This is a genomic window from Glycomyces algeriensis (assembly GCF_027622855.1).
Taxonomy (GTDB): Bacteria; Actinomycetota; Actinomycetes; order Mycobacteriales; family Micromonosporaceae; genus Glycomyces; species Glycomyces algeriensis.
The window spans coordinates 1-57,160 of record NZ_JAPZVR010000022.1 but is presented as its reverse complement, the minus strand read 5'-3'; the positions used below and the strand labels follow the sequence as shown (position 1 = coordinate 57,160).

53 protein-coding genes, 1 tRNA gene and 1 riboswitch (1 of these 55 cut by a window edge) are annotated in these 57,160 nt (G+C 69.7%); of the genes, 19 read left to right on the top strand and 35 right to left on the bottom strand.

What is annotated here, in order from left to right; genetic code table 11:
• Positions 1–464 carry the 3' portion of a carbohydrate ABC transporter permease gene (locus O2L52_RS23660; RefSeq protein WP_270118619.1) on the top strand. It extends 427 nt beyond the left edge of the window, so 464 of the gene's 891 nt are visible here — the last part of the coding sequence; its start codon lies beyond the left edge, outside the window; the stop codon is at positions 462–464.
• 90 nt (positions 465–554) lie between these two features.
• On the opposite strand, the gene O2L52_RS23655 is transcribed toward O2L52_RS23660, so the two are convergent.
• On the bottom strand, positions 555–1,049 hold the full coding sequence (locus O2L52_RS23655) for a hypothetical protein (protein WP_270118617.1): 495 nt from the start codon (positions 1,047–1,049) through the stop codon (positions 555–557).
• Positions 1,050–1,182: 133 nt separating this feature from the next.
• On the bottom strand, positions 1,183–2,145 hold the full coding sequence (locus O2L52_RS23650) for a zinc-binding dehydrogenase (RefSeq protein WP_270118616.1): 963 nt from the start codon (positions 2,143–2,145) through the stop codon (positions 1,183–1,185).
• A gap of 188 nt (positions 2,146–2,333) precedes the next feature.
• On the opposite strand from O2L52_RS23650, the gene sodN reads away from it, so the two are divergent.
• Both sodN and O2L52_RS23640 read left to right on the top strand, forming a co-directional pair.
• A complete protein-coding gene (gene sodN, locus O2L52_RS23645) occupies positions 2,334–2,744 on the top strand; it encodes a superoxide dismutase, Ni (RefSeq protein WP_243901056.1) in 411 nt (136 codons plus the stop codon).
• A 469-nt stretch (positions 2,745–3,213) separates the two neighbouring features.
• The gene (locus tag O2L52_RS23640; RefSeq protein ID WP_270118612.1) at positions 3,214–3,666 is read left to right on the top strand and encodes an ATP-binding protein; all 453 of its coding nucleotides are present in this window, start codon (positions 3,214–3,216) and stop codon (positions 3,664–3,666) included.
• A 433-nt stretch (positions 3,667–4,099) separates the two neighbouring features.
• Here O2L52_RS23640 and O2L52_RS23635 read toward each other — a convergent pair whose 3' ends face one another.
• Positions 4,100–4,363, bottom strand: coding sequence for a WhiB family transcriptional regulator (locus O2L52_RS23635; protein ID WP_205326283.1), 264 nt, complete (start codon positions 4,361–4,363; stop codon positions 4,100–4,102).
• 812 nt (positions 4,364–5,175) lie between these two features.
• Positions 5,176–6,129: a diacylglycerol/lipid kinase family protein gene (locus O2L52_RS23630; protein ID WP_270118608.1), complete on the bottom strand. Its 954-nt coding sequence runs from the start codon at positions 6,127–6,129 to the stop codon at positions 5,176–5,178.
• A 32-nt stretch (positions 6,130–6,161) separates the two neighbouring features.
• On the opposite strand from O2L52_RS23630, the gene O2L52_RS23625 reads away from it, so the two are divergent.
• Positions 6,162–6,611, top strand: coding sequence for a hypothetical protein (locus O2L52_RS23625; RefSeq protein ID WP_270118606.1), 450 nt, complete (start codon positions 6,162–6,164; stop codon positions 6,609–6,611).
• Between the two features lie 124 nt (positions 6,612–6,735).
• On the opposite strand, the gene O2L52_RS23620 is transcribed toward O2L52_RS23625, so the two are convergent.
• The 15 genes from O2L52_RS23620 to proS form a co-directional block, all read right to left on the bottom strand.
• On the bottom strand, positions 6,736–7,500 hold the full coding sequence (locus O2L52_RS23620) for a sirohydrochlorin chelatase (protein ID WP_270118605.1): 765 nt from the start codon (positions 7,498–7,500) through the stop codon (positions 6,736–6,738).
• Positions 7,493–8,206, bottom strand: a complete 714-nt coding sequence (locus O2L52_RS23615) for a phosphoadenylyl-sulfate reductase (protein WP_270118603.1) — start codon at positions 8,204–8,206, stop codon at positions 7,493–7,495. Before O2L52_RS23615 ends, O2L52_RS23620 begins: the two co-directional genes overlap by 8 nt.
• A gap of 26 nt (positions 8,207–8,232) precedes the next feature.
• The gene (locus O2L52_RS23610; protein WP_270118600.1) at positions 8,233–8,469 is read right to left on the bottom strand and encodes a hypothetical protein; all 237 of its coding nucleotides are present in this window, start codon (positions 8,467–8,469) and stop codon (positions 8,233–8,235) included.
• Entirely contained in the window at positions 8,466–10,142 is a 1,677-nt protein-coding gene (locus O2L52_RS23605) for a nitrite/sulfite reductase (RefSeq protein ID WP_344473193.1), read from the bottom strand. The genes O2L52_RS23610 and O2L52_RS23605 overlap by 4 nt, the downstream gene beginning before the upstream one ends.
• A 416-nt stretch (positions 10,143–10,558) precedes the next feature.
• Positions 10,559–12,037 (bottom strand): sensor histidine kinase, encoded by a 1,479-nt coding sequence (locus O2L52_RS23600; RefSeq protein WP_270118596.1) that lies wholly within the window; start codon positions 12,035–12,037, stop codon positions 10,559–10,561.
• A gap of 176 nt (positions 12,038–12,213) precedes the next feature.
• Positions 12,214–12,516 carry a DUF2469 domain-containing protein gene (locus O2L52_RS23595; RefSeq protein WP_091040324.1) on the bottom strand — a complete coding sequence of 101 codons (303 nt, stop codon included), beginning with the start codon at positions 12,514–12,516 and terminating at the stop codon, positions 12,214–12,216.
• A 145-nt stretch (positions 12,517–12,661) separates the two neighbouring features.
• Positions 12,662–13,315, bottom strand: coding sequence for a ribonuclease HII (locus tag O2L52_RS23590; RefSeq protein ID WP_270118594.1), 654 nt, complete (start codon positions 13,313–13,315; stop codon positions 12,662–12,664).
• A 4-nt stretch (positions 13,316–13,319) separates the two neighbouring features.
• On the bottom strand, positions 13,320–14,015 hold the full coding sequence (lepB, locus tag O2L52_RS23585) for a signal peptidase I (protein ID WP_270118592.1): 696 nt from the start codon (positions 14,013–14,015) through the stop codon (positions 13,320–13,322).
• A complete protein-coding gene (gene lepB / locus O2L52_RS23580; protein ID WP_270118589.1) occupies positions 14,012–15,205 on the bottom strand; it encodes a signal peptidase I in 1,194 nt (397 codons plus the stop codon). Before lepB (O2L52_RS23580) ends, lepB (O2L52_RS23585) begins: the two co-directional genes overlap by 4 nt.
• 252 nt (positions 15,206–15,457) lie before the next feature.
• Positions 15,458–15,805 (bottom strand): 50S ribosomal protein L19, encoded by a 348-nt coding sequence (gene rplS / locus O2L52_RS23575; protein ID WP_270118586.1) that lies wholly within the window; start codon positions 15,803–15,805, stop codon positions 15,458–15,460.
• Positions 15,806–15,891: 86 nt separating this feature from the next.
• Positions 15,892–16,683: a tRNA (guanosine(37)-N1)-methyltransferase TrmD gene (gene trmD / locus O2L52_RS23570; RefSeq protein ID WP_270118584.1), complete on the bottom strand. Its 792-nt coding sequence runs from the start codon at positions 16,681–16,683 to the stop codon at positions 15,892–15,894.
• Positions 16,683–17,195, bottom strand: coding sequence for a ribosome maturation factor RimM (gene rimM, locus O2L52_RS23565; protein ID WP_270118633.1), 513 nt, complete (start codon positions 17,193–17,195; stop codon positions 16,683–16,685). Before rimM ends, trmD begins: the two co-directional genes overlap by 1 nt.
• A 124-nt stretch (positions 17,196–17,319) precedes the next feature.
• Complete coding sequence (locus O2L52_RS23560) at positions 17,320–17,553, bottom strand: RNA-binding protein (RefSeq protein ID WP_344473217.1); 234 nt, start codon at positions 17,551–17,553, stop codon at positions 17,320–17,322.
• A complete protein-coding gene (gene rpsP / locus O2L52_RS23555) occupies positions 17,553–18,038 on the bottom strand; it encodes a 30S ribosomal protein S16 (RefSeq protein ID WP_270109069.1) in 486 nt (161 codons plus the stop codon). Before rpsP ends, O2L52_RS23560 begins: the two co-directional genes overlap by 1 nt.
• Before the next feature lie 161 nt (positions 18,039–18,199).
• Positions 18,200–19,606, bottom strand: coding sequence for a proline--tRNA ligase (gene proS, locus O2L52_RS23550; protein WP_270118582.1), 1,407 nt, complete (start codon positions 19,604–19,606; stop codon positions 18,200–18,202).
• 167 nt (positions 19,607–19,773) lie between these two features.
• Here proS and O2L52_RS23545 point away from each other — a divergent pair, with 167 nt between their 5' ends.
• From O2L52_RS23545 to O2L52_RS23535, 3 genes are all read left to right on the top strand, one after another.
• Positions 19,774–22,176, top strand: a complete 2,403-nt coding sequence (locus O2L52_RS23545; RefSeq protein WP_270118580.1) for an HAD-IC family P-type ATPase — start codon at positions 19,774–19,776, stop codon at positions 22,174–22,176.
• A gap of 101 nt (positions 22,177–22,277) precedes the next feature.
• The gene (locus tag O2L52_RS23540; RefSeq protein WP_344473214.1) at positions 22,278–23,237 is read left to right on the top strand and encodes an ATP-binding cassette domain-containing protein; all 960 of its coding nucleotides are present in this window, start codon (positions 22,278–22,280) and stop codon (positions 23,235–23,237) included.
• Between the two features lie 30 nt (positions 23,238–23,267).
• On the top strand, positions 23,268–24,125 hold the full coding sequence (locus O2L52_RS23535) for an ABC transporter permease (RefSeq protein ID WP_270118576.1): 858 nt from the start codon (positions 23,268–23,270) through the stop codon (positions 24,123–24,125).
• Positions 24,126–24,161: 36 nt separating this feature from the next.
• Here the strand turns inward: O2L52_RS23535 and O2L52_RS23530 are convergent, their stop codons facing one another.
• Positions 24,162–27,176, bottom strand: coding sequence for an ATP-binding protein (locus O2L52_RS23530; RefSeq protein WP_270118575.1), 3,015 nt, complete (start codon positions 27,174–27,176; stop codon positions 24,162–24,164).
• 340 nt (positions 27,177–27,516) lie between these two features.
• Between O2L52_RS23530 and O2L52_RS23525 the strand changes: the two genes are divergently transcribed.
• Positions 27,517–27,999, top strand: coding sequence for a hypothetical protein (locus O2L52_RS23525; RefSeq protein ID WP_270118573.1), 483 nt, complete (start codon positions 27,517–27,519; stop codon positions 27,997–27,999).
• A 76-nt stretch (positions 28,000–28,075) separates the two neighbouring features.
• On the opposite strand, the gene dapC is transcribed toward O2L52_RS23525, so the two are convergent.
• Together dapC and fdxA are read right to left on the bottom strand one after the other, a co-directional pair.
• Positions 28,076–29,191 carry a succinyldiaminopimelate transaminase gene (gene dapC, locus O2L52_RS23520; RefSeq protein ID WP_270118570.1) on the bottom strand — a complete coding sequence of 372 codons (1,116 nt, stop codon included), beginning with the start codon at positions 29,189–29,191 and terminating at the stop codon, positions 28,076–28,078.
• 5 nt (positions 29,192–29,196) lie between these two features.
• Positions 29,197–29,517 (bottom strand): ferredoxin, encoded by a 321-nt coding sequence (fdxA, locus tag O2L52_RS23515; protein ID WP_270118568.1) that lies wholly within the window; start codon positions 29,515–29,517, stop codon positions 29,197–29,199.
• 97 nt (positions 29,518–29,614) lie between these two features.
• On the opposite strand from fdxA, the gene O2L52_RS23510 reads away from it, so the two are divergent.
• Entirely contained in the window at positions 29,615–30,562 is a 948-nt protein-coding gene (locus O2L52_RS23510) for a GNAT family N-acetyltransferase (RefSeq protein ID WP_425554159.1), read from the top strand.
• On the opposite strand, the gene O2L52_RS23505 is transcribed toward O2L52_RS23510, so the two are convergent.
• The gene (locus O2L52_RS23505) at positions 30,559–31,032 is read right to left on the bottom strand and encodes a hypothetical protein (protein ID WP_270118564.1); all 474 of its coding nucleotides are present in this window, start codon (positions 31,030–31,032) and stop codon (positions 30,559–30,561) included. The two genes, O2L52_RS23510 and O2L52_RS23505, sit on opposite strands and share 4 nt — an antisense overlap.
• Positions 31,029–31,484 (bottom strand): hypothetical protein, encoded by a 456-nt coding sequence (locus O2L52_RS23500; protein ID WP_270118562.1) that lies wholly within the window; start codon positions 31,482–31,484, stop codon positions 31,029–31,031. Before O2L52_RS23500 ends, O2L52_RS23505 begins: the two co-directional genes overlap by 4 nt.
• 315 nt (positions 31,485–31,799) lie before the next feature.
• On the opposite strand from O2L52_RS23500, the gene O2L52_RS23495 reads away from it, so the two are divergent.
• Positions 31,800–33,524: a SulP family inorganic anion transporter gene (locus tag O2L52_RS23495; protein ID WP_270118561.1), complete on the top strand. Its 1,725-nt coding sequence runs from the start codon at positions 31,800–31,802 to the stop codon at positions 33,522–33,524.
• Here the strand turns inward: O2L52_RS23495 and O2L52_RS23490 are convergent.
• Complete coding sequence (locus O2L52_RS23490) at positions 33,471–35,012, bottom strand: heparinase II/III domain-containing protein (protein WP_270118559.1); 1,542 nt, start codon at positions 35,010–35,012, stop codon at positions 33,471–33,473. The two genes, O2L52_RS23495 and O2L52_RS23490, sit on opposite strands and share 54 nt — an antisense overlap.
• Before the next feature lie 223 nt (positions 35,013–35,235).
• Here O2L52_RS23490 and O2L52_RS23485 point away from each other — a divergent pair, with 223 nt between their 5' ends.
• The 3 genes from O2L52_RS23485 (at position 35,236) to O2L52_RS23475 (ending at position 38,597) form a co-directional block, all read left to right on the top strand.
• The gene (locus O2L52_RS23485) at positions 35,236–35,880 is read left to right on the top strand and encodes a MerR family transcriptional regulator (protein ID WP_270118557.1); all 645 of its coding nucleotides are present in this window, start codon (positions 35,236–35,238) and stop codon (positions 35,878–35,880) included.
• Positions 35,881–36,165: 285 nt separating this feature from the next.
• Positions 36,166–36,993 (top strand): spermidine synthase, encoded by an 828-nt coding sequence (locus tag O2L52_RS23480; RefSeq protein WP_270118555.1) that lies wholly within the window; start codon positions 36,166–36,168, stop codon positions 36,991–36,993.
• 423 nt (positions 36,994–37,416) lie between these two features.
• Positions 37,417–37,594: riboswitch (cyclic di-AMP (ydaO/yuaA leader) on the top strand.
• A gap of 109 nt (positions 37,595–37,703) precedes the next feature.
• Positions 37,704–38,597 (top strand): C40 family peptidase, encoded by an 894-nt coding sequence (locus O2L52_RS23475; protein ID WP_270118554.1) that lies wholly within the window; start codon positions 37,704–37,706, stop codon positions 38,595–38,597.
• Between the two features lie 490 nt (positions 38,598–39,087).
• On the opposite strand, the gene O2L52_RS23470 is transcribed toward O2L52_RS23475, so the two are convergent.
• Positions 39,088–40,044 (bottom strand): sigma-70 family RNA polymerase sigma factor, encoded by a 957-nt coding sequence (locus tag O2L52_RS23470; RefSeq protein WP_344473172.1) that lies wholly within the window; start codon positions 40,042–40,044, stop codon positions 39,088–39,090.
• Positions 40,045–40,648: 604 nt separating this feature from the next.
• Between O2L52_RS23470 and orn the strand changes: the two genes are divergently transcribed.
• Both orn and O2L52_RS23460 read left to right on the top strand, forming a co-directional pair.
• On the top strand, positions 40,649–41,281 hold the full coding sequence (gene orn, locus O2L52_RS23465; RefSeq protein WP_270118551.1) for an oligoribonuclease: 633 nt from the start codon (positions 40,649–40,651) through the stop codon (positions 41,279–41,281).
• A gap of 66 nt (positions 41,282–41,347) precedes the next feature.
• Positions 41,348–41,423, top strand: a tRNA-His gene (locus O2L52_RS23460).
• A 49-nt stretch (positions 41,424–41,472) separates the two neighbouring features.
• Here the strand turns inward: O2L52_RS23460 and O2L52_RS23455 are convergent.
• The 9 genes from O2L52_RS23455 to O2L52_RS23415 form a co-directional block, all read right to left on the bottom strand.
• Positions 41,473–41,964 carry a DUF1707 SHOCT-like domain-containing protein gene (locus tag O2L52_RS23455; RefSeq protein ID WP_270118549.1) on the bottom strand — a complete coding sequence of 164 codons (492 nt, stop codon included), beginning with the start codon at positions 41,962–41,964 and terminating at the stop codon, positions 41,473–41,475.
• A 29-nt stretch (positions 41,965–41,993) separates the two neighbouring features.
• Positions 41,994–42,494 carry a DUF1707 SHOCT-like domain-containing protein gene (locus O2L52_RS23450; RefSeq protein ID WP_270118548.1) on the bottom strand — a complete coding sequence of 167 codons (501 nt, stop codon included), beginning with the start codon at positions 42,492–42,494 and terminating at the stop codon, positions 41,994–41,996.
• A gap of 24 nt (positions 42,495–42,518) precedes the next feature.
• A complete protein-coding gene (map, locus tag O2L52_RS23445) occupies positions 42,519–43,355 on the bottom strand; it encodes a type I methionyl aminopeptidase (protein ID WP_270118546.1) in 837 nt (278 codons plus the stop codon).
• Positions 43,356–43,360: 5 nt separating this feature from the next.
• The gene (locus tag O2L52_RS23440; protein WP_270118545.1) at positions 43,361–43,996 is read right to left on the bottom strand and encodes an adenylate kinase; all 636 of its coding nucleotides are present in this window, start codon (positions 43,994–43,996) and stop codon (positions 43,361–43,363) included.
• A 41-nt stretch (positions 43,997–44,037) separates the two neighbouring features.
• Complete coding sequence (secY, locus tag O2L52_RS23435) at positions 44,038–45,375, bottom strand: preprotein translocase subunit SecY (protein WP_270118544.1); 1,338 nt, start codon at positions 45,373–45,375, stop codon at positions 44,038–44,040.
• A gap of 250 nt (positions 45,376–45,625) precedes the next feature.
• The gene (gene rplO, locus O2L52_RS23430; RefSeq protein WP_205328638.1) at positions 45,626–46,099 is read right to left on the bottom strand and encodes a 50S ribosomal protein L15; all 474 of its coding nucleotides are present in this window, start codon (positions 46,097–46,099) and stop codon (positions 45,626–45,628) included.
• 2 nt (positions 46,100–46,101) lie between these two features.
• Positions 46,102–46,284, bottom strand: a complete 183-nt coding sequence (rpmD, locus tag O2L52_RS23425; protein ID WP_270118543.1) for a 50S ribosomal protein L30 — start codon at positions 46,282–46,284, stop codon at positions 46,102–46,104.
• 10 nt (positions 46,285–46,294) lie between these two features.
• Entirely contained in the window at positions 46,295–46,954 is a 660-nt protein-coding gene (gene rpsE, locus O2L52_RS23420) for a 30S ribosomal protein S5 (RefSeq protein ID WP_309299866.1), read from the bottom strand.
• A gap of 269 nt (positions 46,955–47,223) precedes the next feature.
• Complete coding sequence (locus tag O2L52_RS23415; protein ID WP_270118542.1) at positions 47,224–48,702, bottom strand: RICIN domain-containing protein; 1,479 nt, start codon at positions 48,700–48,702, stop codon at positions 47,224–47,226.
• A gap of 524 nt (positions 48,703–49,226) precedes the next feature.
• Between O2L52_RS23415 and O2L52_RS23410 the strand changes: the two genes are divergently transcribed.
• Genes O2L52_RS23410 through O2L52_RS23395 form a run of 4 tightly spaced genes read left to right on the top strand, consistent with a single transcriptional unit; the run spans position 49,227 to position 56,958 of the window.
• Positions 49,227–49,727: a GtrA family protein gene (locus O2L52_RS23410; RefSeq protein ID WP_270118541.1), complete on the top strand. Its 501-nt coding sequence runs from the start codon at positions 49,227–49,229 to the stop codon at positions 49,725–49,727.
• The gene (locus O2L52_RS23405) at positions 49,663–52,002 is read left to right on the top strand and encodes a glycosyltransferase (protein ID WP_270118539.1); all 2,340 of its coding nucleotides are present in this window, start codon (positions 49,663–49,665) and stop codon (positions 52,000–52,002) included. The genes O2L52_RS23410 and O2L52_RS23405 overlap by 65 nt, the downstream gene beginning before the upstream one ends.
• The gene (locus O2L52_RS23400; protein WP_270118538.1) at positions 51,999–53,438 is read left to right on the top strand and encodes a glycosyltransferase family 2 protein; all 1,440 of its coding nucleotides are present in this window, start codon (positions 51,999–52,001) and stop codon (positions 53,436–53,438) included. Before O2L52_RS23405 ends, O2L52_RS23400 begins: the two co-directional genes overlap by 4 nt.
• Positions 53,428–56,958, top strand: coding sequence for a PQQ-dependent sugar dehydrogenase (locus tag O2L52_RS23395; RefSeq protein ID WP_270118536.1), 3,531 nt, complete (start codon positions 53,428–53,430; stop codon positions 56,956–56,958). The genes O2L52_RS23400 and O2L52_RS23395 overlap by 11 nt, the downstream gene beginning before the upstream one ends.
• The last annotated feature ends 202 nt before the right edge of the window (positions 56,959–57,160 follow it).

Here is a 57,160-nt window from a genome sequence, read left to right as displayed (position 1 = left end):
CGCTCATCATCCCGCTGTTCGACCTGGTCAACGCCCTGCACATGGGCGGCACCTACTGGGGCCTGGCGCTCCCGCAGGTGGTCGCCCCGGTCATGGTGTTCATCCTCAAACGGTTCTTCGACGCCATCCCGAAGGACTACGAGGAGGCCGCGAAGCTCGACGGCGCCGGGCACTTCCGGGTGCTGTGGAACGTCATCCTCCCGATGTCGGGCCCGATCATCGCGGCCGTCGCGATCTTCACCTTCATCGGCTCGTGGAACAACTACCTGTGGCCGCTGCTGGTGGCCAGCGACCCGTCGATGATGACCCTGCCCGTGGGCCTGCAGGTCGTCGCGGGCGGCTACGGCCTGTTCTACGCCCAGAACATGGCCGCCGCGGTCCTCGGCGCCGCGCCGCTGCTCATCGTCTTCCTGATCTTCCAGAAGCGGATCGTAGAAGGCGTCGCGGGCGTCGGCCTGAAGTAAGCGAGCAAGAACGAGCGGGGTCCGGCTGCTGCCGGACCCCGCTTCGCATCCCCGATACCGTCCAATCGCCTCCCTTGGTACCCGTGCCTGCTAGAAGATGCCGTCACCGACGAGGCAGGAGGCCGGCGTGTAGCCGACCGTGTCGCCGTGGCGGACGTGGATCCACTGGGTCTCGAATTCGAGGCCCTTGCAGCCCAATGCCTTCTCGCCGTCGGTGGACGAGCAGGCCCCTTGGACCTCGGTGTCGTTGAGCAGGCGCACCAGGCGGCGCGAGCTCCAGCTGGTCTCGGTGAAGATCGAGACGCCGAACGTGGCGTCGACGCGGTACGTGCAGAGGAAGAGCTGCTCGTCGGCCCAGCCCTCCGAGAGGATCGCCCGCTGCGCGCTGATCGGATGCGCCTCGGTCCCGGAGGTCTCGACGCCCCCGGTCTCGGACGCGGCGCTCTCCCCGTGCCTGGCCAGGGCGACGGCGACGACCATGATGGCGGCCGCGATCGCGACTCTGATCAGGAGCTTCTTCGTGACGACCCACGTGCTCCCGGCGGCGGACTTGAACCCGCCCTTGACCCGACCCATTACTGACATGGCCGCTCTCCCCCTTGTGCAACCGCGAACCCCCGTCGGCGGTGACATCCATTACAGGGTGAACGCAGGCGGGCCCGCGCGTGGTGCGAACCCGGCAGAAAGCGGCTCCAGTGTCGTACTTACGACGCTGTGTTCACTCGTTGACGAGCACGACCTTGCCGAACGCCTCGCCCGAGGCGAGGCGCCGCAGCGCCTGCTCGGCATCCGCGAGCGCGAACGTGGCGTCGATGACGGGCCTGACGTCCCGTTCCGCGCAGAACCGGACGACCTCGACGAGTTCGTCCCGCGTGCCCATGGTCGAGCCGAGGATCTCGAGCTGCTTGAAGAAGACGTGCCGCATGTCGACCTCGGCGACCGGACCGCCGGTCACGCCGCAGCTGACGAGGCGCCCGCCGGGCTTGAGGGACTTGACCGAGTGCGACATGACCGGCGCGCCCACGGAGTCGATGACGACGTCCATCCGCTCGGGCAGGCGGCCCCCGGCCTCGACCGGGACCGCGCCGATCGCGGCGGCCCGCTCGCGCCGCTCAGGGTCGCGGCCGGTGGCGTAGACGCGGGCGCCGAGGGCCTTGGCGAGCAGGATCGCGGCCGTGGCGACACCGCCGCCGGTGCCCTGCACGAGCACGGCGCCGTCGGCGGGCAGGCGCCCGCGGGTGGTGAGCATCCGCCAGGCGGTGAGGAACGTGGTCGGGAGGCATGCGGCCTCGGCGGCGGTCCACCCCGGCGGGGCCGGGACGAGGTTCCGCTCCGGCACCGACACGTACTCGGCGAGCGTGCCCGGGTGCACCTCGGAGAGCAGGGTCCGCTTGGGGTCCAAGGTCTCGTCGTCTAGCGCGGCATCGCCGATGACCGGATAGACCACGGCGTGATGCCCGGTCTCGGTGCGGCCCACCGCATCCGTGCCGAGGATCATCGGGCACTGCTCGGCGCGGAGGCCGACGCCGGCGAGCGACCACAGGTCGTGGTGGTTGAGCGAGGCCGCGGCGACGGAGACGCGCGTCCAGTCCTCGGGAACGTCCGGAGGCTCGATCTCACCCACCGAGAGGGCGGCGAAAGGGTCGTCGGGGTTCACTGCACTGGCGTAGGCGGCGAGCATCTGGATTGACCTCCATCTTTGCGGCGCTTGCGGTGCCGGAGCTCATGGCATCGGCGTTTGCACTGTCCAGCATGGCCTTCCGTGCGGCCCCGCGCTGGGTCTCTAACTGTAGGGGCCGGGCCGAAATCGCCCCCCGGAGAGGTAGGGTCGGCACTGGAATCACACCACTGAAAAGAAGCGGAGGGGCAATGTTCAAGCCTCTGTTCAAGCGGCTCATGCCGCAGATCTCGGCTTCGGCTCACTGCGACCTGCCGTGCGGGGTCTACGACCCGGCGCAGGCCCGCATTGAAGCGGAGTCGGTCAAGGCCATCTGCGAGAAGTACCAGGCCAACGAGGACCCTGAGTTCCGCACGCGCGCCCTGATCATCAAGGAGCAGCGTTCGAACCTGGTCAAGGAGCACCTGTGGGTGCTGTGGACCGACTACTTCAAGCCGCCGCACTTCGAGAAGTACCCGCAGCTGCACACCCTCGTGAACGAGGCGACGAAGCTGGCCGGCGCCTCGGGCGCCAAGGGCTCCGCCGACCCGAAGGTCGCCGAGGAGCTGCTCGCGAAGATCGACGAGATCGCCAAGATCTTCTGGGAGACCAAGCAGGCCTAGCGCCCGCTGAGCATCCGTGAGGAGCGCCCGCCACCGCGGCCAGCGGGGCGGGCGCTTCGCCGTAGAACGGGCCGGACGCGCCGGCGCTTCGCCGTCGGACGGCGCCGGCGGATCGGATGGGTCGCCGCAGGACGGGCCGCAGGAGGCGGCGCTTCGCCGTAGGACGGCCCCGGCGGATCGGATACGTCGCCGTATGGCGATCCGGCAGGACCGGTGCCTCGGCGCAGCACGGGGTGGATGCCGCACCGCAGTCGGCCCGGCGGGCGGCTGGGTCGCCACGGGGCGGCCGGGCAGGGCCGATGATCCGCAGCAGGGCGGCCAGGCGGAGGCAAGCGCTTCGCCGCCGGCCCGCCTCGGGTCCACGGGAGTGGGATTTCAGCCGGGGTGTTCCGCGCTGCGGAGCCGACCCGATTATCCTTTGCAGCGTGAGGGCGGAAGTCCTTCGTCCCCTCAGTCACAGGAAGCGGCGATGCCGGTGAGCGATGAGCGCGAGGACGTGCTGCTGCTCGACGTGCCCTCGACGGGCGACTACCTGTCGGTCCTGCCGACCGCGACCGCGGCGGTGGCGACCAGGCTCGGGTTCTCGCTCGACGAGATCGAGGACCTCCGGGCGGCGGTCAACGCCGCCGTGGCGCTCCTGATCCCCGCCGAGCCCGGGCGCCCGCGCCCGTTCCGCCGGAAGTCGGGCGACCAGCCCCTCCACTGCCGCCTCGCGGTCGGCGAAGAGACCCTCCAGATCGCCCTGAGCCGCCCCAAGGGCGAGCCCCTACCCGATGCGGGCTCATATCAGTGGCAGGTCCTCAGGGCCCTCACAGACGAGGTCGACGCCCACGTCGAGGACTCGACCACGACGATCACGATCTCCCAGCGTCGCCCGGCCACCGAAGCCGACGCCGACACCCACCGCCACCAGATCTACTAGCGGACGCGATTCACCCGAAAGCGTGTCCCCCGGACACGTCGAAATGTCGCACCCCCGCGGCATCCTTGCAACCGGGGGCCCTTCCCAGCGCCGCGTGAGTCGCACGGCGCTGCCCGCCGAACCGCTCGCAGCGCCTTCACGCCTTCACGCCTTCACGCCTTCACGCCTTCACGCCTTCACGCCTTCACGCCTTCACGCCTTCACGCCTTCACGCCTTCACGCCTTCACGCCTTCACGCCTTCACGCCTTCACGCCTTCACGCCGAAGAGTGTCGTACCCCTCCGATACGTTGGGTAGACAGGGGAGCCTTCAGATCGAGGAATCTTCGCGTCCGTGCAAGCTTGAAGGCCCGGCGGAACCCGCCGGGCCTTCCAAGCTTCTGTTGTCACAAATTTTCGAGGGATGGACTAAATCAAGGGATTGCGCGGCGGTGCTAGCCGACGACCTGGGTCGCCAACGTGCGCAGCGCACCCGAGCGACGCTTCAGCTCGCGGCGCTCGATCTCGCTCATGCCACCCCAGACGCCCGCGTCCTGACCGGACTCGAGCGCCCACCGCAGGCACTCCTCGGTCACCGGGCAGCGCCGGCAGACGTTCTTCGCCTGCTCGATCTGCGTCAGTGCCGGTCCGGTGTCCCCGATCGGGAAGAACAGCTCGGGGTCCTCGTCACGGCAGATGGCCTCGTGGCGCCAATCCATCAAAACATCTCCTTGCTAAGCATCAAGCGTTTCGCTTTCACGGTGTTATGAACAGCTCTTGCGGTTCGGGCGTTTCGCGGGCCGTTGCGGCCGCGGCGGCGTTCAAGACGCGCTTCGCATGCGTGCCGCGCCGCGTCCGTCACGGAAACTGGTGTGACGGTCGCACCTTCGCGGGCGACACAGTGAGCGCTCGACGCGGGACCCGTTTCCCGGCAAAGGGAATCGTTGTCACCGCGAGTTCGGAGCACTCTCGCATCAGCGTCATTGCTGAACGCCAGGGCATCGGGGAGCACACCCGCCTACGGCGTCGGTCGCCCAAGTGGCGACTGATGAGTCCGCATCTCTCTGACCCGACCTACCTTGTGAATACTTTCACAAGCTCGGGATTTGTCAAGGGTTCGACTCGGGAAATCAGCTCTAAGTGAGTGAACTCACCGGGCTGTACCTCGAAGAAGACTCGCGGAACTCGTTCCACCATACCGCCGGAATCCCTACCGCGGATCCTCGTGGCGGCCTCCGCCACACTCGCCCGAACAGAAAACGCCGGGGTCGGTGACAGCGAGTCGAACCGGTTTGACACACTGGTACTCAACGTTGGCTTGCTTACCACGCTCGGAAGTTCGCCAGGGTCTGACAAAGTTAAGGCTTGCAACTTCGCCAAGGCGTGAGTACCCACCGAATGCCCGGTCTATACGCACCGAAAATACGATATTCGGTTGTAAGTCTCGTGCCGTCCCGGTAGGGATGGCGAAATCAACCTTGCCTGCTCACGGTTGACTTGTCAACACCCACCTTGAGGTTTTCCCAAGTTGTTAGCAGGCCACCCGCAGCGCCTCCGGAACCGAGCTGAGTTCCACTTCGGTTCGCTCTCCGAGATAGTCCCCGTCGAGCTGGAAGGCCTGAGGCAGCGAAGCGCGCAGTCTGATCCTGGAGAGATCGTGATGCGTCACCGCGTGTTTGCCGTCGGGCCCGTCCCGACCCACCAGCAGTGAAGCGGCGGTCATCGCGGCGTCCGACAGGCCAAGTTTACGCAGAACCAGGACATCAAGTCCAGCATTAAAGGATGCCCGCGCGTTGAGATTCACCGGAAGGGTACCGAGATAGGTCCACGGTGCGCAGTTCTGCACCACGACCATCCCTTCCGAGAGGTCCGCGTCACCGGTTGAGAGTTCCACCTCAATGGTGTCCCCTTCCACCCCATGCTCGTTCAGCTCCGCCATCACCGCGCGCGCATAGTGCGCGCCGAGGTTGCGCTTCTTGCGGTACGACTCGACCTTCTTGATGATCGACGCGTCCCAGCCCAGTCCCGCGCAGAACGTGAAGAGCCGGTCGACGTCGTCACCGGTCGCCCGCCCGAGGCTCACCGTGCGCACCCGCCGCTCCTCCAAGGCCGCCACGATCGCCAGCGAAGCCCTGCGGCGGTCCCAAGGCAGCCCGAGGGCCCGCGCGAAGACGTTCGTGGAACCGGCCGGGATCGGCGCGAAGATCGGGGCCTCCTCGGCCGGACGGCCGCCGGCCACCAGGCCGTTGACGACCTCGTTCACCGTGCCGTCGCCGCCGAGGCTCAGGACGACGTCGTAACCCTTGTCCGCCCCCCGCTTCGCGAGGATCTCCGCGTGGTCGCGCCGCCGGGTCACCTCGACCTCGAGATCGAGCACCTCGTCGAGCTTCTTCCTCACCCAGCGCGTGCGTCGGCGCGAGCCGGTGGAGGCCTTCGGGTTCACGATGAGCAGACCACGCTGTGGCGCTGCTTTCAGGTCGCGCATAGGCGCAGCGTAGCCCGGGATACGGTTGGCGTGTGAACGAAACCGATGCCGACATGGGCGCGGTCACCGAAACCCCCGGTTCCGGTGACCGTCCTTGGACCTTGACCGCCGCGGCGATCCTGTTCTGGCTCCTCGCAACGGGACTCGCTGCCGCGGGAGTGTGGGGCCTGGCACAGATCGTGATGGGCCAGGTGGACACCGTCGGCGGCGCCGTCGGCGTCGCACTGATCGCATTCCTCGGCGCGCTCTACTACTGGTTCATCGGGCGCCGGCTGCTGCGGATGGACGACGTCATCGCGCAGGCGGTATTCCAAGGGCTCCTTTGGCTTCCGGTCGGGTACTACCTCCGGGAAGCGGCCCACCCGGTCATCGGGATCGCGGCCTGGGCACTGGCGGCGGCGATCGTCGGGCTGGCCCTCAGCGGGCCGACGCGGCGCGCGGTCGGGTTCGGCGAGCGGCGGCCTTTCGGCGGAGCCGAATAGTAGGAAGCACAGCGGCGCGAGCCGATAGCCAGCGCCGTAGCTGAGCCGAGTGGCCGGCCCGGCAGCGAGTAGCGGATCCGCGATCTTCTTGGACCACAACCAGGCGCTCTACCAATGGAACGGCTTACGCCGCAGCGGCTCGCTTTGCGATGAGGTCGATGAGTTCCGGTGCCGTGCCGAGGGGTTCGCCGACGTGGACGACGCCGGCTTCGCGGGCGGACTCGACCGCCGTGTCGCACAGCAGTCCCGGGGCGATGAAGTAGCAGACCGCTGCGATGCGCTGGGCCCCTTGGGCTTTGAGTGCGTCGACGGTCTCGCCGGCTTTCGGGCCGGGGCCGGAGGCGAAGCCCGGTCCGGCCGGGACGCCGAGCAGGCGGCCGGCTTCGGCGGCCACGGCCGCCACGTGTGCGCGGCCCTCGTCGACGCGGGTGCCGGCGGCGCAGACCACCAGGCCGTCGATGCCGAAGGGCAAGTCGCGGACGAGTGTCTTCGCGAGCGACAGGTCGCCCACCGGGCGGGCCACCGCGACCGCGAGCCCCGGGCGGGACTCCTCGGCGCGCTTGGCGACGTCGGGCAGGTCGGTCCGGGAGTGGTAGGCGTCGGTCAGCAGCAGCGGCAAGGCGACTGCGGCGGTGACGCCGGTGTCGGCGAGGCCCCGCAGGACCTCGACCGGGTGCGGCTCATTGAACTCCAGGAACCCCACGTCCGCTCCGGCCGCCCGCGCAATCGCGCGGACGGCCTCCGGGGAGCGCGGGTCGGGGCTGCCGTGGGCGACCAGGACGATCGGCCGCGGCGGCTCCGAGTGCGCCGTTTCGGCATCCGAAACGGCGGACACGCTGGAATCCGACGCGGCGGCCGCGTCGGTTTCCAGCGTGGTGTCGTCAGACATGCAGTCCGCATTCGGTCTTGTCGAACGCGGCCCAGCGGCCGGCGCGCGGGTCCTCGCCCGGCTCGGTGCGCCGGGTGCAGGGCCAGCAGCCGATGGAGCGGAAGCCGTCCTTGAGCAGCGGGTTGACCGGGATGTTGTGGCGCTCGATGTACGCCTCCTGGTCGGCCTCGGTCCACTTCGCGATCGGGGAGACCTTGACCTTGCGGCGGGAGAGGTCGAAGTCGACCACGCGCGTGTTGGCGCGGGACGGGCCCTCATCCCGGCGCAGGCCGGTGGCCCAGCCGTCGTAGTCGGCCAGGGCCGCGTTGAGCGGCAGGACCTTGCGCAGCGAGCAGCACTCGTCGGGGGCGCGCGCGAACAGGCGCGGACCGAACTCGGCGTCCTGGGCCAGCACCGACTGGTCGGGCTGGATCGACCGGACGTTCACGTTCATCGTGGCGGCCACGAAGTCGCGGACTTCGAGGGTCTCGGGGAAGTGCAGGCCGGTGTCGAGGAAGACGACGTCGATGCCGGGGGCGACCTCGCTGGCGAGGTGGACCACGGCGGCGTCGGCCATCGAGGAGGTCACACAGAAGCGCTCGCCGAACTCGCCGACCGCCCACTCGAGGATCTGGTGGGCCGTGGCGTCTTCAAGGCGCTTCCCCGCTTCCATCGCGAGGTCACGGAGTTCGAAGGGGTCTCTCTCGTTCCCTGTGCTGCTGCTCATGCTGCTTCACTCCGATCGGGGGTACTTCATTCGGGCGCCGGGCCCGTGGGCGGTGCCGCGTACACCGGTGCGGCGGCCATCCCGTGGTATTTGACGGCGAAGACGCGGGTGCAGTCCGCGCAGTGCCACCGGCCGCGCACATTCATGGCTCCGCCAGCTTCGCCATGACCGAAGTCGACCGCGCTGTCGGCTTCGGGCTCGTACGGCGTGAGGTCTTCCTCGCCGCAGTAGGGGCAGTAGTAAGGAACGACGCGTGCTGTCACTGCAATTCCGCATCGTCGGCCCGGTGGACCCACTGGGCGAAGGTCTCGCCTTCCGACCTGGCGGTGAGGTAGCGCCTGGTGAGGCGTTCCACATAGTCTCCGAGGTCGGCCGAGGCGACCTTGAGGCCGCGGGACTTGCGGCCGAGGCTCGCCGCGGAGGCGTGGCCGCCGCCGAGGTGGACCTGGAAGCCCTCGACCTGGTCGCCGGCCTCGTCGGTGACGAGCTGTCCTTTGAGGCCGATGTCCGCGGTCTGAGTACGGGCGCAGGCGTTGGGGCAGCCGTTGACATGGATGGAGATCGGCACGTCGAGTTCGGGGACACGCTTCTCCAGCTCCTCGACGAGGTCGCGGGCGCGGTCCTTGGTGTCGACGATGGCGAGCTTGCAGAACTGGATGCCGGTGCAGGCCATGGTGGCCCGGCGCCAGTTGGACGGCTCGGCCTCGAGCCCGATGGCGCGCAGGTCCACGACCGCGTCGCGCACCTTGTCCTCGGGGACGTCCAGGAGCAGGAGCTTCTGGAGCGGGGTGGCGCGCACGCGGTCGGAGCCGTACTTCTCGGCGATGTCCGCGAGCTGGTCGAGGATGGTGCCGGAGACGCGGCCGACGACCGGCGCGACGCCGATGTAGTACTTGCCGTCGGTCTGCTTGTGGACGCCGATGTGGTCGAGGAGCTTCTCGGGGACCGGGGGCTGCTCGAGGTCGGGGAGCTTGCGGCCGAGGTACGCGTCGGACTCGAGGACTTCGCGGAACTTCTCCGCGCCCCAGTCCTTGACGAGGAACTTCAAGCGCGCGCGGGTGCGCAGGCGGCGGTAGCCCCAGTCGCGGAAGATGCGGACCACGTTGACCCAGACCTCGACGATGTCGTCCTGGGAGACCCAGACGCCGAGGCGGGGGGCGAACATCGGGTTCGTGGAGAGGCCGCCGCCGACGTAGAGGTCGAAGCCGGGGCCGTGCTCGGGGTGGTGGGCGCCGATGAGCGAGATGTCGTTGACCTCGTACGGGCTGTCGGGCAGCCAGCCGATGGTCGACTTGAACTTGCGCGGCAGGTTGGAGAGGCTCTTGTCGCCGATGAACCGGTCGTAGATCTCCTGGATCTGCGGGGTCGGGTCGATGACCTCTTCGGTCGAGACGCCGGCGACCGGCGAGCCCATGATGACGCGCGGGCAGTCGCCGCAGGCCTCCTGGGTGTCGAGACCGACGGCCTCGAGGCGGCGCCAGATCTCGGGGACGTCCTCGACGCGGATCCAGTGGTACTGGACGTTCTCGCGGTCGGTGACGTCGGCCGTGTCGCGCCCGAACTCCTTGGAGATCCCGGCGATGGTGCGCAGCTGCGCCAGGTTGAGCTGGCCGCCGTCCATGCGCACGCGCATCATGAAGAACTTGTCGTCCAGCTCCTCCTCTTCGAGGATGCCGGTCTTGCCGCCGGCGATGCCGGGCTTGCGCTGGGTGTACAGGCCCCACCAGCGGAAGCGTCCGCGCAGGTCGGCCGGGTCGATGGAGTCGAAACCGCGATGGGCGTAGACGCCCTCGATGCGCTGGCGCACGTTGAGCGGGTTGTCGTCCTTCTTGGACTGCTCGTTCTTGTTGAGCGGCTCCCGGTGGCCCAGGGCCCACTGGCCTTGGCCCTTCGGGCGGGACGGTTTGCGCGTTGGCGTTGGCACAGTTCTCCTCATGCGGACACAGGTGTGGCGTGGTTCAACGGCAGAATGCCGGAAGGATTTAGCGGCGCATCAGACAGGCGGCGCTGAACACACGGCAGAAGTCGACGTGGCGGCGTGCCACCAGTCGGAGCCCATGTGCGCGAGACATGCCTGCAAGCATGCCACACATCTCAGCGCCTGGCATCTGTCGTCCCGCTGCTTGGACGGACCGTCACATACAGGAGCCGGGCCGGTCACATGACCGGCCCGGCTCACTTCGCGCGCTTGTCGAAGTGCGTTGCGCTTCACTACTGCAGGGCGCTGTGCTTGCCGCTTCGCCCGTTCCGTTCCTTCGTCACTGCAGGGCGCTGCGCTCTCTGCTTCGCCCGCTCCGTTCCTTCGTCACTGCAGGGCGCTGCGCTCTCTGCTTCGCCCGCTCCGTTCCTTCGTCACTGCAGGGCGAAGTCGACAACGGCCTCGGTGCCGCCTTCGGCGCGAGGGCGCATGTCGATGGTGCCGCGGAGCTCGCCGGTGACCAGGGTGTGCACGATCTGGAGCCCCAGGCGGGTGGAGCCGGCGATGCGGAAGCCGTCGGGGAGGCCCTTGCCCTGGTCGGAGACGGTGACGCGGAAGTGGTCGCCGTCGCGGGCGACGTTGATGACGACCTCGCCGTCCTGCCCGGGCGGGTAGGCGTGCTCGACCGCGTTCTGGATGAGCTCGTTGACGACCATGACCAGCGGCGTCGCGTACTCGCTCGGCAGGACCCCGAAGGTGCCCTCCCGGCGGAGCGTCACCTTCGACTCGGCGACCGAGACCTCGACGGCCATGGAGGCGACGCGGTCGACGATCTGGTCGAAGCCGACCGACTCGTCGCCCGACTGCGAGAGGGTCTCGTGGACCAGCGCGATCGACGCGACGCGACGCACCGACTCCTCGAGCGACTGGCGAGCCTGCGGGGACCCGACCCGCCGGGCCTGAAGCCGCAGCAGCGCGGCGACGGTCTGGAGGTTGTTCTTGACGCGGTGGTGGATCTCGCGGATTGTGGCGTCCTTGGTGACCAGCTCGCGGTCGAGGCGGCGGACCTCGGTGATGTCGCGCACGAGCACGAGCGCGCCGGCGGCCTTGCCGCCCGGGCGCAGCGGCAGCGCGCGCATGAGCACCGTGGCGCCCTTGGACTCGATCTCCTTGCGGCGCGGGGTGCCCCCGGCGAGCGCGTCGGCGATGCGGCGGGCCGCGTCCGCGCCCACGTCGGAGTTCGACGGCAGGCTGCGGGTGAGTTCGGCGAGGTCGCGGTCGCGCAGGTGCCCGGTGACGCCCATACGGCGGTAGGCGGAGAGCGCGTTCGGCGAGGCGTAGCGGACGAGGCCGTCCGAGCCGATGCGGACCAGGCCGTCGCCGATGCGCGGCGCGGTGGTCGGCTCGCCGGGCAGCAGCGGCGGCGGGAAGCCGCCGTCGGTGAGCATCTGCACCAGGTAGTCGGCGGTCTTGAGGTAGTTCAGCTCCAGGTGGGAGGGGCTGCGGGTGTCCGAGAGGTTGGTGTCGCGGGCGGCCACGGCGATGACCTCGCGGCGGTCGCGGCGGCGCACGGGGATGGCCTCGTGGCGGGCGGCGACGTCCCCGCGCCAGACCGGGTCGCCCTCGCGGAAGATCCGGCCCTCGGTGAAGGCGATGTGCAGGTGCTGGGCGTCCTCGCCTTCGAGGATGCGGTTGACCTGGTCCTCCTCGTAGGCGGTCGGGCCGGTGGTGGGCCGGACCTGCGCGAGGCAGACGTACCGGCCGGGGTGGTCCTTGACCGCGCCCCAGAGCAGGAAGTCGGCGAAGGAGAGGTCGGCGAGGAGCTGCCATTCGGCCACGAGCCGCTGCAGGTGCGCCGCGGAGTTCGAGGTCAGGTCGGTATGCGCGCTGATGACGTCGCGGAGAGTGGACACCGGTCCAATGTTAGCGACCGATCCACCTTGACCTAAGGGCCGTTTCAGGGCAAATCCGACAAGGGTCGTGAGGAGCCGGCACGAAAGCGGAGCGGTACTTGCGAACGAGCGAGCCGCTGCCCAGATTTGTTCTGAGGCTGCGGCCCGCCCTGACCTCAACGGCGCTCTACCCCCTGCTACGGGAGGGTCATGTCGGGCTTATCCAGCTCCTCGACGTTCACGTCTTTGAAGGTCAAGACCCGCACGTGCTTGACGAAGCGGGCCGGGCGGTACATGTCCCAGACCCACGCGTCGCTCATCTCGACCTCGAAGTAGGTCTCGGCGTCGGCCCCCCGCACGTGGACTTCGACAGCGTTGGCCAGGTAGAACCGCCGCTCGGTCTCGACGACGTAGGTGAACTGCCGCACGATGTCCCGGTACTCCCGGTACAGCTGCAGCTCCATGTCGGTCTCGTACTTCTCGAGGTCCTCGGCGCTCAACGCTCCTCCTTCTCAACGACGGTTCCCACGATAGTGCGCGGGTGCCCCGGTCCGCTCGCGGCTCTCGCAGCGAACGGCGGCGAAGCCGCAAAACGATGCGGTCGCGGTGTCCTGGTTTCACCTCGGCCGGTGCCGCCAAACCCGTTCAAACCCGGGCGGCCGGGGCGACGCGCGCGGCGACGTTCGCATAGGACTTGCGGTGCAGTTCGCACGGGCCGAAGCGCCGCAGCGCCGCCTCGTGCATCGCCGTGCTGTATCCCTTGTGGATAGCAAACCCGTATTCGGGGTGGTCGCGGTCGATTTCGACCATGATCCGGTCCCGCGTGACCTTGGCGACCACGCCCGCAGCCGCTACACACGCGGCAGTGCGGTCGCCTTTGACCACACCCAGGCTGCCGGGCAGTCCCGGCACCGCGAAGCCGTCGGTGAGCACGTACCCGGGCCGCTCGGGCAAGCGCGCGACCGCGACCCGCATGCCCTCGAGGTTGCAGACGGCGATGCCGCGCCGGTCGATCTCGTCGGGGCCGTACGCGACCACGCTGATCTCGGCCTGGGACCGCCGCAGCCGCTCGAAGACCCGCTCGCGGGCGGCCTCGGTGAGCAGCTTGGAGTCGTTGAGCTCGTCGAACCGCGCGCTCGGCGGCAGCCGCACGGCCGCCACGACCAGCGGTCCGGCGCAGGCGCCGCGGCCCGCCTCGTCGGCTCCGGCGACCGGGCCGAGGCCGCGCCGGTGCAGCGCGGCCTCCAGCGCGTACAGGTCGCCGTCGCGCCTGATGCGGGAGGGAGCGGGACGGAGCATGGGCTCAGGACGGCGCCGGGACGTCGTCGAAGGTCGCGGGAATCTTGAACCAGGTGAAGTCGTCGACCGGCCAGAACAGCACGAAAGCCTTGCCGATGACGGCGTCCACCGGGATCGTCGAGGAATCGATGTCGCCGCCGGTGCGCACGTACCGCTCGCGCGAGTCGCCCGAGGCCGAGCGGTGGTCGCCCATGACCCACAGGCGGCCCTCCGGCACGACCACGTCGAACGGGTCCTGCGAGGAGAGGTCCTGCTCACCCGTCATCGGGTTCGTGTACAGGTAGGACTCTTCTTCGAGCGGTTCGCCGTTGATCGTGATGTTGCCCTCGTCGTCGGCGACGATGTGGTCGCCGCCCACGGCGATCACGCGCTTGATGAACTCGTCCTCCTCCATGACCGAGCGCCAGGACTCGGGGGCGGTGAAGACGATGATCTCACCGCGCTCGGGCTCGGAGAAGTCGTAGACGAGCTTGTTGACGAGCACCCGATCGTTGATCAGGAGCGTGTTCTCCATCGAACCGGAAGGGATGTAATAGGTCTGGACGACCCAGGTCCGCACCACGATCGCCACGAGAATGGCGACGCCGAGCAGGATCGGCAGTTCTTTCCAGAACGATCCCTTCTTCTTGGGCTGCTGTTCTTTGGAGGTCTCCTCGGCGCTCTCACCGTCAGCGCCGGGCGCTTGCCCTTCATCGATCACGGTCCGAGTCTACGCGGTCGCGCTCTCGACCCATGGGCCAGCATCACCGTGCCGGGCAAGGAAGGCGGCTGCTGCCAGGCGGTATTCCAGCCTGCGGGCACGCCGTCACCCACGGTCCCGGAGGCGGACTGCTCCCCCGCCGCCTCGCCGGTCTCGTCGAGGACGTCGAACGCGTCGGGGATCTCGAGTTCGCGGGCGCGGTCGGTGGGCCAGACGAGGGCGATGGCGCGGCCGATGATGTTCTCCACCGGCACGGTGCCCGAGCATCGGGAGTCCGAGGAGTCGCCGCGGTGGTCGCCCATGACCCAGACCTCGCCTTCGGGCACGGTGAGCTCCTCGAAGCGCCGCGCGCCGCACACGCCGGGCTCGATCTCCAGCGGCGAGTTCTCGTAGACGTACGCGTCCTCGTGGAGGGACACGCCGTTGACGACCACATTGCCGTCCTCGTCGCAGCAGGAGACGGTGTCGCCGCCGACCGCGATCACCCGTTTGATGAAGTCCTTCTCATCGGGCTTCGCGAGGCCGATGAGGTCGAGCACGCCGGTGGTGAAGGCCGAGAACGCGCCGTCGTCGCCGGTGGCCGGCCGGTACTCGGGGTCCCAGGAGTCGGTGCCGCGGAAGACCACGACCTCGCCGCGCTGCGGGGTGCGCAGCGTGTTCGTGAGCTTGAGGACGAGGACCTTGTCGCCCTCCTGGAGGGTCTGCTCCATCGACCCGGAAGGGATGTAGAAGGGCTGCACGGCGAACGTGCGCAGCAGCACGGCCGCCGAGAACGCGATGACGAGCAGCAGGGGCAGCTCGACCCACAGCGACAGGTACTGGCGCTTGTGCGGCTGCGAGAGGCGGCTCTCGGACCCCTTGCCGCCCTTGGGCTTCCCGCTCGGCTCCTCCGCGACGTGGTCGTCGGAGGCGGTGGCGCGCCCGACCGCGCTCACCCGTTCGCGCTCGGCGGCCACGCGGTCGTGGGCGGCCGAAGGGGTCTCCGGGCGGCGGAATGTGCGGGTCGCGTCGAGGTCCTTGCGGAGGCGGTGCGTCGACTCGGTGCTGGAGCCGGATCCGACGATCGGGGACGGCGCGCCGGGAGGGCGCGCAGGAGCGGGTGGCGGGGCGTCCGGGCCGCCGGGACCGGGGAGGCGGTCCCAACCGATGCGGCGGGGCCCCTTCCCCCCGCCGGGGGTACCAGGACTCATGTGCTGAGGGTAGCGGACTGTGCTCCTGCTCGGTTCCCAAGCTTCGCCGCCTGGGCTCGTGCCCGGCTCCGGCTGCGCTCATGGTCAGCACGCAAGCTTCGCCGACCGTGCTCATGCTCGGCTCGCAAGCTTCGCCGACCGTGCTCATGGTCGGCTCGCAAGCATCACCGAGTGCGGGCAGCGAAAAACCCCGGGCGATGCCCGGGGTTTTCCGAAAGCTCGTGCCGGAGACCGGCGGTGGAGCGACGCGGCTTAGAGCTCGCGCTTCTCCTTGATCTTGGCGGCCTTGCCCTTGCGGTCGCGCAGGTAGTACAGCTTCGCGCGGCGGACCTTGCCTCGCATGGCGATCTCGATGGTGTCGACCATGGGGCCGTGCACCGGGAAGGTGCGCTCGACGCCGATGCCGTAGCTCAGCTTGCGGACCGTGAAGGTCTCGCCGATGCCCGCGCCGTGGCGGCGGATGACGACGCCCTGGAACACCTGGACACGGGACCGGGCGCCTTCCTGGACTCGGACGTTCACCTTGACGGTGTCGCCGGGACGGAAGTCCGGCACGTCGGCGCGCATGGAGGCGGCGTTCAGCTCATCCAGAATGTTCATTGGTTTCGGTCCTCTTGGTTGGTAATGCTCAGAAGTCCTGCCGGGAGAGGTACCGCTTGAACGAACGGCACGTCACGGGAACTCACCTACTCTGCCACACCCTGCTCGGGCAGGGCGAACCCGACCCCTTCGAGGAGGAGCCGGTCACGTTTGTCGAGGCTACCCGGGTCGAGCCGCTCCAGCAAATCCGGGCGGGCCCGCGCGGTGCGAAGGAGTGCCTGCTCACGCCGCCAGCGGTCGACCTTGCCGTGGTCCCCCGAGAGGAGCACGGGCGGCACCTCGTACCCGCGCCATTCCGCCGGGCGGGTGTATGCGGGGGCCTCCAGGACCCCGGCGGTGTGCGACTCGTCGTCGAGCGACGCCGCGTTGCCGAGGACGCCGGGCACGAGCCGGGTGACGGCCTCGATGATCGCGAGCACCGCGACCTCGCCGCCGAAGAGCACGTAGTCGCCGATGGAGACCTCGGTGACCTCCATGCGGTCGGCCGCGTAGTCGACGACCCGCTGGTCGATGCCCTCGTAGCGGCCGCAGGCGAACATGAGCCACGGCTCGGCCGCGAGCTCGTGCGCCATGGCCTGCGTGAAGGGCCGCCCCGCGGGGCTGGTCACCAGCAGGCGCGGCTTCGCAGGCCCGGCGGCGCCGGTCGGCGCTTCGGGGATGAGCTCGTCGAAGCACTCGCCCCACGGCTGCGGCTTCATGACCATCCCGGCGCCGCCGCCCGCGGGGGCGCCGTCCACCGAGTGGTGCACGTCGTGGGTCCAGCGGCGCAGGTCGTGGACGGTGAGGTCGATCATCCCGCGCTCGCGGGCGCGCCCGATGAGCGAGAGGTCAAGCGGCTGAAGGTATTCGGGGAAGACCGTGACGACGTCGATCTTCATCAGAGGTCCAGCAGGCCCGGCGGCAGGTCCACGTTGACGATCCCGGCCTCGAGGTCGACCTCGACCACCATGTCGGCGACGAACGGGATGAGCGCCGGCGTCCGGCCCTGGCGCTTGACGACGAGGGTCTCGTAGGCGGCGCCGTGGTCGATGCGGCTCACGGTGCCGACCTCGCCGGCCTCCTTGTCGACCACGGTGAGGCCCAGGAGCAGCGTGTCGTGGACCTCGTCCTCTTCGGCGACCAGCTCTTCCTCTTCGACCTCGACGCTGAGCAGCACGCCGCGCAGCAGTTCGGAGGCGTTGCGGTCCGAGTGGCCCTCGAACCCGATCATGGGCCGGCCCTGGTGCCAGCGCACCGTGACGGCCTTGAGCGGCGCGCCCTTGAGCTGGCCGCCCTTGGTCTGGTATTCGACGCCGGGCTGGAACCGGGTCTCGGGATCGTCGGTGCGGACCTCGACGACGACTTCGCCGCGCAGGCCGTGCGGGCGCACGATCCGGCCGACGACCAGCACTTCAGACAAGAGAAAACCCCTTTTTGGCGGTACTACCTGTAAAACGCCGGAACGGCCCCGAGGGAACCCCGGGGCCGTCACGGCGCAGCTTGCAAGCCGTAAATGTTGCAGAGCCGAATAAGACTCAGTAGGAATCGACGACTTCGACACGAATGCCTTTGCCGCCGATCGAGCCGATGACCTGGCGCAGTGCGTTGACGGTGCGACCCCCGCGGCCGATCACGGTCCCGAGGTCCTCCGGGTTGACCCGGACCTCGAGCCGCTTGCCGCGGCGGGAATCGACCAGACGGACACGGACGTCGTCAGGATTGTCGACGATGCCTTTGACAAGGTGTTCAAGCGCCGGTCGCAGCACGATTACTCCCCTTTGGTCTCAGAGGCCTCGTCGGCAGCGGCCTCGACCTCTTCAGTCTTAGCCGATTCGTCGGCCTTGGCGGCGGACTTCTTCGACTTCGGCGCGGCCTTGGCGGCCTCCTCCGAGACGTACGCCTTCGAGGGGTCGATGCCCGACTCCTTGAGGGCGGCCACGTAGAGGCTCTCCTTCTCCGGCTTGGGCTCGGCGACCTTCAGCGGGGCCGGCGCGGGCAGGCCCTTGAACTGCTGCCAGTCGCCGGTCTTGCGGAGGATGGCCTTGACGGTGTCGGACGGCTGGGCGCCCACCGAGAGCCAGTGCTGGATGCGGTCGGACTTGACCTCGATCCGGGACGGGTTCTCCTTCGGGTGGTAGATCCCGACGTTCTCGATCACCTTGCCGTCGCGCTTGACGCGCGAGTCGGCGATGACGATACGGTACTGGGGAGTACGGATCTTCCCCATTCGCGTGAGGCGAATCTTAACTGCCACGTTTTGTTACTCCTGTAGTAAGGATCACGTTAGCGCGCACGACGTCCAGGGGAATTACTCCGGATTTCGTTCGCGCCGAAACTTGGCCTTGCGTCACGGTAGTTGAGAGGGCTTCCGTCCCAAAGCTCATGTACAGCGACCGAGTCTAGCGCATCGGGTGATCAGTACGAACGCGCGAGGTACGCGATGAGACCCGACTCATCCAGGGAGTCCGGCACTGAGCCGTCCTCGCGCTGGAGCACGCGCACCGTGACCGCCGACTGGGCGGCCCGCTGCTCGCCCTCGACGCCGCAGGCGTCCCAGGGGAGGCGGGCGTATCCGGTCTGGGCGGCTTCGACCGCTTCCTCGACGGTGGACACGTCGTTCGTGAGCGACTCGCGCCGCGCCACGGCCTCGTCCCACAGCTGGTCCTGGGCGCCCTGGAGGGCGGCGGCGACGGCCTCGGCGAGCATCCCGATCGGGACGGTCTGCTTCGTGCCCTCGACGCGGCTGGCGATGGTCGCCTCGCCGTTCTTGAGGTCGCGGGGGCCGATCTCGATGCGCACGGGGTAGCCCTTGAGCTCGGCGTCCACGGCGCGGCGGCCGAACGCCACATCACCGCGGTGGTCGAGCTTCACGCGGATCCCGGCGTCCTTGAGCTCGTCGTAGACCTTCCGCGCGGCGTCCTGGACCTCTTCGGTGTCCTTGACGACCATGACGAGGACCTGCACGGGCGCGAGCTTCGGCGGCACCCGCAGGCCCGCGTCGTCGCCGTGGCCCATGATGAGGCCGCCGACCATGCGGGTCGAGGTGCCCCAGGAGGTGGTCCAGCCGAAGGCCTGCTTGCCGTCCTTGCCCTGGAACTGGATGTCGAAGGCCTTCGCGAAGTTCTGGCCCAGCTCGTGCGAGGTGCCCATCTGGAGGGCCTTGCCGTCGCGCATGAGGGCCTCGACCGCGAAGGTGTTGAGGGCCCCGGCGAACCGCTCGGCCTCGGTCTTGATGCCGCGCAGCACCGGCAGCGCCAGCACGTTCTCCATGAAGTCGGCGTAGACCTCGTGGAGGATGCGCAGCGTGAAGGCGTGCGCGTCCTCGTAGCTGTCGTGGACGGTGTGCCCTTCCTGCCACAGGAACTCCGAGGAGCGCAGGAACAGGCGGGTGCGCAGCTCGTAGCGCATCACGTTGCACCACTGGTTGAGCAGCAGGGGCAGGTCGCGGTAGGAGTTGACCCACTTCGACATGTACTCGCCGATGATGGTCTCCGAGGTGGGCCGGATCGCCAGCTTCTCCTCGAGCTCCTTGCCGCCGCCGTGGGTGACCATCCACAGCTCGGGGGCGAAGCCCTCGACGTGGTCGGCCTCGCGGGTGAAGTAGGACTCGGGGATGAGCAGCGGGAACGAGGCGTTCTCCGTGCCGGTCTCCTTGATGCGGGCGTCCATCTCGTCGACCATGCGCTCCCACAGGGCGAAACCGGTCGGTCGGATCACCTGCGAGCCCTTCGCCGGGCCGTTCTCGGCCAGCTGGGCCTTGGCGATGACGTCCTGGTACCAGCGAGGAAAGTCCTCGCCCTGCGGTGTGAGTACATTGGCCATAATCAGCGATTCTAGTGGTCGCGCCCATTGGCGCCGCAATCGGATGAGACCGCTTGGGGGCCGCGTCTCCATGACCGAACGCCTCGGTCGAATGGAGGAGGTCCGAAACAGGCGCCTCCGTCCTTCGGTGGTGATACAGGACGGCATCAGTCGCATAAGCTGTCGACGTGACAACACCCATGCTGGCAGGTGACCGCGGCCTGACGGCCGCCGAGGTGGCCGAACGCGTCGAGGCCGGAGCCGTCAACGAGGCCAAGCGCCACACCAGTCGACCGCTCTCCGCCATTCTCCGCGCCAACTTCTTCACACCGCTCAACGCCGTCATCGCCGTGCTCGCCGCGATCGCGATCGGCTTCACCGCGATGGAGGAGGGCCTGTTCGAAGGCCTGAAGCAGGGGCTCTTCGCCGGCGTCATCATCGCCAACATCGCGATCGGCACGATCCAGGAGCTGCGCGCCAAGCGCACCCTCGACAAGCTCTCGCTGATGAACCGCTCGAACGCGAAGGTCCTGCGCGACGGCGAGATCCAGGAGATCGAGCCGAACCGGATCGTCCGCGACGACCTCGTCTACGTCGAACCGGGCGACCGGATCGTCGTCGACGGCCCCGTCGTCGAGTCCCGCAACCTCGAGATCGACGAGTCGCTGCTCACCGGCGAGGCCGACCCGGTTGCCAAGACCCCCGGCGACGAGGTCCGCTCCGGCTCCTTCGCCGTCGCCGGCACCGGCCTCTTCCGGGCCGAGCAGATCGGCGCGGACTCCTACGCCGCCAAGCTCGTCGAGGAGGCCAGCAAGTTCACCCTGGCCCGCTCCGAGCTGCGCGAGGGCATCAACCGCTTCATCAAGCTCATCAACTGGCTCATCGTCCCGATCGCGCTGCTGCTCATCGTCAGCCAGCTCGCCGACGCCGCCAACTGGCGCGAGATCATCGTCCGCACCGTCGCCGGCATCGTGCCGATGATCCCCGAGGGCCTGGTGCTCCTCACCTCCGTCGCGTTCGCCGTCGGCGTCATCCGCCTCGGCACCCGCCACGTCCTCGTCCAGGAACTGCCCGCCATCGAGGGCCTCGCCCGCACCGACGTGCTGTGCCTGGACAAGACCGGCACCCTCACCGAGGGCGGCATGGACGTCGACGAGATCCGCCCCATCAACGGCACCGACGCCACCGGCGTCGACACCGCGCTCGCCGCCCTGGCCGCCGCCGACGACAGCCCCAACCCGACCATGCAGGCCGTCGCCGAGTACCTGCGCGAACGCGAGGTCGGCAACCCGAACTGGCGCGTCATCGACGTCATGCCGTTCTCCTCCGCCCGCAAGTGGAGCGGCACCCGCTTCACCGACAACGGCACCTGGCTCCTCGGCGCGCCCGACATCCTCCTCGACCAGGGCGACCCCGTCGCCCTCGAAGCGGACATGCTCGCCGCCCAGGGCCTGCGCGTGCTCGCCCTCGTCACCGCCGAGTCCGCCTCCACCACCGGCGGGGTCAGCGGCGTCAAGGCCCAGGCCCTCGTGGTCCTGCGCCAGCGCCTGCGCGAGACCGCCGCGGCCACCCTGGCCTACTTCAAGGAGCAGGGCGTCAAGGTCAAGATCATCTCCGGCGACTCCCCCGCCGCGGTCGGCGCGGTCGCGGCGCAGCTGGGCGTGGACGGCGCGGCCGACACGGTCGACGCGCGCCGCCTCCCGGAGGACCCGGAGGAGCTCGCGGACCTGCTCGAGCGGGCCACGATCTTCGGCCGGGTGAAGCCGCACCAGAAGCAGGCGTTCGTGAAGGCCCTCCAGTCGCGCGGGCACACCGTGGCGATGACCGGCGACGGCGTGAACGACGTGCTGGCGCTCAAGGACGCCGACCTCGGCATCGCGATGGGCTCGGGTTCGGCGGCGGCGCGCTCGGTCGCGCAGGTGGTGCTGCTCGACGACGAGTTCGCGACGCTGCCGCACGTGGTGGACGAGGGCCGGCGGGTGCTCGGCAACATCGGGCGGGTCTCGAACCTGTTCCTGACGAAGACGGTCTACGCGATCGCTTTGGCGCTGTTCGTCGCGGTGGGCGCGATCTCGGCGTGGGCCACGGGGAACGACGCGCTGCCGTACCCGTTCCTGCCGATCCACCAGTCGCTCATCAACCTGTTCACGATCGGGCTGCCGGCGTTCTTCCTGGCGCTCGCGCCCACGTTCGAGCGGGCGCGGCCGAACTTCGTGCGGCGGGTGCTCAAGTTCGCGATCCCGGCCGGGATCTGCTGCGCGGTGCCCACGTTCATCGTGTACCTGCTGTCGCTGGCGCACGACGGCACCGATTCGCAGCTGCCGCAGACCACGGCGGCGATCACGCTGTTCTGCCTGGCGCTGACGGCGCTGGCGATCGTGGCGAAGCCGTACGTGTGGTGGAAGGTCGTCCTGGTGGGGGGCTGCGCGGCGGCGTTCGTGACGGTGATCGCGGTGCCGCCGCTCGCGGCGTTCTACGAGCTGGAGCTGCCGGGTGTGTGGAACACCACAGCGGCGGCGATCGCGGTGGGCTCGGGTGTGGCGGCGCTGCTGTTCTGGCTGGTCGTGCGGCCCAAGCACCTCAAGGACTAGCAAGGCTCCGGCCCCCGCTACATCGGATGTAGCGGGGGCCGTGGCGTGCGCGTAGCGCCTTCTGGATGAGAGCAACTGAGCAGACCATCCAGGAGGCGGACATGTCGCAGCGCGACCTCGCGATCCGAGCCGAAGGGCTCGTCAAGCACTTCAAAGACGTCAAGGCGGTCGACGGCGTGGACCTCGAGGTCCCGGCCGGCACGGTCTACGGCGTGCTCGGCCCGAACGGGGCCGGCAAGACCACCACGGTTCGGATGCTGGCCACCCTGCTGCGTCCGGACGCCGGCAATGCGACCGTGTTCGGCCGCGATCTGATCTCGGACGCCGCTTCGGTGCGGTCCCAGGTGAGCCTCACCGGGCAGTACGCGTCGCTGGACGAGGACCTGACCGGGTTGGAGAACCTGGTGCTGCTGTCGCGGTTGTACGGCTACGGGAAGCCGGCGGCGCGGTCGCGCGCCGCGGACCTGCTGGAGGCGTTCGGGTTGACCGCCGCGGGCGGCAAGCTGGTGAAGGCGTACTCGGGCGGTATGCGCCGGCGTCTGGACATCGCCGCGTCGATCATCGTGACGCCGAAGCTCCTGTTCCTGGACGAGCCGACGACGGGCCTGGACCCGCGCAGCCGCAACCAGGTGTGGGACGTGGTCCGGACGATCGTCGGCGAGGGCACCACGGTGCTGCTGACGACCCAGTACCTGGAGGAGGCCGACCAGTTGGCGAGCCGCATCGCGGTCATCGACACCGGCAAGGTCATCGCCGAGGGCACGCCGGGCCAGCTGAAGTCCTCGGTGGGCGCGGGTTCGATCCGGGTGCGGCTGCACCACGCCGACCAGCGCGAGCACGCGCAGAAGGTGCTCACCGAGGCACTGGCCGGGGAAGTCGCGTTCGACGACGACCCGGTGGCGCTCACCGCGCGCCTGGCCCCCGGCCAGGACACCGCCGAGCAGGGCTCGCACGCCCTCGGCGAGCTCGCCCGCGCCGGCATCCTCGTGGACGACTTCTCGCTCGGCCAGCCGAGCCTCGACGAGGTCTTCCTCTCGCTGACGAACAAAGTCGACGCCTAACCCCTACGGACTTTCAGGAAGGAACTCGCAATGACTGTCACGCAACCCAACACGAAGTCCGATGTCGACGCTCCGGCACCGGTCGAGAAGGAACACCTGCGCAGGCTCCTGGCCACCGGCGAGCGGCCGGCGGCGCCGAGCGCGTTCGCCTCGGCGCGGGCGTTCGCCTGGCGCTCGATGCTGAAGATCAAGCACGTGCCCGAGCAGGCGTTCGACATCCTGCTGTTCCCGATCATGATGCTGCTGATGTTCACGTACCTGTTCGGCGGCGCGATCGCCGGCGGCACTGGTGACTACCTGCAGTTCCTGCTGCCGGGCATCATGGTGATGAGCATCGTGATGACCACGATGTACACGGGCATGAGCGTGAACATCGACATCAACAAGGGCGTCTCGGACCGGTTCCGGACGCTGCCGATCTGGCGGGCCGCGCCGATGGTCGGGTACCTGCTGGCGGACGTGTTCCGTTACGCCGCAGCGGGAGCGGTCATGTTCGGCACGGGCCTGATCATGGGCTACCGGCCCGACGGCGGCGCGGTCGGCGTGCTGCTGGGCGTGGGGCTGCTGCTGCTGTTCTGCTTCGCGTTCTCGTGGCTGTGGACCTGGCTGGGCCTGATCACGCGGTCGGAGAAGACCGTCATGTCGATCTCGATGTCGATCATGTTCCCGATGACGTTCCTGTCGAACATCATGGTGGACCCGTCGACGATGCCCGGCTGGCTGCAGCCGATCGTCGAGAACACGCCGATCAGCCAGCTGGTCGACGGCGTGCGGGGCCTGTTCGACGGCAACGTGGACTCCGCTTCGGTGGTCACGACGCTGATCTGGTCGGCCGGTTTCATCGCGGTCTTCGGGTTCCTGACGATCAGGGCCTACAACCGCAAGTAAGAGCTTCATTCGAACAACACCCGGCCCCGTCCGCGTTCACAGCTCCCAGTGGGGCGCTTCGGTTTCGGGCCGGTAGACGCAGGCCGAGCCGGTGGCGACGGCGGCGCTCAAGTGGCGGGCCAGCGCGGGGTGGACGGCCTCGATCTTCTTGAGGGTGTTGCGGATGCGGTTGGTGACGCTCTTGCGGGCGCGTTCGGCGTTGTCGCCGAGGCGGCGGGAGCGGCCGCCGAGGCCGGTGGCGGCTTTGAGCTGCTCGATGAGGGCCTGGCGTTCGGCGTCGAGGCGGGCGGCTCGGGCGTCGTCGCCGAGTGCTGCGGCGGTGTCGATCTGCTCGTCGAGGGTCTCGAGGTGGTCGCGGTAGCGGGCGCGGGCTTCGGCGTCGAGGAGGTCGTCGCCGCCGAGGCGGGCGTCGGCCGTGACCGCTTCGCCGCCTTCGAGGTCGTTCAGGGGCACTGCCAAGAGGTCGACGGCGCTGACTTCGACGCCAGGCCGCTGCAGGAGCCGGTGCAGGTCGGCGAGGCCTTTGGTGTGCGGGAGGTGGACGCCGCGGCCTTCGTAGCGGAGCGTCCAGGTGGAGCCGTCGCGGCGGAAGACCGCGCCGGTGGCGGCCGCGGTGCGGCGCTCGGGTTCCGGTGCGGGGGCGGCGATTTCGGCGAGGGCGCTGCGGGCGGCCTCGGCCCAGGGCGGGGCGTCGAGCCGCTCGGCCTGCTCGATCGCGGCGGCGAAGTGCGCTGTGGCGCGGGCGTGGTCGCCGGAGGCGGCGGCGAGTACGCCGAGCCAGTGGCTGATGGGGCCGTGGACGCTGCTGCCCCATAGGGCGACGAGCCATTCGCCTTCGTGGGGTTCGAGCCGTTCGCGCAGTGCCGCGATGGCTTCGGTGTCGCCTTCGGCGGCGGCGAGTTCGACCTCGAAGCGCAGGCGCAGGGAGACCCAGGCGTCGTGCGGGTCGGCCTCGCCGTCGAGGCGGGCCTTGACCCGGTGGGCCTCGTCGAGGTCGCCGCGGCGCACGGCGCTCAGGCCGGTGAGCAGGTCTGAGTGCCATACCCCGAAGTGGGTCCGCCACGAGTCGGGAGCCGGCTCGGGCGCTTCGCCGCGCGCGAACGCGAGCTCCCAGCGGAGGTGGCGCATCATGTGGTCGTTCATGGGGTCGTCGCCGGCGACGGCGTAGGCCTTGTCGATGCGTTCGGCGGCGGAGTCCCAGCGGCCCTGCACGATGTCGATGACGGCGTGGTCGATGTCGGCCCCGCTGTGCCAGCGCTCGGAGTCGCTGTTCTCGGCGAGGGCGCAGAAGAGGTCGACCTGGGAGCGGAAGGCGGGGTCGCCCTGCTCGAGCATCGCGACCCAGCGCAGGGAGGCGGCGAACAGGCGCATGTCGACGTCGCCGGTGCGGCGGGTGATCTCGTCGAGCTCTTCGACGATGACCTGGCGGGCGGCGGCGGTGCCCGGGCCCCAGTCGACCGAGTGCGTGGCCCACAGGCCGAAGGCGACCTCCTCGTCGTCGCCGGTCTGCCTGGCGGCCATGAGGAACTCGTAGTTGAGCTGCCGGGTCAGGCCGTCGTGGTCGAGGGCGGGGTCGGGGCGCTTCCCGGCGAGCGCCTCGTACGCGTCGGCCTTCAGGCGGCACAGGGCGTCCACGCGTTCGTTCTGGGGCAGTTCGATGGCGGCGCGGGCGAGCAGCATCGGGTCGCCGGAGTCGCGGGCCTCGAGGACGGCCTGGTCGTAGAGCTTCCAGGACTCCTCTTCGCGCTGGAGCCATTTGACGGTGCCGGCCAGTTCGAGGCGGAGGAGGATCCTGCGCCGCACCATCGCGGGGGTGCAGCGTTCGAGGGCGCGGCGGAAGTACTTCTCGGCGCCGGGGGCGCTGAGGCAGCCGCGGGACTCGGTGGCGGCCCGCTCGAGGAACTCGACGGCGATCACGGGGTCGAGGTCGTCTCCGGCGAGCCAGGCGTGGTGGGCGATCTCGGTGGAGAGCATGAGCTTCTGCAGCGACTCGTCGGCGACGAGGGCGCGCACGATGCACCCGTGGTGGTGGGCGGCCTCGTCACTGGTCATCGTGTTGTAGAGGGTCTCGCGCACGAGGTCGTGGACGAACACGTACCGGTCGGACTCGCGGCGCACGAGCCGGGTCTGGCAGGCGGCGTCGAGCGCGGACTCGATCCGGTGGAGGTCGAGCCCGGAGGCCTGGGACATGACGCCGGCGTGGAACTCGCGACCGCCGACCGAGGCGAGGGTGAGCATCCTGACGAGGGGTTCGGGGAGCTGGTCGATGCGGCGCTGGAGCGCGTCGCGCATCCCGGCGGTGGTGGCGTCGACGCGCTGCCCGGAGGCCCACAGTTGCGCGGTCTGCTCAACGAAGAACGGGTTGCCGCCGGTGCGGCGGGTGATCTCGGCGACAGTGTCGGCGTCGGGCGCGTCGCCGACGGTGGTGCGGCAGAGTTCGGCGACGCCGTGCTCGTCGAGCCCTTCGAGGCTGATCATGGTCGCCTTGGCGACGAGCGGCAGCATCCGGGCCCGCAGGCGGTGGCCGGGGTCGATCTCGGAGTCGCGGTAGGTGGCCACGAACAGGACGCGCTCGAACCAGGTGTGCTGGGAGGCGAACTTGAGCAGTTCGAGGCTGCCGGGGTCGGCGAAGTGGAGGTCGTCGAGGACGACGAGAACCGGGCCGCGCTGGGAGGCGCTGATCAGGATCTGGGTGACGGCGTCGTAGAGCTCGAACTGGGCGGGCGCGGAGCCGTCGCCCAGGCCGAGGAGGGCGGCGACGGGCGGCGCGGGGTGGAGTTCCTGCCAGGTCTCGTCGCCGAGCTGGGCGCGGAGCGAGCGCAGGACCTGGACCCAGAGCCAGTGGTCGGGGACGGCCTCGGACTCCCAGGAGGTGGCGAAGGCGACGGTGAGCTCGCCGCGGAAGGCGGCGGCGATGTCGGTGACGAGCGTGGACTTGCCGATGCCCGCCTCGCCGGTGACGAGCGCGAGCCCGCCGTGGCTGTGGACGGTGCGTTGGACGGCCGAGCGGAGGGCCGCCGCCGGATGGTCGCGGCCGATCAGGATGGTCACTCGACCAGTGTGGCCGAAGGGTCCGACATGTGCCATGGGGTTCTGGTCCTAGGACCTCCGCCGGGGGTCCGCGGTGGATTGTCGACTTTCGGACGATGTACCTCATGTTTCGGCATTGCTCCAGGTCAACTCCGGTGAAGTCGGCTTACTCGTGCGACAGGGGTGCGGTTTGTTTTCAGCGAAGCCAAGCGTTGGTCACGATGAGTCCTTAAAGTGCTACGGAAAGTAGACATCTCGGTGTCGAAGGGCGGCCGAGTCGCCCCCACCGGCGGTTCGCACGGACCGCGCCTGAGCCGGGAAAGCCGACGATCAAACGGGAGCAATCCTCATGGCATTGTCCATGTTCAACAGAGAACACACCGAAGCCGAGACCGAATCCACCAAGGGGACCTGGCGTGCCGTCGTGGTCGGGGCCGCCGTCCCGCTCGCGATGCTCGCGGCCGCACCGGCCGTCAGCGCGGCCGAGGTCGAAACTCACGCGGTCGAGACTCACGCCGTCGGGACTCACGCGGTCCAGACCGTCAACGGCGAGCAGCTGCCGCCGCTGCCGGTCGACCCGCCTCCGGGACTGCCCGACCCGACGGCGCTGGCGAAACTGCCCGACCTGCTCAAATGCGTCACCGACCTGCTGGCCGCGCTGCCGGCCGACGCGCCGGCCGCGCCGGCGCCGCCGGTCGAGGGCTCGGAGCAGCTGCCGCCGCCGCCGGCACCGGCCCCCGGCGGCGACGCGCCGCTGCCGGACATCGCCGCGCTGACCACGCAGTGCCAGGACGCCCTGGCGAAACTGCCGCCGCCGCCGGTCGCACCGCCGGTCGCCGAGTAGGACTCGCCGCGACGAACGAGGGCCCGCGGCTTCCAGCCGCGGGCCCTTCGCCGTGTCTTCGTTACCGCGCCAGCCGCTACTTCAGCCGCTGCGCGGCGTCGTTGATCGCGTCGTCGGTGGCGGTGAGGGACAGGCGCACGTGCTGCCCGCCCTTGGCGCCGTAGAACTCCCCCGCCGCGGCGAGGATGCCGCGGTCGGCGAGCCACTGCACGGTGTCCCAGCAGTCCTCGCCGCGCGTGGCCCAGAGGTACAGGCCCGCGGTCGAGTGGTCGATGCGGAAGCCGGCGGCCTCGACCGCGCCGCGCAGGACGCTGCGCCGGTGCCCGTAGCGGGCGCGCTGCTCGATCGCGTGCGACTCGTCGTGCAGGGCCGCGATGGTGGCCTGCTGGACGGCCCACGGGACCATGAACCCCGAGTGGCGGCGGATCTCCAGGAGGTCCGCGATGAGCCCGGGGTCCCCGGCGAGGAACGCGGAGCGGTATCCGGCCAGGTTCGAGCGCTTCGAAAGCGAGTGCGCCGCAAGGAGACCCGTGAGGTCCCCGTCGTTCACGCGCGGGTCGAGGACCGACACGGGCGGCTGCTCGTCGTCCCAGCCGAGCGTCAGGTAGCACTCGTCGCTGGCGAGCACCACGCCGCTGTCCCGGGCCCAGCGGACCAGGTCGCGCAGGTGCTCGACGGAGGCGACCTCACCGGTCGGGTTGGTCGGGTAGTTGATCCACGCCAGGCGCAGGCGCGAGCCCGCGGCGTCGCGCGGGTCCGCCACCGGCACCGCGTCCGCTTTCGCGAGGATCGCGCCGATCTCGTACGTCGGGTAGGCGATCTCGGGATAGGCCACGGCTTCGCCGGGGCCGACGCCGAGCTGCAGCGGCAGGTTCGCGACCAGCTCCTTGGAACCCACGGTCGGCAGGACCGCGACGTCCTCGGCCACACCCGTGTGCCGGTGGAGCCACGAGCGCATCGCCTCGCGGAGCGCCGCCGGGCCGGCCACCGTCGGGTAGCCGGGCCGGGCGGATGCGTCGATGAGCGCCTGCCGGATCGACTCGGGCACCTCGTCCACGGGGGCGCCGACCGTGAGGTCGACCATCCCGCCGGGATGGGCCGCCGCGCGCTCCTGATACGGGGCCATGCGGTCCCATGGGAAGCGCGGCAGCCGCCTGGCCGGGGAGGCGCTGTGAAGACGGCGCAGCGCCATCGCGGCTACTCCTCTTTCGCGGGCAGCGCGACCACGAACGGGACGTCGCTGTCGATCTTGCCGACCTTGGAGGCGCCGCCGGGGCTGCCGATCTCGTCGAAGAAGTCGACTTCGGCCTTGGTGTACGGGGCCCACTCCTCGGGGACGTCGTCCTCGTAGAAGATCGCCTCGACCGGGCACACCGGCTCGCATGCACCGCAGTCGACGCACTCGTCAGGGTGGATGTAGAGCTTACGGTTGCCTTCGTAGATGCAGTCGACAGGGCATTCTTCAATGCAGGCCTTGTCGAGGAGGTCCACGCACGGCTCGGCGATTACGTAAGTCACGAGTCGTCCTTCCTACAGCGCGCAATCGGGCGGACTGCGCTGAGATGAGCCTAGAGCCTATTTCCATGTATAGACCCGAAGGCAGGGGGTGCGCCAGATGCTGGGACCAGAGCACGTCGGTCGGCGAGTGGCGGTTCGGATCAGGTTGGCCAACCCCGAACCGGGTCGCCGGTTCACGGATGTCACCGGTGAGCTTATCGAGATGGGCCCGGCGTTCTGGCGCGTGCTGCCCGACAGTGTGGCGCATTCCGGGACGGCGGTCACGATCGACGCGTCCGCGGTCGTCGCGGCACGGGCGATACCGCCCAAGCCGACCCCGTTCTCCGAGATCCTCGAACTGGAACGGCACCTCGCCGCCACCTGGCCCGCGCCGGAGACCGCCGAGCTCGGCGGCTGGCTCCTGCGGTACGCCGAGGGCTTCTCGCGGCGCGCGAACTCGGTCCTGGCGCTGACCGCGCCGCCCGGCGGGACCGACGCGGCGCTCGCGGCGGTCGGCGACTGGTACGAAGCGCGCGGCGCGCGGCCGCTCATCGCCCTGCCGGGGGGCGTGGGAAAGCGGCTCGACGACGAACTGGCGGCGCGCGGCTGGGAGGCCGAGGGCCGCACCGCGGTGATGACGAAACGCCTCGACGGCGCCTCTCAAGACAGCACCGCGTACGACGGCGAGGCCGTGGTCGTGGACGCGCCGGGTGCGGCACTGCTGGAGCAGGTCGGGCGCGGGGCCCCCGCGGTCGCGGCGCGGATCTTCGGATCGGGGCCCGGCCGGGGCTACGCGGAGATCCACCGCGGCGGCGAACTCGCCGCCCGGGGCCGGGGCGCGGTCGAAGGCGACCTCGTGGCGATCACGAACATCGGCACCCTGCCGGCGTTCCGGCGCCAGGGCCTCGGCACCGAGATCCTCCGCGCACTGGAGGCCTGGGGACACGGCAATGGAGCGCGGCGGGCCGCGCTCCAGGTCGAGGCCGACAACGAGGCCGCGATCGCCATGTACGAGCGGCTCGGCTACGCCGAGCGCTACCGGTACCAGTACCGGGCTCGCAGCTAGGCGGCCTTCGGGTTCGCCTTGCGCTCCCAGGCGATACGGGTGGCCTTGAGCTCGCGGCCGTACATGTCGACGCCGAGCGCCATCACGATGAGGAAGCCGACCCAGCCCGAGAGGGCCAGCAGCGCGAAGTAGATGAGGGTCTGCGAGAAGACCCCGTCGAGCGTCGGGTAGTCGACGCGGGCGATGAGCGGGTTCACCAGGACGGTGAACAGGGTGACGACCACGAAGATCGGCAGGAGCTCGCCGGTGATCTCCTGGCGGCGGCGGCGCACGCCCCACCAGATCCCGGCCGCGATCGCGACGGCGGCCATCGCGCCGAACGTGAAGACGCCCACGAGGTCGCCGACCGCGGTGCCCTCGCCCCATTTGGTGGAGGCGAACCGGCCGGCCAGGTTGGCGAGGATCAGGCCGAGGCCGAAGCCGTAGATCGAGGGCCAGTGCGGCATCAGGAGGCGGCTGAGGAGGGTCACGGTCGGGACTCCTTCGTAGCGGTAGGGGTGGCCTGCGCCGCGACCGGGGGGCCGGCGACGGGTCGGGCGGCCTTGGCGTTCGGCCTGGGTCGAAAATACTGCCACAGCGCGAGGGCGATCCCGGCGGTCCCCGCCAGGAGCAGCATGTAGCCGTTGAAGCCGCTGGTGATCACCAGCGAGCCGGCCTCCGTGGGGGCGGAGGCGGCGAGGACCACCGCGAACCAGGCGAGGGCGGTGAGCAGCACGGACCAGCGTCCGCCGGTCCAGTACACGGCCAGCGCCGCCAGGCGCCAGTTCGCGACGAACGCGATCGCCCCGGCGATCGGGACCGCGATCCCGCCGATGTAGTACGGCACGAGGAAGGATTCGAGGACGGCCGCGAGCACGGCCGCGGCGGTGACGACCACCGCGCCGCCGACCCGGATCACCGTCTCGAGGCCCTTCTTACGCACGGTCGCGATCCTACGGCAGGAAGCGAAGGGGCGGAACGGCAGCGCGGGGCGCACGCGGAGGCGCGGCAGCGATGCGCGCTCGGGCGCCGCCCTCGGCGGCGCCGGGCGCTTTCGGCGATGTCCGCCCGAAGACCGTCCACTAGCCCCCACCCACCACTAGAGGGGAAGATACTGCCCAGCGTGGCGCACGGGTCCGACAGCAACCGGCCCGCGCGGCGCTCGTGTCACCCGAACGTGTCGCGCCGCCCGGTCCGGGCGACGCGCCCGGGGTCTGCGGAAGTCCTTGCAGATCAACCGATCCGGGACAATCACCTCATGACCACTGTACGAGAGACAACTGCCACGAAACGCCGACGCTTCCGACAGCTGTTTCCCGAACGGTCCGACTACCTCCACCTCGGCCGCCACTGGCACACCGACCTCCTCGCGGGCCTCACCGTCGCGGTCGTCGCGCTGCCGCTGGCGCTCGGCTTCGGGATCGCCTCGGGGCTCGGCGCGTTCGCCGGGCTCATCACCTCGATCCTCGCCGGGGTGATCGCCGCCTTGCTGGGCGGCTCGAACCTGCAGGTCACCGGCCCGACGGGCACGATGGCCGTGGTCCTGGTGCCGCTCGCGGCCACGCACAGCCACGCGGGCGTGATGCTCGTGGGCATCATGGCCGGGCTCATGCTCGTCGCACTCGCGCTCACCGGCGCGGGCCGCTACGCGCGCTACGTGCCGGTGCCCGTGGTCGAGGGGTTCACCGCCGGGGTAGCGATCGTGATCGCGGTGCAGCAGCTGCCGCCCGCGCTCGGGCTGCCCGCGCAGAACGCGCACATCCTCAGCGGCGCTTGGGAATCGGCGCGCCTGTTCGCGGCCGACCCGAACTGGGCCCCGCCCGCGGTCGCGTTCGGCGTGGCCGCCGCGATCCTGCTCGGCTCGCGCCTGCACTCGCAGATCCCGACGCCGCTGCTCGCGGTCGTCGTCGCCACCGTCGCCACCTGGTGGGCCGCGGCCGACGTCGCGATCATCGGGTCGCTGCCGCGCACGATCCCGGCTCCGGAGGCGGACTTCCTCGACTTCGCGGAGATGCCCGAGCTCGTGGCGGCGGCGGTCGCGATCTGCGCCCTGTGCGCGCTCGAATCGCTCCTGTCGGCCACGGTGGCCGACAACATGACCGTGGACCAGCACCACAACCCCGACCGGGAGCTGTTCGGCCAGGGGGTGGCGAACCTGGTGACGCCGTTCTTCGGCGGCATGCCGTCCTCGGGCGCGCTGGCGCGCACCGCGGTGAACGTGCGGTCGGGCGCCGCGGGGCGGCTCGCGTCGCTGACACACGCGATCGTGCTGGCGCTCATGATGCTCGCGCTCGCGCCCCTGGTGGCGCACGTGCCGCTCGCGGCGCTCGCGGGCGTGCTCATCGCGACCTCGATCCGGATGATCGAGGTCGGCTCGCTGCTGGCGCTGGCGCGGTCGACGCGCGCGGACGCGGCCGTCATGTGGCTGACCCTCGTGGCGACTGTGGCGCTCAACCTGGTGTGGGCGGTGGCGGTGGGCATCGCGCTCGCGGGGCTGCTGGCGCTGGGGCGGATCTCGCGGTCGGTGTCGGTCGAGGAGGAGCCGATCGAGCACGAGGACCACCACGACGAGGAGGCGGCGCTGCTCCACGAGCACATCGTGGCGTACCGGCTCGAGGGCCCGCTGTTCTTCGCGGCGGCGCACCGGTTCCTGCTGCAGCTCCTGGACGTCGCCGACGTGCGGGTGGTGGTGCTGCGCATGAGCCGGGTGTCCACGATGGACGCTTCGGGGGCGACGGTGCTCGCGGACGCGATCAAGCGCCTGGAGCACCGCGGCATAGCGGTCTACCTCTCCGGTCTCGAACCGGTGCACGCCAAACCGCTTGCGGCCCTGGGCATCCTGGAACCGCTCTACCAGCAGGGGCGGCTGTTCGAGCACACCAGCGAGGCGATCGCCGCCGCCCGCCAGCGCCTCAAGGCCGACGGGCTCCTAGAGCAGCTCGAAGCGGAGGCTGCCGCTGAAGTCGAAGCGGAGCGCCCATAGCCGGTCGGGCCGGCCGAGGTGGGTGCTGGTCTCGACGTCCTCGATGCGCACGGTCTCGGGGTCCACGCCGTGGAGGACGAGGGTGCCGCGCTCGCCGGTCCAGGTGGCGCGGTCGCCCTCGGTCTCGGGCCGGATGCGGCTGACGAAGGACTCGACGAGTTCGGGGCCGGCGTCGAAGAGCTCGATGCCGTTCTCGGTCCAGGTGAACTTGCGCAGGAGCGCGCCGTCGCCGTAGGCGTCGATGTAGGCGTCCACGCCGTCGTCGGTGTAGACGAGTTCGGCGCGGGAGTCCTCGCCGACCTGCTGCTCGGCCCCTTCGACGGTGGGGACGGAGTGCCAGGCGGCGGAGGGGTGGACCTGCTCGTACCGCTCGTCGCCGAAGTAGGCGGCGGTGTACTCGCCGGCGCCGGGGTCGCACAGGAGCTGCTCGCCGTCCGCGGCGATGATGAACGACCCGAGGTCGAGGTGGTTGTGCGGCTCCTGGTTGTAGCCGCCCTTGACCGCGAGCGACCACATGCGGCGGCCGAGCTGGCGGCGCTCGACGTACCAGCCGACGTCGGCGAGGAGGGTGCGGCCGGGCGCGATCTCCCCGCCGAGCTCGCGGCCCCATTCGAGGGTGCGGGTGAGGTGGGCCCAGCGGGCGCAGTAGTCGTCGGCGAAGGTGGGCGCGTGCTCGATCGCGGGGAGCGGGACGCCGAGCCGGTCGGCGAGGCGGGCGAGGAGCCCGGGAGGGAGCGACGGGTTGTCCTGGGCGTCGCCGAAGGTCGCGAAGGAGCGCGGGTAGAGCTGGACGTTCGCGGGGAAGGAGGCGATGGCCTCGGTCCCGGCGAGGAGGTCCTCGCCGGTGGCGTCGCGCCAGGCCTCGGCGAAGTAGGTGAAGTAGCCGAAGCCGTAGACCCAGTAGTCGATGCCTTCGACGCAGCCGCCGTCGGGCCCGAATGAGAACAGGTAGGCCTGGAGGGCGGGCAGGACGCGGCCGCGGATGACGTCCGTGTCGTAGCCGAGGGCGAGGGCGGCCATCCCGGCGGCGCCGGCGCACACGGCGGTCCAGTTGGAGAACCGCTCCTCCCACCAGAACGCGTCCTCGGAACCGAAGAACGGGTCGAGGACGCGGCGGCGGATCTCGGCCTCGACGCGCTCGGGGTCCTTCACGTCCTCGCGCAGGCGCAGGATCTCGGCGAGGGCCCCGGCGGTCTCGCAGGCGAAGAGGTCGACGCAGACGGCCGGGTCGCCGTCGTCCCAGTGGGCCGGCAGGGCCCAGGAGCGCTCGTCGCAGATGTCTGCGATCAGGGCGGAGAGGACGGCGCCGTCACCGACGAGGGCGAGGGCCGCGAGGTGGCGGCGGCGGGCGAAGTACTGGTTCTCGAACGGCAGGCGGCGGCCCGACTCGGCGTAGTCGTCGGCGAGGTCCGGGTCGAAGGCGGGCACGGGAAGCGCGGCGATCTCGCGCAGCTCTTCGAGCAGTGCGGAACGGAGAGGGTCAGTCATGGCGCGGCCATTCCGGTTCGGGGAAGCGAGCGTAGCGAGCGGCTGAATGCGGCGGGCGCGCAGCGCCCTCGTTGTCGGGTGGCGGGCGGGCGACGGGTAGGCGCGTAAGGGCGTGGGGCTGTCATTGACCGTCGCCTTTCCAAAGCGGGGGTGGATCCAAGGCGGGGGTTCCTGCCGGGCTCAACGGTAACGCGGGCGCGCTTTCCGTCATAGACTCCCTCGTATGCGCATCGGTGAGCTGTCGGAGCGGACGGGGGTCCCGGCCGCCACCATCAAGTACTACCTGCGGGAGCACCTGCTCCAGGCCGGGGAGCACGGCGAGGGCAACACCGTCGAGTACGGTCCGGCCCACGTGCACCGGCTGACGCTCATCCGCGCCCTCTCCGAGACCGCCGGGCTCTCGGTCGCGCAGATCGGCGAAGTCCTCACCGTGCTTGGGCGCCATCCGGAGTCGGCGTTCCAGGCGCTCGGCGCGACCCTCGCGGCGACCCACCGGGACCCGAAGTTCTCGCTCGCGAGCGAGGGCACGACCGAGGCGGCCGAGCGCACCGTGGACCAGCTGCTCCACGAGTACGGCTGGGCCGAGGTGGCCCCGCCGAACTACCGGGACGCGCTGGTCACCGCGCTGAGCGCCTTCTACCGCTTGGGAAACCCCGATCCGCAGGAAGTGCTCGGGCACTACGCCGACGCGGCGGCGGCGCTGGCGTCGGCGGACATGGAGGCGATCGCGGAGGCGACCCGGATCGAGGGCGTGAACGTGGAGCAGGCGGTGGTGGCCACGGTGCTGGGCGAGACGGTGTTCGCGGCGCTGCGGCGCATCGCGCACGTCGCGGCCTCGGCCAAGACGCAGGCCGGGCAGGGTCCCTGAGGTCCGGCCCCGCCGGGCGATCCGGTCCCGCCGACCCGACGCGCGAACGGCGGCACGTGCGGCGCTTCGGGTCCCACCATGTCCTCCCCGCCGACCCGACGCGCGAACGGCGGGCTGCTTCTGCCCGGCCCCTGCCGGACACTGGCCGCTGAGAGGCTCGGTTCGTGCTCGGCCCATGCCGGACACTCCGGCCGCTGAGCGGCTCGGTTCGTGCTCGGCCCCGATTCGAATCCGTTTACCGCCTCGCGCAGGGGCCTCGGCCCGGTCCTCGGGCACAATGGGTCCGTGAACCCGTCCGAGGCCGAACGGCCTGCCTTGCGCATCGACCGCGATCCCGACCGGCCGAACCTGCTGCACCTCGTCGCCGACGGCGTCGTCCAGGCCACGGTCGACCTCGACGATCCGTCCTATCTGGACGCCGAGTACATGCAGCGGATCGCGTACGTCATCGACGCGATGGCCGAGCCGAAGCAGCCGCTGCGGGTGCTGCACCTGGGTGCGGGCGGCCTCGCGATGGCCCGCTACGTGGCCGCCACGCGGCCCGGCTCGTACCAGCAGGCGGTCGAGACGAACCAGGAGCTGGTCGCGCTCGTGCGGGCCGAGGCGCCGCTGCCGCGCGGCGTGAAGGTGAAGATCCGGCACACCGACGCGCGCGAAGCGGTCGAGGCCGCGCCCGACGCGAGCTACGAGCTCATCGTGACCGACGTGTACGCGGGCGCCCGCGTGCCCGCGCACGTGACGAGCACCGAGTTCCTGCACGGCGCGCGGCGGGTGCTGCGCGCCGGCGGGCACTACGCGGTGAACCTGTGCGACGGCGGCCAGATGAAGTTCCTCAAGCCGGCGCTCGCGGCGATGGGCGCGGTGTGGCCGCACACGGCGGTCATGGCCGAGCCCGCGGTGCTGCGGGGCCGGCGGTTCGGGAACGTGGTCGCGGTGGCGGCCGACGTGGAGCTGCCGATCGCGGCCCTGCGCCGCCGCTGCGCGGGCGCGGCCTTCCCGTGCCGGGTGCTCGAGGGCACCGAGCTGAAGGAGTACATCGGCGGCGCTCCCCCGGTCACCGACGCGACCGCGATCCAGTCCCCGCCGCCCCCGCGCTCGCTCCGCAGCTTCTGACCGCCGCATACCTCGCAACCCCCGAGAACGCGGGCAGCCGGGTCGACAAGGTCCCCGCGGCGGCTGGGGACCCAGCCGAGCTCCGCTTGCGGGATGCGCGACCGTCGGTTCGCGGGACCCTTCGAACGCCGCGCGGCCGAAGCCGGAGCGGCCCCGCAGATGCGCCGCAACTCGCGCCATCGCCGCCCGGACCACTGACCCCTCACCCGTTCGGGCAATAAACCCGCTGGATAGTGGCCCTGTCTCCCAGTGCGTCCTCACTGTCCGTTACTGGACTGTGGAGCGACTCACAGAGGGCTTGGCGATTCGGGTCACCATGTATTAGCGTCGGCGCCTGTTCCGGTCGGGTCCTCAGGGCTCCCCCAGAGACCCACCCGTCCGGACCGCCGAGCCGCGCTCGCATGACGTCCGTTCCTCCCGGTCTTGGACGAAACACCGATGCGCGGGCCGGGGACCCAGCCGTGCCGCGTCCCCCAGCTCTTCGCAAGCAGAGTCACGTGGCACACGGGGTGAATCCCGCTGCAGCACTGCCGCAGCGGGTAGGGCGCACTTCCCTGCCCGAACCCGACAGCTAACCCGGTAGGCGGCCGAGGAAGAAAGGCCACCTTGTGGCTCACGCCTGCTCTGATCACGAAGCACGTTCACGAACTAGCGCCATCCTTCGCCGCGTCGCCGCCTACACGGGCGTCACCCTCGCCACCGTCGGGCTCGTGACGGCATTCGCCGGCACGCACGCCGACGCGGCCGACATCGACTACACCTCCGCGTCCGCCGCCGAGATCGAGGACCACCTCGCCGATCTCGAGACCGAGCGCGACGCCGCCGCCGCCGACCTCGCGGACCTCCAGACCCAGCTCGACGCGGCGAAGGCCGTCATCGAAGCCGCAGCGGCCGAGTACGGCACCTCCAACGCGCAGCTCACCGTCGTCACCGCCGCGGTCGAATCCGCCGACGACGACCTCGACGCGAAGGTCTCCAGCCTGGTGGCCTACGCGCAGCAGCAGACGGACAAGTTCGAGGAGGCGCAGGACGCCTCCGAGTCCGCCAAGGAGCTCGCGGCCGGCATCGAGACCGAGCAGCAGGAGATCGCCGACCTCGACAAGCAGATCGGCAAGGCCGAGAAGTCCCTCGACGCGGCCGAGGCCGAAGAAGCCGAAGCCGCTGCCGCCGCAGAGGCCGAAGCCGAGGCTGAAGCGTCCAGCGAGGCGACCTCCAGCGCCGACTCCGAGTCCGACTCGGCGACCGCGTCCTACAGCGCCGACGCCGCCACCGCGGCCGTCCAGTTCGCCAGGGACCAGCTCGGCGAGTCGTACGTGTTCGGCGCCGCCGGCCCCGACACCTGGGACTGCTCGGGCCTGATCGCGGGCGCCTACGGCGTCTCGGACATCTCGCTGACCCACTCGACCTGGACCATGTGGGACGAGACCAGCGGCATCGACCGCGGCGACCTGCAACCGGGCGACCTCGTCTTCTACAACGGCCAGAACCACGTCGCCATGTACATCGGCGACGGCCAGGTCATCCACGCGCCCAAGCCGGGCGACGTCGTGAAGATCTCGGACCTCGACATGGGCATGTCCATCGACGGGTACCGCCGGGTCTGACCCCGAACGGCACCAACGGGCGTGGGGGGGGGCCCCCCGCGGGGGGGGGGCCCCCCGCGGGGGGGGGCCCCCCCACACAGAGGGGCGGGTAACCGGGCCCCCCCCCCGGGCCATGCCCTGGGCGGGGGCCGGGGGGGGGGCCCCCCCCCCCCCCCCCCGGGGGGGGCCCCCCCCCCCCCGGGCGGCGGCCCACGCCCGTTCGTGCCGTCCCGCATCAATCATTTGCGCATAACCCGATCATTCTGCTCGTGACCTGCGGGAACGATCGAGTGTCGTACCCATATGGGAGTGTGGTCCTTTTCGGTTGGTCGGAGGCGGATGCGGGTGGGAAGGGGCATGCCCTATGTCGCCGCGCCGGGCACGACGAGCCCCGCGGCCGCCGCCACCGCAGCCCCGGCCGGACCCCGGGCCCGATTCCGACCCCGCGTACGACGGGAGGGCCGGGGCTTTCGCCCCGGCCCTCCCGCTATCGGTCCTAGTGCTTACGCAGTCAAGCCGCTTCGGCCATGACCTGGTCGTTGGCCAGCTCCTTGAGGCGGGCCAGCGCCTGGATCTCGAGTTGGCGGATGCGCTCGCGCGACAGGTGGAACCGGTGCGCGACCTCCGTGAGCGAGTGCTCGCGGCCGTCCTCGAGCCCGTAGCGGGCCTTGACGATCCCCGCCGAGCGCTCGTCGAGGTGATTCAGCATCATCTCGATGCGCTGGCGTTCCATGCCGGCGAGGACGACGTCCTCGGGGCTGGGCTCGTCGGAGTCGGCGACCAGGTCGCCGAGGTTGGTGTCGCCGTCGTCGCCGATCGGCGTGTCCAGCGAGACGGTGTCCTGGCTCCAGCGGATGAGCTCCCGGACCCGTTCGACGGTGACGCCGAGTGCGGCGGCCACCTGCTCGGGTTCGGGGTCGCCGCCGAGCTCACGGGTGAGCTGGCGGGTGACGTTGCGCATCCGGTTGACGTCCTCGACCAGGTGCACCGGCAGGCGCACGGTGCGCTCCTGCTGGGCGATCGCCCGGCTGATGGCCTGGCGGATCCACCACGTGGCGTAGGTCGAGAACTTGAAGCCGCGCTGGTAGTCGAATTTCTCGACGGCGCGGACCAGGCCCGTGTTGCCCTCCTGGATCAGGTCGAGCATCGGCATCCCGGAACGGACGTAGCGGCGGGCGATCGAGACGACCAACCGCAGGTTCGCCTTGATGAACTGCTCTTTCGCCTTCGCTCCGTCTTCGATCAGGCGCTTCAGGTCCTTCTCGGTGGCGTCGCCGAAGGTCTCCCCCTCGCCGAGCAGGTGCTTCGCGAACAGACCGGCTTCGACAGCCTTCGCCAAGTCGACCTCGGCGGCGGCGTCAAGCAGCGGCGTCTTCGAGATCTCATGCAGGTAGACACCCACAAGGTCTCGTTCCTCAGCGACCTCTTCGGTGGTGAGGGTGGGTGTTGTCGTTTGCTCCACGCTCAAGGTCTCCTCCAGCTTCCTCGTCCCCCGACACCGCGTGAACGGTGTACCAGTTACAACGACCGCTTCGTTGCGTGGAATTCCGTGCCCCGGTGTTCGATGTGCCACGGTTACGGAATCGATGCGATTCAGTGGCCCTAAGGCCTTCGCACCGTTTCGGGTACCCGTTTTCATCGGCTAAGCTCGGTTCACGGCTTCCATCTCTGAGACGGGGGCGCGTCGCGCTCATGATGCCTCTGAGATGGAGATCACCTCACCTCGGCAGAGGCCTGATGACCCGAGTCCTGGTCACGGTATCGTCTCCGGCTTGCTTCATCGCAAACCTTCAATCTCTAGGGGTACACGCGCCCTACCTTGAAAAAGTTGAGAGATCATCTTTTTGCGGCCCTAATCACTGCGATCCGGGCCGCAAAGGCGGCGACGCTCTGATACCCGCACCATAGCGGACGGTAGCGGTGACGAGCAACACTTTTCCCAGGCGTTGATGTCCGATTCCGAACACCTCTCGTTCTTCCGATTTTCCTCCTTCCACGGCCCTCGAGGGGCCGCTTCCGGCAGCGTGCCTCGTAGATCACCATCCGTGCCCCTTGCGCGTAGAGTTGGGCCGGTGACTGAAGAACGCCTAGTGTGGGTCGACTGCGAAATGACCGGCCTCGACCCGGAGACCGAAGCCCTCATCGAGATCGCCGTACTCGTCACCGAGCCCGACCTCACCCCTTTGGACACCGGACTCGACATCGTCATAGCCTGCGACGAGTCGACACTGGAGAACATGGGCGCGTTCGTCGCCGACATGCACGCCAAGTCCGGGCTCACCGACGAAGTGCGGGCCTCGCCGGTCTCGCTCGCCGAAGCCGAGGACACGGTCCTCGAGTACATCAAGCAGCACGTACCCGAAGCGCGCACGGCCCCGTTGTGCGGCAACTCGATCGCCACGGACCGCACCTTCATCACCAAGTACATGCCGCGCCTGGACGACCACCTGCACTACCGGATGATCGACGTCTCCTCCATCAAGGAGCTCGCCCGGCGCTGGTACCCGCGCGTCTACTACAACCAGCCGCCCAAGGGCCTCGCCCACCGCGCGCTCGCCGACATCCTGGAGAGCGTGCAGGAGCTCGAGTACTACCGGCGCACCCTGTTCGTGCCGCTGCCCGGCCCGAGCAGCGACGAGGCCAAGGCCGCTGCCGCGAGCACCGCCCGGGACGCCGCTGAGACGGCCGACACCGAACCCCGTTGACAGGAGCACTGGAAGCTTGGCTATGATTGTCGCCGGTCCCAGGTTTTTCCTGCGGTACCGGTCTTGGTGGTCGTAGCTCAGCTGGTAGAGCACCTCGTTGTGGTCGAGGATGTCGCGGGTTCGAGCCCCGTCGATCACCCCAATGCAAAGAGCCTCGCGGCGATGCCGCGAGGCTCTTTGCTTTCGCGCGTTCAGCCCTGGTTCCGCTTGCGGCGCAGGCGCTCACGGCGCTTGCGCTCCTCGCTCGGGCGGATGATGGTCCGCTCGGCCACCGTGAGCACCGAGGCGACGACGGTCAGCGGGATGACGGCCCAGACCGGCCAGAAGTACTGGGTGCTGTCCGTCAGGAAGTACACGAACGCCCAGACGCCCGTGACGATCCCGATCGGGATCGAGACGCCCGCCCACAGCCACTTGATCCATTCGGGGGTGTGCAGCTTGTCAGGCACGTTCGCGTCGGCCTGGGCCTGCAGGACCCGCTGGTACGCCGGCAGGTCCGACAGGACGATCTCGGTCTCCCCGACGGTCTTCGCCGCCATGAGGATGTCGACGCGCTTCTCGTACTCCTCGAGGTCGATGTAGCCCTGGTCCACGGCGGAGCGCAGGATCTCGGTCAAGGAGGCGCGCTCGGCGTTGCCGACCCGCAGCTCGCGGTCGCCGCCGAAGCGTTCGAGGGAGGACATTCGTTGGGCTCCTAGGGGGCGGGGTGGGATCAGTGCCAGTCGTGGCCGCGGCGCTCGCGCCGGGGCCCGTCGTCTTCGTCGTCATCGCCCCAGCGGCCGCGGTTGACCAGCTGCACGAACGTGGCGATGGAGAGGCCCATGATCGGCCAGACCGGCCAGAAGTTGCCGTACTCCCCCGAGGAGACCGAGCCGGCCAGCCAGATCAGGGTGCAGATGCCGCCGACGAGGATCAGGGCCCTGAGCGCGGGCACGTCGTGGAACCAACTGCGGCCGCGGGGCGCGCGCTCGGCCCTGGCGGTCTCGGCGGCCGGACCGGCCGGGACGACCTCGCCCGCCTTCGGACGCCCGCCGGGGAGGTCCTCGAAGATGAGGTCGAGCTCGGCGTTCGTCTTGGCCTCGTAGGCGGTCTTGGCGCGCTCGTCGAACTCCACGAGGTCGATGCGGCCTTCGTCGAGAGCGGCCTGCAGCTGCGCGATCGCCAGGTCGCGGTCGGCGTTCGAGATGCGCAGCTTGCCGTGGTCTTCGGTCACGGTGCCAATTATGGCACCGGGGTCCTATTCCGCGCGAGCCGCGCTCGCGACGGCGTCGCCCAGCTGTTCGACCCCGCCGTCGGGGGCCGTGAGGACCCAGACGCCGTCCTCGCAGAGCGCGATGGTGTGCTCGACGTGCGCGGCGATCGAGCCGTCGTCGGTCACGATCGTCCAGCCGTCCGCCAGCTCAGCGGTCTCCTCCGAGCCGAGGGTGATCATCGGCTCGATCGCCAGGGCCATGCCCGGGCGCAGCTTCGGGCCCTCGCCGGGGCGGCCGTAGTTGAGGATGTGGGGGTCCTGGTGCATCTCCGTGCCGATGCCGTGCCCGCCGAAGCCGGCCACGATCCCGTACTCGCCGGAGTGGTCGACCGACTGCTCGATGGCGGCGGAGATCCCGCCGAGGCGCTTCGCGGTCGCCGCGGCCTTGATCCCGGCCCACATGGCGGCCTCGCAGGCCTCCCGCAGGGCCGTCAGCTCGGGGGCGACCTGGCCGATCTCGATGGTGATGGCCGCGTCCCCGTGCCAGCCGTCCACGATCGCGCCGACGTCGACCGACAGGAGGTCCCCGTCCTTGAGGACTGCGTCCTCGGAGGGGATCGCGTGGACGACCTGCTCGTTCACCGACGAGCAGATCGAGCCCGGGTAGGGCCCGTTGCCGATGTCGTAGCCCTTGAAGGAGGGCACGCCCCCGCAGTCGCGGATGACCTGCTCGGCGATGCGGTCGAGTTCCGCCGTCGTCACGCCCGGCCCGGCCGACTCGCGCATGGCCTGGTGCACTTCGGCCACGACGAGGCCGGCGGTCCGCATCTTGCGGATCTGCTCGGGCGTCTTGTACTGGATCTGCTGGCGACGGCGGAACACGGTGGCTATTCCGCGGCGCCGATGGCGTTCAGGGCGCGCTCGGTGACCTCGGCGACCTCGCCGATCGCGTCGATCCGCACGAGCTTGCCCTGGCCCTCGTAGTAGCCCACGAGCGGCGCGGTCTGCTCCGCGTAGACCTTGAGGCGGTTCTTGATCGTCTCGGGCTGGTCGTCGCTGCGCTGGTACAGGTCTTCGGAGTCGGGATCCGCGGGCGGGTCGAACTCCAGGTGGTAGACCTTGCCGGTCGACTTCGAGACGCGGCGCCCGGACAGGCGGCGCACGACCTCGTCGTCGCTCGCGACCAGCTCCAGGGCCAGGTCGAGGGTCGCACCCGCCGCTTCGAGGACCCGGTCGAGGACCTTGGCCTGCTCGGTGTTGCGGGGGTACCCGTCGAGCAGGAAGCCGCCCTTGGCGTCGTCCTCGGCCAGCCGGTCGGCCACCATATCGTTGGTGACCTCGTCGGGCACGAGGTTCCCGGCGTCCATGTACTCCTTGGCCTTCAGCCCCAGCGGCGTGCCGCCGGAGACGTTGGCGCGGAAGATGTCGCCGGTGGAGATCTTGGGGACGCCGAGCCGCTCGGCGATGATCTCCGCCTGGGTGCCCTTGCCGGCCCCGGGCGGGCCTACGAGAACCAGTCGCACAGTTGTTCCTCCCGTGTCAAGCCTATGAAGATGTTCCTGCGTCAGCGGAGGAAGCCTTCGTAGTGGCGCTGCATCAGCTGGGACTCGATCTGCTTGACCGACTCCAGGCCGACGCCCACCATGATCAGCACCGAGGTACCGCCGAACGCGAATGTCGCGAACAGCTGCTCGTTACCGAAGGCGATGATGGCCAGATTGGGAAGGATAGCGATGATGGCCAGATACAGCGAGCCCGGGAAGGTCAGGCGTGACAGGACTCGCTGCAAGTAGGTCGCGGTGGGCTTGCCCGGGCGCACGCCGGGGATGAACCCGCCGGCCTTCTTCATGTTCTCCGCGACGTCGTCCACCTTGAAGGTGATCGAGACGTAGAAGTAGGTGAAGAAGATGATCAGGAGGGCGTACAGCGAGATGTAGACCCACGAGCCCTGGTTGAGCAGGTACCGGTCGATGAACTGCACCCACGACGAGTCGCTGTTCTGGTTGAGCTGGCGGAACAGCGTCGGGATGTACAGCAGCGAGGAGCCGAAGATGACGGGCACGACGCCGGCCTGGTTGACCTTGAGCGGGATGTAGGTCGAGGTGCCGCCGTACATCCGGCGGCCGACCATCTTCTTGGCGTACTGCACCGGGATGCGGCGCTGCGACTGCTCGATGAAGATGACCGCCACCATGATCACGATGCACAGCCCGATGATCACGCTGAACATGAACCAGCCCTCGGACTTCTGCAGGGACCAGAACTGGCCCGGCATCTGCGCCGCGATGGACGCGAAGATCAGGAGGCTCATGCCGTTGCCGATGCCGCGCTCGGTGATCTGCTCGCCGAACCACATGATGATCGCGGTGCCCGCGACCATGACGGCCACGACGGCGATGATGGTCATCCAGTACGGGATGGCCGCGTCGGTCTGCGAGAGGTCCGGCAGGATGTCGTCCGGACACTGGGTCTGGAACAGCACGCCCGAGCGGGCCAGCGCGATGTAGCTGGCGGCCTGGAGCAGGGCGAGGCCCAGCGTCAGGTACCGGGTGTACTGGGTGATCTTGACCTGGCCGGGCTGGCCCTCCTTGCGGAGCTGCTCAAGCCTGGGGATGACCACCGTCAGCAGCTGCATGATGATCGACGCGGTGATGTACGGCATGACGCCGAGCGCGAAGACCGAGAGCTGGAGGAGCGCTCCACCGGTGAACAGGTTCAGGAGCCCGAAGACGCCGGCCTCGTCGGTCGGCCTCATGTTGAGGCAGGACTGCACTGCCGCGTAGTCCACACCGGGACTCGGCACCTGCGCACCCAGACGATACAGACCGATGATCATCAAGGTGAACAGGATCTTCTTGCGCAGATCGGGGGTCCGAAACGCGCTGATGAAGGCGGAGAGCAATGCGGTTCCTCCTGAACAAGACCCCCTGGCGGGGCCCATGGTGCTGCGGGGCAGCACCTTTAGTTACCAGTGGGCGTGTGTAGTTCGTAGCGAGAGCGTCACACGCCCGAGGCAGACGGTGGTCCTCGCCATGGGAGCCTAGCAGGCGCATTCGGACGCAGAGTATTCGGCATTCATCACGACGAAACGGGCCGGAGTTTCCTCCGACCCGTTCCGCAGATCTCTTGTTCTAACAGGGAAGACCTGACGATTACTCGCCCAGGGCCTCGCCGGTCTTCTTGTCCACCACGGTGGTCGAGCCACCGGCGGCCGCGATCTTGTTGACGGCGGAAGCCGAGAAGGCGTGGGCCTTCACGTCCAGCTTGACGCCTTCGAGCTCGCCGGAGCCGAGGACCTTGATGAGCTCCTTCTTGTTGAGGACGCCCACCTCGATCAGCTGCTCGGGGCCGACCTGGCCGCCCTCGGGGAAGAGCTCCGCGAGGCGGTCGAGGTTGACCACGGTGTAGACGAGCTTGTTGTGCGGCTTGAAGCCCTTGAGCTTCGGCAGGCGGATCTGGAGCGGCTGCTGGCCGCCCTCGAATCCGGCCGGCACGGTCTTGCGGGCCTTGGTGCCCTTGGTGCCGCGGCCGGCGGTCTTGCCCTTCGAGCCCTCACCGCGACCGACGCGGGTCTTGGCCTTCTTGGCGCCGGGGGCCGGCTGCAGGTCATGAATGCGAATAGCCATGACTACTCAACCTCCTCGACGTCGACCAGGTGGCGGACACGGTGGACCATGCCGCGGTACTGCGGGAGGTCCTCTTTGAAGACGGTCTGGCCGATCTTGCGAAGGCCGAGCGTCTGGATGGTCGCACGGGCCTTCGGCTTCTCGCCGATGACCGACTTGTGCTGGGTGATCTTCAAACGTGCCATGTCGATACCCCTACGCCTTCGCGGCCGCGGCGGCCTCGGCGCGGGCGCGCAGCAGACCCTGGGGAGCGATGTCCTCCAGCGCCATGCCGCGGCGGGCCGCGACGGCCTCCGGGGACTCGAGGGCCTTGAGCGCGGCAACCGTCGCGTGGACGATGTTGATCGCGTTCGAGGAGCCCAGGGACTTCGACAGGATGTCGTGAATGCCGGCGCATTCGAGCACGGCGCGCACGGGACCGCCCGCGATGACACCGGTACCCGAGGAGGCGGGCTTCAGGAGCACCTTGCCGGCCGCGTCTTCACCGAAGACCTCGTGCGGGATGGTGCCGCCGATGCGGGGGACCGTGAAGAAGTTCTTCTTGGCCTCTTCGACGCCCTTGGCGATGGCCGCGGGGACTTCCTTGGCCTTGCCGTAACCGACACCGACGTTGCCGTTGCCGTCGCCGACCACCACGAGGGCGGTGAAGGCGAACCGGCGGCCGCCCTTGACGACCTTGGCGACGCGGTTGATGGTGACTACGCGCTCGACGTGCGGGGACTTCTCGGCGCGGTCGCGACCGCGACCGCCGTCACGCCCACCGCGTCCTCCCCCGGCGCCACGCCCGCCGCCGCGGCGGTCGCCGCCACCGGCGGCGCCGTCACGGCTGCCGGCAGCCTGCTGTTGATCAGCCACGAGACTGATTCCTTTCGTTCGCTCAACGCCAGCCCGAGACCGGGCTGACTCGCATACTGTGCCCTTTGCGGGCCTTCGGCCCTGGGCGTCCGACTTCGAGAGCCGGAGACGCTGCGCCTAGGCGCAACCTCTCGATTATGCCTGGTCAGGGGTGCATCGGCGAACGGCGGGGTCGGGCTGAGGCCGGGGACACAGCAGCGGGCACGGCAGGACCGCCGCCGGCGCTGCGAAGTCCGTCGGCGGCGGTCCTTGTATATGCGGGGCGCCGGCTAGAGGCCGGTCACGTCCCACTGCTGGTTGGCCGCGCCGGTGCAGGTGCTCTGCACGATGGCGGCGTTGTTGGCGGTGGAGGCGGCCTGGAGGCAGAGCCCGGAGTGCTGGGCGACGATGGCGTAGTTGCCGTTCGCCGAGGCGCGCAGCGAGAAGCGCTGGTTGCCTCCGGCCCAGCAGCCCCACTGGCCGACGGGGGTGCCGTTCGCGGTGGCCTCGTCGAGCACGTCCCAGCACTTGCCGGTGGCGGTGTTGGTGATGGCGCCGACCTTGGAGCCGGGGTAGACCGGGTCGAAGGAGAACGCCTGGGGCGCGCCGTTCCAGCAGTCGTACTGGATGAGCCTGGTGCCGTCGGTGCCCGAGCCGCCGGGCACGTCGATGCAGCGGCCGGAGGCGGCGTTGACGAACTTGGTGCCGTACGGGTTGCCGTTCTCGCTGCCGACGACGCCTTGGACCGTCCCCGCGGCGGCGTCGATGTTGAGGGTCGAGTACCAGGTGAGGGTCATCGAGGTGTTGCTGGGGAAACTGATGGGCAGCCAGACGTACTCGCTGTCCATGGGTTTGCCGCCCCATTGCGGGCCCCAGCGGTCGCCCATGTAGAGGTAGCTGGTGCCGGCGGTGCCCTGCACGGTGGTGACGAAGGTCGGCTGGGAGCCGTAGGTGGTGGAGTTCCCGGCGTTGGTCCACCCGGACCAGGAGCCCTCGGGGAAGTTCGTGGTGGTCGCGTACTGGGTCTGGTTGGCGTTCCAGCCGGTCGCCCCGGAGGTCACCAGGAAGTAGACCCCGTTGCGCTGGAACACGGCCGGGGCCTCGCGGTGGTAGCCGTCGAAGACGTGGACGAGCTCGTCGATGGCGAGGTAGTCCGGGGTGAGGCGGTAGACGTTGAGGTCGTAGTTCACGTCGGCGGCGGAGATGAGGTAGCCGGTGCCGTCGGTGTCGACGAAGAGGGTCATGTCGCGGGAGTCGTAGCCGGCGGGCCGGAAGGAGCCCTGGTAGTCGTAGTCGCCGTCGACGGTGTCCGAGACGGCAACGGCCACTTCGGCATCGCCGTAGTCGACGCCGTTCTCCTTGTGGGCCCAGAGGACGTACTTGTCGGTGGCGGCGTTGTAGACGACCTTGGGCCGCTCGATGTTGGCCGGGGAGAGGTCGGGATCGGACTCGGCGCTGAGGATGTCGTTCTCGAACGTCCAGTTCACGAGGTCGGTGGAGGAGTACATGCTGACCTGGTCGAAGAGGTAGTCGTTGCGCTGCTCGCCGACCAGGTAGTAGGTGCTGCCGACCTTGAGCATGCCGCCGCCGTGGGCGTGCATGAGGTTGCCGGCGGTGTCGGTGATGGTCTGGCCGTTGTCGAAAACAGCACTGGCGAATGCCACGGGCGCGGCCGCGGCGGGGGCCGCGAGGCCGATGGCCACGGTTGAGAGGGTTGCCGCGAGGCCGGTCGCGGCGGCGAGGGCGCCCAGCCGCTTGCTTGCTGACATCGTCGTCTCCTTCACGAGCACCCCCGAGGGCGGGGGCGCGATCGAATCATTTCGATATTTCCACAGATTCGCGCCCTTGTAAAGACCCTTCGTATAACCGGCATAAGAACAAAGAGTTTCACATTTTCCCGGAACTCGATAAAGTTACTCCGCCGTCATCCCCCGAACGAGTGGCTCTTTCTGTCGGCAATTCGACTCGCCTCCCACCACATTGTTACCGCGAGTTGCCCGATTCAATCGGAAACGCACGACCTGGGATGAATTCCCTACCGCGCAAAAAGGACATTTGTCGGCCGGCGATGACTGAACGTAACAGAGACGTAAGCCTCCGGGGCCCCATTACCAGCCGAATCTCCGCTAGCGTGGTCAGTGCAACCCGTTCCGTGACAGCAAGATCCGCAGGCGTCGGCGCCCCCGCGGCCCCTTCCCAGAGCAATGCGAAAACCCATATTCCACACGCACGGCCTTTTCCATTGAGGATGAGTCGATGCGCCTATCCGCCGTGCCCAATGGAGGCCAATCAAATGCATCGGCACCGGCCGCCGATAAAGCGGCTCGCCCGATTCTCAATCGTCGGAGCCACCTGTTTCGCGATACAGGCGGGGATCCTCCTCGCCCTCCGCGAGGCCGGTGTACCGGACACGGCCGCGAACGCGGCCGGGTTCCTCGCCTCGGCGCAGCTCAACTTCCTGCTGAGCTCCGCCTTCACCTGGGCCGACCGCCGCCTCCCCGAACCGGGGGCGCGGTCCGTCACGGCGCGCTGGGCCTCGTTCCAGGTCACCGTCGCGATCAGCCTGGCCTGCAACACCGCCGTGTTCGCGCTCGTCTCGCGCTTCGCGCCGCCGGTGGCGGCCGCGGCCGTGGCCGTGTGCGCCGGGGCCCTCCTCACCTACCTCGCCAGCGACCACCTCGTCTTCCGCCGCCGCAAGGCGACCCATACCGACCACTTTGGAGCTTCCCTTGACGATCATCGCCGACCAGCCGCAGCACTCCCCGGTCCGAACGGCGGCCCCGCCGCCGACTGACGGCGTCGCCGTGGTCATGCCCGCCTTCCGCGAGGAGGCGAACGTCGCCGCCACGGTTCAGGACTTCCTGTCCACCCTGGTGCGCGAAGGCATCCCCCACGCCGTCATCGTCGTCGACGACGGCAGCGACGACCGCACCGGAGCGATCATCGACCGGCTCGCCGAGGCCCACCCGGCCCGCGTCATCGCCGTCCACCACGAACGCAACCAGGGCTACGGCGCCGCCGTGCGCACCGGCCTCGAGACCGCCTTGCGCCGCACCGGGTTCCGCGAGATCCTGCTGACCGACGCCGACTGCCAGTTCCACGCCGACGACCTGGTGCGCCTGCGCGAGTTCAAGAAAGAGGAGCGCGCCGACGCGGTCATCGGGTACCGCCGCCGGCGCGCCGACCCGTGGCGCCGCCGCCTCAACGCCAAAGTCTGGACCCTGCTGTGCAAGACGCTGCTGCAGGTCCCCGGCCGCGACGTCGACTGCGCCTACAAGCTCATCGACCGCTCGCTCCTGCAGGACCTCCGGCTCAGCGGCGAAGCCGCCGCGATCTCCCCCGAACTCCTGTGCCGCATCAGCGGCGACGGCGCCCGCATCGTCGAGCACCCCGTCGAGCACTACCCGCGCGAGCACGGCGAGCAGACCGGCGCGAACCTCTCCGTCGTCGCCAGATCCCTCATCAGCCTCGCGGTCGTCTACGGCCACATGGTCCGCGACGCCCGCCGCCTCGGCTGGGTCCGGCGCCTCGCCTCCCCCAGGGACCCCGGCGCGGCCCTCGTCGCCCTCGCCGCCTGCATCGCCGCGGTCGCCGCCTACCTCTACTTCGCCGACCACGGGTACCTCCTGGCGTACAAGGACGCCAACTCGCACCTGCTCATCGCCCGCCGCGTCGTCGACAGCCCCACGGCCGGGCTGGCCCAGCTCGGCGGCGTCTGGCTCCCGCTCCCGCACCTGCTCTCAGCGCCGCTCGCGGTCTGGGAAGGGCTGTACCTCAACGGGTTCGCCGGGGCGTTCGTCTCCATGGTGTCCTACGTGGTCGCCGTGAAGTTCCTGTTCACCCACGCCCGGTCGCTCTCGGGCCACTGGGCCGGCGGCCTCACCGCCGCCGGGCTCTTCGCGCTCAACCCGAACGTGCTGTACCTCCAGGCCACGGCCATGACCGAGCTGCTGCTGTTCGCGTGCGCGATCGTCGCCCTCCACTACCTGCACGAATGGTGCACCGAAGGCCGCCTGCGGGACCTCTCGCTCGCGTCCGGCGCCGTCCTCGCCGCGACCCTCACCCGCTACGAGGGCTGGATCCTCTGCCTCGTCGCCGGCGCGATCGTCGCCTTCGTCTCGCTGCGCCGCCACCGGCGGTACTCCCACACCGAAGGCTCGGTCGTCGTCTTCGGGTTCGTCGCCGGCGCCGGGATCATCGGCTGGCTGGCCTGGAATCTCGCCATCTTCGGCGACCCCCTGAACTGGAAGTCCGGCGAGTACGGCGACTCCTCCCTGTGGGTCTCCGCAGGCGAGGCCAACGTCGGCTCGCTGCCCACCGCCGCCGAGTCGTACGGCCTCGCGTCCCTTCACAACCTCGGCATCGCCACAGCGGCCATGGGCGTCGCCGGACTCATTCTCTACGCGGTCCAGAAGCGGCTCCGGTCGAAAACACTCGTGCCCTACGCCATGCTCGTGTTCGCGCCGTTCTTCGTCTGGGCGCTCTACACCGGCGAACGGCCCCTCCACGTCAAGGAGGTCATGGGCGCGCTCTACAACGTGCGCTTCGGGCTCATCATGCTCATCCCCGCCGCCGTCTTCGCCGGATTCCTCATCGGCACCCTCGCCAAGCGCCTCCCCGGGCGGCGCCTCGCCGCCGGGACCCTCGCGGCGGCCGCCGTCGCGGGCGCCACGGTCGCCGTCGACGGCGCGGTCACCCTCGACGAGGCCGTCGAGTACCGCGCCAGCGGGTGGGAGGTCGACAACGCCGCCGTCTCCGAGTGGCTGCGCGACCACCACGACGGCGGCACCACCCTCATGATGTCCTTCGAGAACGAGTCCGTGACCTTCGAGTCCCAGGTGCCCACCGGCTCCCTCGTCTACGAAGGCTCCTACCTGATCTGGGAGACCTCGCTCGCCGACCCGCACGCGGCGGGCGTGGAATGGATCTACATGCGCGCCACCCCCGGCAGCGAGGACGACGTCTGGGAGGCCCTCTGGGGCACCGAGGTCCTCGACGACCACTACGAGCTCGTCTACGACCGGGGCGACCGCCTCGTCTACCGCGCCGAAGACGGAGGTGCGGAGTGAACCCGGACGCCCCGCCCCCCGGCCTCAGCGCGCAGAGCCTCCTCTCCCCCGGCCAGGCCGCCCTCGGGATCGGCGTCGTCGGCTTCATCGCCGCCGCCATCGCCCTCGACCTGCTCACCGGCTTCGGGCCCAGCCCGCTCCAGTGGGCCCAGGGCGGCATGTTCGCCCTCATCGTCCTGTACCTCGCCGTGATCGGCTTCAAGCTCGCGATGGTCCTCGGCTCCGGCCGCTCCACCGCCATGCGCTTCGAACCCGGTGCGCTGCAGACGTTCCCGGACACAGAGCTCCCCCGGTACACGGTCCTCGTGCCGCTGTACCGCGAGGCCGCCGTCGTCCCCGGGCTCGTCCGCCGCCTCTCCGCCCTCGACTACCCCGCCGACAAGCTCGAGATCCTGCTGCTCGTCGAAGCCGACGACGGCGAGACCCGCACCGCGCTCGCCGCGCAGGGACTCGGCCCGGCCTTCAAGACCGTCGTCGTCCCCGACACGCTGCCGAAGACGAAGCCCAAGGCCTGCAACGTGGGCCTGGCCCGCGCCACCGGCGAGCTCTGCGTCATCTTCGACGCCGAGGACCGGCCCGACACCGACCAGCTGCGCAAGGCCGCGCTGGCGTTCCGGGTGCTGCCCGACCGGGTGGTGTGCGTGCAGGCCGAGCTCCAGTACTGGAACCCCTGGACGAACTGGCTGACCCGGTGCTTCTCCGCCGAGTACGCCACGAACTTCAGCCTGACCCTGCACGGCATGGACCGCCACCGGCTCGCGATCCCCTTGGGCGGCACGTCGAACCACTTCCGCATCGACGCGCTGCGCGACCTCGGCGGGTGGGACCCGTACAACGTCACTGAGGACGCCGACCTCGGCATCCGCATCGCCCGGCGCGGCTGGGACGTGCGGATGTTCGTCTCGGTCACCGAGGAGGAGGCCAACTCGCGTCTGGGCAACTGGATCCGCCAGCGCAGCCGCTGGATCAAGGGGTACATGCAGACCTGGCTGGTGCACTCGCGGGAGCCGGTGAAGCTGTGGCGGGAGCTGGGGACCCGCAAGACCCTGGCGATCCACCTGACGCTCGGATTCTCGACGGTGACGACGCTGATCAACCCGCTGATGTGGGCGCTGACCTTGTCGTACTTCGTGTTCGGACCGCAGTGGATGGAGCCGCTGTTTCCACCGGTCGTCCTTTATGGAGGCATGTTCGCGATGATCGCGGGCAACGCGCTCATGTGCTACGCGCTGATGCTCGGCTGCCTCAAGCGGGGGCTCTACGCGGCGGTGCGGGCGATGCTCACGGTGCCCCTGTACTGGGGGCTGATGAGCGTGGCGGCGTACAAGGCACTCGGGCAGCTGCTGCAGCCCAGCAAGCGCCATTTCTGGGAGCTCACGGAACACGGGCTCGACACGTCGGACGAGGTGGAAGAGGAGGTCGTTCGTGCTCGGTGAACGCTTGGGCCGCTTGGCGGTCGGAGCGCTGGTGGGAGCCGCGCTTTTGGTGGTGCCGGAGGTCGCGCGGGCCGCGCCCCCGGTGGAGTTCGAGAGGCTGCTCGTGGTGGGCGGGCTGGAGGAGCCGACCGCGTTCCGGTTCACGCCGGACGGGGACGTGCTGATCGCGGAGAAGAACGGGGCGATCGAGCTCGTGCACGACGGTGCGCTGCACGAGCATCCGCTGATCGAGCTGGCCACGGCCGGCTCTGACGAGCGGGGGCTCCTGGGCCTGGAGTTGGACCCGGACTTCGCGTCGAACGGGTACGTGTACGTGGGGTACACGGCGGCGGACAACCTGGACCGGTTGAGCCGCTTCACGATGACCGGGCACGAGATCGACCCGGGCTCGGAGCTGGTGCTGCTGCAGTCGCAGCAGGACGCGAACGTGTTCCACCACTCCGGGAGCGTCAAGTTCGGTCCGGACGGGAAGCTGTACTGGACACTCGGGATGAACACGAACAACCAGAACCCGCCGAACCTGGGCAACGTGCACGGCAAGATGCACCGGATCAACGCTGACGGCTCGATCCCGCCGGACAACCCGTTCGCGGACACGCCGGGGGCTGAGCCCTCGGTGTGGGCGTACGGGCTGCGGAACTCGTTCCGGTGGGACTTCGTCCCCAGTGGACCGAACGCGGGGAGCATGCTGGCCGGTGACGTGGGCGGCTCCGAGTGGGAGGAGCTCAACCTCATCGAGCGCGGCGCGAACTACGGGTGGCCGCACGTCGAGGGGGTGTGCGCGGACTGCCCGTACGCGCAGCCGGTGTACGCCTACCCGCACACCGAGCCGCCCGCCAGCGCGGGCTCGATCTCGGCTGTGGAGGTGTACGAGGGCGGGCTGCTCGGCGAGGAGTACGAGCAGGCGGTGTTCTTCGCGGACTACACGCTCGGGTTCGTGAAGTACCTGGTCATGGACGAGGCGTTCGAGTCCGTGGTGTCGGTGCACGACTTCGACACCGAGGCGGGGACGCCCGTGGAGCTGCAGACCGGCCCGGACGGTGCGCTCTACCAGCTGAACATCTACCCCGGTGAGCTGTACCGGATCGCGCCCTCGGGCGGAAACCGGACCCCGGTCGCGGAGGCGGCGGCGACGCCGGACAACGGTTACGCGCCTTTGGCAGTGGCGTTCTCTTCGGCGGGCTCCTCGGATGCGGACGGGGATCCGCTCGAGTACTCGTGGGACTTCGGGGACGGGGAGGCCTCGACCGAGGCGAACCCCGCGCACACCTACGTCGCGGACGGGGTCTACCAGGCCGTCCTGACAGTCTCGGACGGCGAGAAGTCGGCGCAGTCCACGGTGGAGATACAGGTGGGGAACACGCGGCCCGAGGCGGTGGTGCTGACGCCCGAAGCGGGTCTGACGTACGACGGCGGTGACACCGTCGCCTTCACCGGGTCGGCGGTCGACCCGGAGGACGGCGCGCTCGGTGCCGCCTCCCTGTCGTGGACCGTGCAGTTCCACCACGCCGACCATGTGCACCCGTTCTACGGCCCGGCCGAGGGTGCTTCGGGCCAGATCGAGATCCCGACCGCGCCGCACGGCGGGGACAACACGTTCTACCGGATCACGTTGACCGCCACCGATGCCGGCGGTCTCACGGACACCGCCTTCGTCGACGTGCACCCGAACACCGTCGAGGTCGCGATCGGCACGGACCCGCCGGGGCTGGAGTTCACGCTCGACGGGCGGCCTTTGACGACGGCGACGAAGCGGATGGTGGTGGGCACCGAGTACGTGCTCGGCGCGGAGTCGACGCAGTACGCGGACGGCTCGCGGTTCCACTTCGCGGGCTGGTCCACGGGCGCCGAGCAGCAGCACGTGTTCACCGTGCCCGCCGAGGACACGGCAGTGACGGCGCAGTTCGAGGAGCTGCCGTACCCGCCCGCACCGTGGGAGGCCACGGACGTGGGCGAGCGGACCCAGTTGGGGCTCAGCAGCTTCGACGACGGCGAGTTCACGGTGACCGGCGCGGGCTGGGACATCTGGGGTGAGACCGACGAGTTCCACTTCACGCACCGGCCGCTCACCGGGGACGGGTCGATCACGGCCCGGCTGACATCCCAGGGGAACACGAACCCGTGGGCGAAGGCCGGCGTCATGATCAAGGAGTCCACCGATGAGGGCGCCACGTACGCGGCGATCGCGGTGACCCCGGAGCACGGCGCGCACTTCCAGGCGGACTTCGGCACCGACGGCGGCGGCTTCGCCTACACCGAGGGCGCGGCGTGGCTGCGGCTGACGCGGGCCGGGGACGAGTTCACCGCGGAGCTCTCACCTGACGGCTCGGCGTGGACGGTGATCGGCTCGGCCACCGTGCCGATGTCGACGAGCGCGCAGGTCGGCCTGTTCGCGACCGCGCACGACAACACGCAGTTCTCCACGGCGGTCTTCGACTCGGTCGAGGTCGCGGCGGCGGACCCGGGGCTGACATGCGAGGACGTGGGCGAGCCCGCGATCGCGGGGGCGGCGTCGTTCGACCCCGAAGGCACGCTGTCGATGACCGGCGCGGGGGACGACATCTGGGGGGATGCGGACCAGTTCCACTACTGCCACAAGGCGCTCGCGGGCGACGGCGAGATCGTCGCCAGAGTCGCGTCCCTGGAGGACACGAACGACTGGGCCAAGGCCGGCGTGATGATGAAGACCGCGCCCGAGGAGGGCGCGGACTATGCGGCGGCCATGGCGACCGCCGCGGAGGGCGTGCACTTCCAGACCGGTTTCGACCGCGATGTGAACGGCCCGGTCGCCGACGCGCCGGTATGGCTGCGCCTCGTTCGGGAGGGGGCGACCGTCACGGCCTACCACTCCGCGGACGGCCTGGCCTGGGAGCCGTTCGCCAGCGCCGCGCTGGAGGGCCCGGCGACTGTGGGCCTCTTCGTGACCTCCCATGACGGGAGCGAGGCGAGCACGGCGGTGTTCGACTCGATCGCGTTCCGGGACAACGCGCCAGCGGTGCCGGAGCCGTGGTCGTGCGCCGACGTTGGCGACCCGAGCATGCCGGGCGACGCCGTGTACGACGGCGGGACCTGGACCGTGGTGGGCGCGGGCGACGACATCTGGGGCGATGCCGACCAGTTCCACTACTGCCACCAAACGCTCGCGGCCGACGGCCAGATCACCGCGCGGGTGATCTCGCAGGAGGACACGAACGACTGGGCGAAAGCCGGGGTGATGATCAAATCCAGCACCACCGCCGGGTCCGACTACGCCGCGCTTATGGTAACGCCCGAGAACGGCGTGCACCTGCAATCGGCCTTCGACACCGACGTCGACGGACCAGACACAGGCGCACCGATGTGGCTGCGGCTCACCAGAACCGGTGACACGGTCACGGCCGAGTACTCGGCCGACGGCGAGGCCTGGACCTTGCTGGGAACCGCCCCCATCGCCGGAGAAGCCACGGTGGGCCTCTTCGTGACCTCCCACGACGGCTCTGACCCAGGAACGGCGGTGTTCGACTCGGTCACCGTCACCTAGACCGGCACCGGTGGCTCCACTAGATGGTTGATTCCTAGGGGTCGATTGGGGTCGGGTCGGGCCCCTCGCGGTTGACATGAAAGCGAGGGAGTCCAGACTCGTTGTGTGGCAACAAGTTTGAATAACCTGGACTCCCTCGCTACCGCACTCTACGTGACGGTCGACGACCTGATCAAGGAACACCCGCACCTGGCGCCCTGGA

Bases quoted from the DNA above. Each gene is read 5' to 3' on its own strand.
- O2L52_RS23655 (WP_270118617.1), bottom strand. From the start codon at position 1,049: ATGTCAGTAATGGGTCGGGTCAAGGGCGGGTTCAAGTCCGCCGCCGGG.
- O2L52_RS23650 (WP_270118616.1), bottom strand. From the start codon at position 2,145: ATGCTCGCCGCCTACGCCAGTGCAGTGAACCCCGACGACCCTTTCGCC.
- sodN (WP_243901056.1), top strand. From the start codon at position 2,334: ATGTTCAAGCCTCTGTTCAAGCGGCTCATGCCGCAGATCTCGGCTTCG.
- O2L52_RS23640 (WP_270118612.1), top strand. From the start codon at position 3,214: ATGCCGGTGAGCGATGAGCGCGAGGACGTGCTGCTGCTCGACGTGCCC.
- O2L52_RS23635 (WP_205326283.1), bottom strand. From the start codon at position 4,363: ATGGATTGGCGCCACGAGGCCATCTGCCGTGACGAGGACCCCGAGCTG.
- O2L52_RS23630 (WP_270118608.1), bottom strand. From the start codon at position 6,129: ATGCGCGACCTGAAAGCAGCGCCACAGCGTGGTCTGCTCATCGTGAAC.
- O2L52_RS23620 (WP_270118605.1), bottom strand. From the start codon at position 7,500: ATGTCTGACGACACCACGCTGGAAACCGACGCGGCCGCCGCGTCGGAT.
- O2L52_RS23615 (WP_270118603.1), bottom strand. From the start codon at position 8,206: ATGAGCAGCAGCACAGGGAACGAGAGAGACCCCTTCGAACTCCGTGAC.
- O2L52_RS23605 (WP_344473193.1), bottom strand. From the start codon at position 10,142: ATGAGGAGAACTGTGCCAACGCCAACGCGCAAACCGTCCCGCCCGAAG.
- O2L52_RS23590 (WP_270118594.1), bottom strand. From the start codon at position 13,315: ATGCTCCGTCCCGCTCCCTCCCGCATCAGGCGCGACGGCGACCTGTAC.
- lepB (WP_270118589.1), bottom strand. From the start codon at position 15,205: ATGAGTCCTGGTACCCCCGGCGGGGGGAAGGGGCCCCGCCGCATCGGT.
- rplS (WP_270118586.1), bottom strand. From the start codon at position 15,805: ATGAACATTCTGGATGAGCTGAACGCCGCCTCCATGCGCGCCGACGTG.
- trmD (WP_270118584.1), bottom strand. From the start codon at position 16,683: ATGAAGATCGACGTCGTCACGGTCTTCCCCGAATACCTTCAGCCGCTT.
- proS (WP_270118582.1), bottom strand. From the start codon at position 19,606: ATGGCCAATGTACTCACACCGCAGGGCGAGGACTTTCCTCGCTGGTAC.
- O2L52_RS23540 (WP_344473214.1), top strand. From the start codon at position 22,278: ATGTCGCAGCGCGACCTCGCGATCCGAGCCGAAGGGCTCGTCAAGCAC.
- O2L52_RS23535 (WP_270118576.1), top strand. From the start codon at position 23,268: ATGACTGTCACGCAACCCAACACGAAGTCCGATGTCGACGCTCCGGCA.
- O2L52_RS23525 (WP_270118573.1), top strand. From the start codon at position 27,517: ATGTTCAACAGAGAACACACCGAAGCCGAGACCGAATCCACCAAGGGG.
- dapC (WP_270118570.1), bottom strand. From the start codon at position 29,191: ATGGCGCTGCGCCGTCTTCACAGCGCCTCCCCGGCCAGGCGGCTGCCG.
- O2L52_RS23510 (WP_425554159.1), top strand. From the start codon at position 29,615: ATGCTGGGACCAGAGCACGTCGGTCGGCGAGTGGCGGTTCGGATCAGG.
- O2L52_RS23495 (WP_270118561.1), top strand. From the start codon at position 31,800: ATGACCACTGTACGAGAGACAACTGCCACGAAACGCCGACGCTTCCGA.
- O2L52_RS23490 (WP_270118559.1), bottom strand. From the start codon at position 35,012: ATGACTGACCCTCTCCGTTCCGCACTGCTCGAAGAGCTGCGCGAGATC.
- O2L52_RS23485 (WP_270118557.1), top strand. From the start codon at position 35,236: ATGCGCATCGGTGAGCTGTCGGAGCGGACGGGGGTCCCGGCCGCCACC.
- O2L52_RS23455 (WP_270118549.1), bottom strand. From the start codon at position 41,964: ATGTCCTCCCTCGAACGCTTCGGCGGCGACCGCGAGCTGCGGGTCGGC.
- rplO (WP_205328638.1), bottom strand. From the start codon at position 46,099: ATGGCTATTCGCATTCATGACCTGCAGCCGGCCCCCGGCGCCAAGAAG.
- rpmD (WP_270118543.1), bottom strand. From the start codon at position 46,284: ATGGCACGTTTGAAGATCACCCAGCACAAGTCGGTCATCGGCGAGAAG.
- O2L52_RS23415 (WP_270118542.1), bottom strand. From the start codon at position 48,702: ATGTCAGCAAGCAAGCGGCTGGGCGCCCTCGCCGCCGCGACCGGCCTC.
- O2L52_RS23410 (WP_270118541.1), top strand. From the start codon at position 49,227: ATGCATCGGCACCGGCCGCCGATAAAGCGGCTCGCCCGATTCTCAATC.